This window comes from Corynebacterium sp. HMSC072A04, from assembly GCF_001809235.1.
In the GTDB taxonomy this organism is placed as follows: Bacteria; Actinomycetota; Actinomycetes; order Mycobacteriales; family Mycobacteriaceae; genus Corynebacterium; species Corynebacterium hiratae.
The window spans coordinates 18,842-61,883 of record NZ_KV796792.1; the positions used below are offsets into that span (position 1 = coordinate 18,842).

The 43,042-nt window shown below is 61.0% G+C and carries 38 protein-coding genes, 5 tRNA genes and 1 pseudogene; 26 read left to right on the forward strand and 18 right to left on the reverse strand.

Annotated features, from left to right (window positions below; all coding sequences use genetic code 11):
- Positions 1 to 437: 437 nt before the first annotated feature.
- Positions 438 to 854, reverse strand: coding sequence for a hypothetical protein (locus HMPREF2565_RS13730; RefSeq protein WP_049154756.1), 417 nt, complete (start codon positions 852 to 854; stop codon positions 438 to 440).
- Positions 808 to 1,755: a trypsin-like serine peptidase gene (locus HMPREF2565_RS13480; RefSeq protein ID WP_168162659.1), complete on the reverse strand. Its 948-nt coding sequence runs from the start codon at positions 1,753 to 1,755 to the stop codon at positions 808 to 810. Before HMPREF2565_RS13480 ends, HMPREF2565_RS13730 begins: the two co-directional genes overlap by 47 nt.
- 326 nt (positions 1,756 to 2,081) lie before the next feature.
- On the opposite strand from HMPREF2565_RS13480, the pseudogene HMPREF2565_RS13735 reads away from it, so the two are divergent.
- Positions 2,082 to 2,298, forward strand: a pseudogene (locus HMPREF2565_RS13735) (IS256 family transposase); the annotation flags it as partial.
- Between the two features lie 100 nt (positions 2,299 to 2,398).
- Here HMPREF2565_RS13735 and HMPREF2565_RS07640 read toward each other — a convergent pair.
- The gene (locus HMPREF2565_RS07640; protein ID WP_246819129.1) at positions 2,399 to 5,656 is read right to left on the reverse strand and encodes an ExeM/NucH family extracellular endonuclease; all 3,258 of its coding nucleotides are present in this window, start codon (positions 5,654 to 5,656) and stop codon (positions 2,399 to 2,401) included.
- Between the two features lie 229 nt (positions 5,657 to 5,885).
- On the opposite strand from HMPREF2565_RS07640, the gene purS reads away from it, so the two are divergent.
- The 3 genes from purS to purL are packed head-to-tail and all read left to right on the forward strand — an operon-like array spanning position 5,886 to position 9,104.
- Positions 5,886 to 6,116: a phosphoribosylformylglycinamidine synthase subunit PurS gene (purS, locus tag HMPREF2565_RS07645; protein WP_039676532.1), complete on the forward strand. Its 231-nt coding sequence runs from the start codon at positions 5,886 to 5,888 to the stop codon at positions 6,114 to 6,116.
- On the forward strand, positions 6,116 to 6,778 hold the full coding sequence (gene purQ, locus HMPREF2565_RS07650) for a phosphoribosylformylglycinamidine synthase subunit PurQ (RefSeq protein ID WP_049154757.1): 663 nt from the start codon (positions 6,116 to 6,118) through the stop codon (positions 6,776 to 6,778). Before purS ends, purQ begins: the two co-directional genes overlap by 1 nt.
- Before the next feature lie 28 nt (positions 6,779 to 6,806).
- Positions 6,807 to 9,104, forward strand: a complete 2,298-nt coding sequence (gene purL, locus HMPREF2565_RS07655; RefSeq protein ID WP_071407098.1) for a phosphoribosylformylglycinamidine synthase subunit PurL — start codon at positions 6,807 to 6,809, stop codon at positions 9,102 to 9,104.
- 137 nt (positions 9,105 to 9,241) lie between these two features.
- Here the strand turns inward: purL and HMPREF2565_RS07660 are convergent, their stop codons facing one another.
- The gene (locus HMPREF2565_RS07660; protein ID WP_070511040.1) at positions 9,242 to 10,201 is read right to left on the reverse strand and encodes an Abi family protein; all 960 of its coding nucleotides are present in this window, start codon (positions 10,199 to 10,201) and stop codon (positions 9,242 to 9,244) included.
- Positions 10,202 to 10,468: 267 nt separating this feature from the next.
- A complete protein-coding gene (locus tag HMPREF2565_RS07665) occupies positions 10,469 to 11,506 on the reverse strand; it encodes an alpha/beta hydrolase (protein ID WP_046649318.1) in 1,038 nt (345 codons plus the stop codon).
- A 243-nt stretch (positions 11,507 to 11,749) separates the two neighbouring features.
- Between HMPREF2565_RS07665 and HMPREF2565_RS07670 the strand changes: the two genes are divergently transcribed.
- Entirely contained in the window at positions 11,750 to 12,451 is a 702-nt protein-coding gene (locus tag HMPREF2565_RS07670; RefSeq protein ID WP_046649317.1) for a PAQR family membrane homeostasis protein TrhA, read from the forward strand.
- Positions 12,452 to 12,481: 30 nt separating this feature from the next.
- Here HMPREF2565_RS07670 and HMPREF2565_RS07675 read toward each other — a convergent pair whose 3' ends face one another.
- The 3 genes from HMPREF2565_RS07675 to HMPREF2565_RS07685 form a co-directional block, all read right to left on the reverse strand.
- On the reverse strand, positions 12,482 to 13,117 hold the full coding sequence (locus HMPREF2565_RS07675) for a DUF6891 domain-containing protein (RefSeq protein WP_049157184.1): 636 nt from the start codon (positions 13,115 to 13,117) through the stop codon (positions 12,482 to 12,484).
- 95 nt (positions 13,118 to 13,212) lie between these two features.
- Complete coding sequence (locus HMPREF2565_RS07680) at positions 13,213 to 15,297, reverse strand: acyl-CoA dehydrogenase family protein (RefSeq protein WP_070511038.1); 2,085 nt, start codon at positions 15,295 to 15,297, stop codon at positions 13,213 to 13,215.
- A gap of 31 nt (positions 15,298 to 15,328) precedes the next feature.
- Positions 15,329 to 16,627, reverse strand: a complete 1,299-nt coding sequence (locus tag HMPREF2565_RS07685) for an acetyl-CoA C-acetyltransferase (RefSeq protein ID WP_070511036.1) — start codon at positions 16,625 to 16,627, stop codon at positions 15,329 to 15,331.
- A 185-nt stretch (positions 16,628 to 16,812) separates the two neighbouring features.
- On the opposite strand from HMPREF2565_RS07685, the gene HMPREF2565_RS07690 reads away from it, so the two are divergent.
- Both HMPREF2565_RS07690 and HMPREF2565_RS07695 read left to right on the forward strand, forming a co-directional pair.
- Positions 16,813 to 18,153: a 3-oxoacyl-ACP reductase gene (locus HMPREF2565_RS07690; protein WP_049157178.1), complete on the forward strand. Its 1,341-nt coding sequence runs from the start codon at positions 16,813 to 16,815 to the stop codon at positions 18,151 to 18,153.
- Entirely contained in the window at positions 18,154 to 19,083 is a 930-nt protein-coding gene (locus HMPREF2565_RS07695; RefSeq protein WP_070511034.1) for a MaoC/PaaZ C-terminal domain-containing protein, read from the forward strand. It begins immediately after the preceding gene.
- Between the two features lie 42 nt (positions 19,084 to 19,125).
- Here HMPREF2565_RS07695 and HMPREF2565_RS07700 read toward each other — a convergent pair whose 3' ends face one another.
- Complete coding sequence (locus HMPREF2565_RS07700) at positions 19,126 to 20,160, reverse strand: acyl-CoA thioesterase (protein WP_071407099.1); 1,035 nt, start codon at positions 20,158 to 20,160, stop codon at positions 19,126 to 19,128.
- A 33-nt stretch (positions 20,161 to 20,193) separates the two neighbouring features.
- Between HMPREF2565_RS07700 and HMPREF2565_RS07705 the strand changes: the two genes are divergently transcribed.
- From HMPREF2565_RS07705 to purM, 3 genes are read left to right on the forward strand one after another with little or no spacing between them, the layout of a single operon-like run.
- Positions 20,194 to 20,598 carry a sterol carrier family protein gene (locus HMPREF2565_RS07705; RefSeq protein ID WP_071407100.1) on the forward strand — a complete coding sequence of 135 codons (405 nt, stop codon included), beginning with the start codon at positions 20,194 to 20,196 and terminating at the stop codon, positions 20,596 to 20,598.
- A 34-nt stretch (positions 20,599 to 20,632) separates the two neighbouring features.
- Positions 20,633 to 22,126 carry an amidophosphoribosyltransferase gene (gene purF / locus HMPREF2565_RS07710; RefSeq protein WP_210385891.1) on the forward strand — a complete coding sequence of 498 codons (1,494 nt, stop codon included), beginning with the start codon at positions 20,633 to 20,635 and terminating at the stop codon, positions 22,124 to 22,126.
- Between the two features lie 14 nt (positions 22,127 to 22,140).
- The gene (gene purM / locus HMPREF2565_RS07715) at positions 22,141 to 23,193 is read left to right on the forward strand and encodes a phosphoribosylformylglycinamidine cyclo-ligase (protein WP_070516640.1); all 1,053 of its coding nucleotides are present in this window, start codon (positions 22,141 to 22,143) and stop codon (positions 23,191 to 23,193) included.
- A 111-nt stretch (positions 23,194 to 23,304) separates the two neighbouring features.
- Here the strand turns inward: purM and HMPREF2565_RS07720 are convergent, their stop codons facing one another.
- Positions 23,305 to 23,532, reverse strand: coding sequence for a DUF3073 domain-containing protein (locus HMPREF2565_RS07720; RefSeq protein WP_049157167.1), 228 nt, complete (start codon positions 23,530 to 23,532; stop codon positions 23,305 to 23,307).
- A 188-nt stretch (positions 23,533 to 23,720) separates the two neighbouring features.
- A complete protein-coding gene (locus tag HMPREF2565_RS07725; RefSeq protein ID WP_070680169.1) occupies positions 23,721 to 24,782 on the reverse strand; it encodes a CAF17-like 4Fe-4S cluster assembly/insertion protein YgfZ in 1,062 nt (353 codons plus the stop codon).
- Between the two features lie 30 nt (positions 24,783 to 24,812).
- On the opposite strand from HMPREF2565_RS07725, the gene HMPREF2565_RS07730 reads away from it, so the two are divergent.
- Positions 24,813 to 25,700: an aminodeoxychorismate lyase gene (locus tag HMPREF2565_RS07730; protein ID WP_071407102.1), complete on the forward strand. Its 888-nt coding sequence runs from the start codon at positions 24,813 to 24,815 to the stop codon at positions 25,698 to 25,700.
- Positions 25,701 to 25,730: 30 nt separating this feature from the next.
- On the opposite strand, the gene HMPREF2565_RS07735 is transcribed toward HMPREF2565_RS07730, so the two are convergent.
- A complete protein-coding gene (locus HMPREF2565_RS07735; protein ID WP_046649306.1) occupies positions 25,731 to 26,405 on the reverse strand; it encodes a heme-binding beta-barrel domain-containing protein in 675 nt (224 codons plus the stop codon).
- A 63-nt stretch (positions 26,406 to 26,468) separates the two neighbouring features.
- Here HMPREF2565_RS07735 and HMPREF2565_RS07740 point away from each other — a divergent pair, with 63 nt between their 5' ends.
- A complete protein-coding gene (locus HMPREF2565_RS07740) occupies positions 26,469 to 27,509 on the forward strand; it encodes a diacylglycerol/lipid kinase family protein (RefSeq protein WP_046649305.1) in 1,041 nt (346 codons plus the stop codon).
- On the opposite strand, the gene HMPREF2565_RS07745 is transcribed toward HMPREF2565_RS07740, so the two are convergent.
- Positions 27,506 to 28,342, reverse strand: coding sequence for an LmeA family phospholipid-binding protein (locus HMPREF2565_RS07745; protein WP_071407103.1), 837 nt, complete (start codon positions 28,340 to 28,342; stop codon positions 27,506 to 27,508). The genes HMPREF2565_RS07740 and HMPREF2565_RS07745 overlap by 4 nt on opposite strands.
- 33 nt (positions 28,343 to 28,375) lie before the next feature.
- Between HMPREF2565_RS07745 and mshD the strand changes: the two genes are divergently transcribed.
- From mshD to pstB, 5 genes are all read left to right on the forward strand, one after another.
- Complete coding sequence (mshD, locus tag HMPREF2565_RS07750; protein ID WP_071407104.1) at positions 28,376 to 29,290, forward strand: mycothiol synthase; 915 nt, start codon at positions 28,376 to 28,378, stop codon at positions 29,288 to 29,290.
- Positions 29,291 to 29,463: 173 nt separating this feature from the next.
- Entirely contained in the window at positions 29,464 to 30,573 is a 1,110-nt protein-coding gene (gene pstS / locus HMPREF2565_RS07755) for a phosphate ABC transporter substrate-binding protein PstS (RefSeq protein WP_046649303.1), read from the forward strand.
- A 142-nt stretch (positions 30,574 to 30,715) separates the two neighbouring features.
- Complete coding sequence (gene pstC, locus HMPREF2565_RS07760; protein WP_046649302.1) at positions 30,716 to 31,765, forward strand: phosphate ABC transporter permease subunit PstC; 1,050 nt, start codon at positions 30,716 to 30,718, stop codon at positions 31,763 to 31,765.
- 13 nt (positions 31,766 to 31,778) lie between these two features.
- Positions 31,779 to 32,696 (forward strand): phosphate ABC transporter permease PstA, encoded by a 918-nt coding sequence (gene pstA / locus HMPREF2565_RS07765; protein ID WP_046649301.1) that lies wholly within the window; start codon positions 31,779 to 31,781, stop codon positions 32,694 to 32,696.
- A gap of 41 nt (positions 32,697 to 32,737) precedes the next feature.
- On the forward strand, positions 32,738 to 33,511 hold the full coding sequence (pstB, locus tag HMPREF2565_RS07770; protein ID WP_046649300.1) for a phosphate ABC transporter ATP-binding protein PstB: 774 nt from the start codon (positions 32,738 to 32,740) through the stop codon (positions 33,509 to 33,511).
- Positions 33,512 to 33,627: 116 nt separating this feature from the next.
- Here pstB and phoU read toward each other — a convergent pair whose 3' ends face one another.
- Positions 33,628 to 34,356 (reverse strand): phosphate signaling complex protein PhoU, encoded by a 729-nt coding sequence (phoU, locus tag HMPREF2565_RS07775; RefSeq protein WP_049157153.1) that lies wholly within the window; start codon positions 34,354 to 34,356, stop codon positions 33,628 to 33,630.
- Positions 34,357 to 34,424: 68 nt separating this feature from the next.
- Complete coding sequence (gene dusB, locus HMPREF2565_RS07780; RefSeq protein ID WP_071407105.1) at positions 34,425 to 35,570, reverse strand: tRNA dihydrouridine synthase DusB; 1,146 nt, start codon at positions 35,568 to 35,570, stop codon at positions 34,425 to 34,427.
- 176 nt (positions 35,571 to 35,746) lie between these two features.
- Here dusB and HMPREF2565_RS07785 point away from each other — a divergent pair, with 176 nt between their 5' ends.
- Together HMPREF2565_RS07785 and HMPREF2565_RS07790 are read left to right on the forward strand one after the other, a co-directional pair.
- Positions 35,747 to 37,249: an acetyl-CoA hydrolase/transferase family protein gene (locus tag HMPREF2565_RS07785; RefSeq protein ID WP_046649298.1), complete on the forward strand. Its 1,503-nt coding sequence runs from the start codon at positions 35,747 to 35,749 to the stop codon at positions 37,247 to 37,249.
- 90 nt (positions 37,250 to 37,339) lie between these two features.
- A tRNA-Lys gene (locus HMPREF2565_RS07790) sits at positions 37,340 to 37,412 on the forward strand.
- A 67-nt stretch (positions 37,413 to 37,479) separates the two neighbouring features.
- On the opposite strand, the gene HMPREF2565_RS07795 is transcribed toward HMPREF2565_RS07790, so the two are convergent.
- A complete protein-coding gene (locus HMPREF2565_RS07795) occupies positions 37,480 to 37,812 on the reverse strand; it encodes a metal-sensitive transcriptional regulator (protein WP_046649297.1) in 333 nt (110 codons plus the stop codon).
- Positions 37,813 to 37,895: 83 nt separating this feature from the next.
- Here HMPREF2565_RS07795 and HMPREF2565_RS07800 point away from each other — a divergent pair.
- The 5 genes from HMPREF2565_RS07800 (at position 37,896) to HMPREF2565_RS07820 (ending at position 38,841) form a co-directional block, all read left to right on the forward strand.
- A tRNA-Glu gene (locus HMPREF2565_RS07800) sits at positions 37,896 to 37,971 on the forward strand.
- Positions 37,972 to 38,005: 34 nt separating this feature from the next.
- Positions 38,006 to 38,082: transfer RNA gene (locus tag HMPREF2565_RS07805), tRNA-Asp, on the forward strand.
- A 234-nt stretch (positions 38,083 to 38,316) separates the two neighbouring features.
- Positions 38,317 to 38,390, forward strand: a tRNA-Asp gene (locus HMPREF2565_RS07810).
- A 20-nt stretch (positions 38,391 to 38,410) separates the two neighbouring features.
- Positions 38,411 to 38,483: transfer RNA gene (locus tag HMPREF2565_RS07815), tRNA-Phe, on the forward strand.
- 55 nt (positions 38,484 to 38,538) lie between these two features.
- Entirely contained in the window at positions 38,539 to 38,841 is a 303-nt protein-coding gene (locus HMPREF2565_RS07820; RefSeq protein ID WP_071407106.1) for a GNAT family N-acetyltransferase, read from the forward strand.
- A gap of 18 nt (positions 38,842 to 38,859) precedes the next feature.
- Here HMPREF2565_RS07820 and epsC read toward each other — a convergent pair whose 3' ends face one another.
- Both epsC and cysK read right to left on the reverse strand, forming a co-directional pair.
- Positions 38,860 to 39,423, reverse strand: coding sequence for a serine O-acetyltransferase EpsC (epsC, locus tag HMPREF2565_RS07825; RefSeq protein WP_141745899.1), 564 nt, complete (start codon positions 39,421 to 39,423; stop codon positions 38,860 to 38,862).
- Between the two features lie 114 nt (positions 39,424 to 39,537).
- The gene (gene cysK / locus HMPREF2565_RS07830) at positions 39,538 to 40,476 is read right to left on the reverse strand and encodes a cysteine synthase A (RefSeq protein ID WP_305764375.1); all 939 of its coding nucleotides are present in this window, start codon (positions 40,474 to 40,476) and stop codon (positions 39,538 to 39,540) included.
- Between the two features lie 253 nt (positions 40,477 to 40,729).
- Here cysK and ramA point away from each other — a divergent pair, with 253 nt between their 5' ends.
- Both ramA and murA read left to right on the forward strand, forming a co-directional pair.
- Entirely contained in the window at positions 40,730 to 41,569 is an 840-nt protein-coding gene (gene ramA, locus HMPREF2565_RS07835) for an acetate metabolism transcriptional regulator RamA (RefSeq protein ID WP_046649294.1), read from the forward strand.
- A 21-nt stretch (positions 41,570 to 41,590) separates the two neighbouring features.
- Positions 41,591 to 42,859, forward strand: coding sequence for a UDP-N-acetylglucosamine 1-carboxyvinyltransferase (gene murA, locus HMPREF2565_RS07840; RefSeq protein WP_071407109.1), 1,269 nt, complete (start codon positions 41,591 to 41,593; stop codon positions 42,857 to 42,859).
- Positions 42,860 to 43,042 lie beyond the last annotated feature (183 nt).

A 43,042-nucleotide genomic window follows, 5' to 3' on the forward strand; every position in this document is an offset into this window, starting at 1 on the left:
GTGTCCGGCTGCACTGTTGGCGGCGTCTAGCGCGTACTCGGTACTACATGGGGGTGTTGGAGGCGCCACGACTCGGTGGCGTTGCGTCAACTTCTACTTGGAAAAGCTAGTTCTTGTGGCTAACTTCAAACAGATCATCGCGATGTGCATTGAAGGTGATGGGGTCTTTACAGGTTTACAGCCAACTGCCCGTGTAAACACATGCAGATAAGCGTTTGGCGCTCTTGGGGCAGAGGTTTAAAAGCGTTCATTTGTTTGAAAATGATGTTTTGCTGCTGTCATTAAATGCGCCAGCTTCTCATACGGGCGCGTACGAAAGTACGGTTCCCTCTCGAATTAGGTGTGGTTCATTGAAAAGCGTGTGCCCCCAGGAGGTTTCCCTGGGGGCACACGCGTGTTTCTCTTAGCTCTTTAGAACCAAGAAAGTTAGGGCCAATCTACTTAACAACAATCTTTACCATCACCGGCTCGTCATTCACGGTTACTTCCTGACTACCCTCGAGCGCTCGCGCGGAGGAAAGACTGGAAAGCCCTGAACAAGATGCGTTGATGGTATGCGAACCAGGTTCCAACGCGTAGAAGTACACGCCTTTGGCATTAGTCGTGTGTACCTTTTCCTGCGAAAGGCCAATAAGCTTACATTCGCCTGCCGAGTTACCACTGGAGGTTACAACGCGAATCGTTGATTCTCCTGCATTAGGCTTGGACTGCCCATCGTTGGGGAGGCCTTGGCCGACACTGATTGCAACAACTAGGGAAATAATGCCCAGAACGGTACCAATGAGTCCGAGAAGGTTACTGGGGTTATTAATGAGAGCTTGAACCTGAGCTGGAACCGGGATCTGTGGTTGCATTGTTTTGGATCTCCTTAATGTCATTGAAGGTATTTAGCATGCTTGGGCTGATACGTAGGGCACTGTTTTCAGGGCAGCCGAGATCGCTGATGCCATGCGTGTGAATGCCGATGGCAGCGTTGTCTGTGGTATAGACTGGCGAGCCGCTTTGTCCGCCCGTGGTGTCCAAGTTATAGCAGAGTCGAGTTTGGGTTCCTGGTTGAAGGATTCCGCTCATTGTCCACAGTTGTCCGTAGTCGCGAATCAGGCCCTCGCCTTTTTCTCCTGGAAATCCGGTGACAGTTGCTTTTTGCCCGGAGAAAGCGGAAGAAGTATCGCTCGGTTTAATTCCAAACCAGCTGGAAGAAATCGGCTTTGCAAACTTTACAACTCCCCAGTCGTGATCGGCGGACCCGGTAGTGGGGTATTTGGCGGATACCCACTTTTGGGACGCAAAGGTATAAGACCACTGGCTCCAATCTGATGGACGGAAAATGAGCTTTGGAGTCCATCGCTGCTTATCTTTTTCGTAAAGGCAGTGGGCAGCCGTAATGAGAGTATCTGGTGAAATCATCCAGCCAGTACAATGGTTAAAGCCGTCTCGCTGGATCTGGACGATAGCCGGGTTGGGAGATGCCTTTTGCCGATCATCGGTACCGATAATCGAGTAAGTCCCTACCGTGGTTTCGCGGTCTTGGGAGGTCGCCGTGTTTGGAAATCCGGAAAGTCCAACTGCCTCCGTGCCAGAGTTGAGGTCATCGTTATCAGTTGCAATTGGCAGGAATAGCTCCTCGCCTGTTTCTGACACGCCCACCACAGAGTCGTGAAATGCTTGGGTTTGAGCATTTGCTACGGTGGGGGACAGACAGGTTATTGCAGCCACTATTGCTGCGATAGTAGATTTCCGAAGAGAGAACTTCATGAGTATCCTTTGCAGGTGAGAGATGATGATGTGTGGGGTGAACTGGGGTAATTCCCATTCACCTTGCAGTGAATTATGAGGCATCGAAAAGGGCCGTGCAACCGTCAGGCGGTTTGATGTTGCCTCGTGTTCCCCCAAATAGGGGAGGGGTGGCCTCTTGTTTCATCGGGTCCGACTGGCCGGCTGCGCTGGGGATCCTATATAGGTTGCCAACCTCGTGGGTGGGTTAGTCGGGGTTGGTTTTCTCTGCGGGAGCTATATGGACCTGTTGTCTCCGGGCATGACTTGAAAGCTTATCCATGACGGACAAAACTTGGGACCCTTCAGACTGGTGGCTCGATACCCACACCGAAGAACCTGTAGCGCCACTGGAGTTAGCCAAGTAACAAGACTTCGAACGCCAAGGAGAAAAGCACCACGCGCTACCTGGGCGAAAGAAGAACTCAAACGGCGCGGCCACCCAAACGGCGACCAGCCACATACGACGCCCACATCGACTACGAATGGAACCCCAGCCTAGGCGTAAGAAAAGGCTGGGGCGGGGTTCCTAAATCCACACGAAATGTCCGTTACGCTCGGAGAAAAATGACCTTGAGTCCAAGGCTTACATACAAAACGCACACATTAAACTCGGGAGAGCGCTCTATTCAGACTCGGTTGGGACACAGGCAGCGGCAATGATGCCGAGGACTGCCAGCAGGCCGATACCACCAGCTGCGTACTGAGCCTCGCGTGGGATGTTGCGCGTGACGTTGTACGTCAGCGACTCAATTTGCTTCTGTACCGGCTCAAGGCCCGGGATATTGAACTGCGCGCTGATGTTCCCGAGGAAGGCCAGTGGGATGGCGAGGGCTGCTGGGATGGTGAGGCCGAGGACCGTCGGCAAGCAACGCTCACTCACAGAGGAACCACCTGCCGGGGTCGCCGGCTTGTCGCCGGACTTGACGGTTTCTGAGGTGCCGTCGGTGTAGGTGATGACGAGGTTACCGTCGGCATCCGTGGTCACGGACTTAATGCCGCGGCCGTCCTTGCCATCTTTACCGTTTGCGCCATCGCGGCCTGGTGCGCCATCGAAGCCATCGCGGCCCGGCGTGCCCTGGTCGCCCTTCGCGTCGGCGAGGGTACCGAGAATCTCAGAGGTGCCGTCGGTGTAGGTGACGACCACCTCGTCCTTGTCGTTGGTCGTCACGGACTTGATGCCACGGCCGTCTTTACCGTCGGCGCCGTCCTTACCGTCCTGGCCGGCGTCGCCCTTGTCGCCCTTAGGGCCCTTGTCGCCGTCCTTACCGTCCTTGCCATCGGCGCCGACGACCTTGCCAGCATCCTCGGTGGTGCCGTCGGTGTAGGTGATGATGAGATGTCCGTTATCGTCAATGGTGACGGACTTGATGCCGCGGGCGTCGTCAGTCGGCGCTGGGTCCTCGGTCTTGTCACAGTCCTTAAGATCGTCAGCAGAGCGCTTCACCGTCGCAAGGTTAAAGCCCACCTTGACCGGGTCGTGGTCGGAAGAGCGGTAGGGGTTATCGGCCTCGAAGACATCGCCGCCGGTGTAGTTACGGCGGGAGTACTCCATGGCGATGGGCTCGTCGGAGTTGATGTTCCAGGTCTGCGCGGCTTGAGCATCGACGTGCTCGTTGGCCAGGATGTGGTCCAGGGAGCCGAGGCGGCCGGAGAACTGGTAGGAGGCCACGTCCTGCCAGTCCTCTTGTGCGTTGAGCTCCTCAACCGGGATGGTGTAGCCGGCGTTGCGGAAGACGGAGATGGCATCTTCCTTGGAGTAAGCGTTCAAGTCACCCATGACGAAAGTGGCCTTCTCCTGCCACTGTGGCTGCTTGGACAAACCATCCAGGACTGCCTGGGCGTGGGCATTGCGCACGTTGGGGTTGTTGCCCTGGCCGTCGCCGGTGTCCTCGTCGCCCTTAGCCACCGAACCCTTGGACTTGAAATGGTTGGTGACCACCACGAAGGAATCCAGGCCCTCAGCAGTGCATTTGTCGGAGACGGGCTGGAACTCGGCGGCGAGCGGGGTGCGGGCGGTGCCCTTGAAACGCTCGTCCTCTAGCAAGGTGGCCTCACCTACTGGCTGGACGCGGTCCTTCTTGTAGATAATCGCGGTGCGGATGACATCCGTGTCCGCCGCGGAGTTCGCTGGGGCCTTGACGTAATCCCACTTCTCAGAACCCGCGCGGGAGTTGAGTTCATCTACGAGGTACTTCACGGCATCGTCATAGGTGCCACCCACGGTGTTCGCGGCGTTTTCGATCTCCGACAAGCCAATGACATCGGCATCGAGGCCCTCCAGCGCGGTGAGGATCTTGCCCTTCTGGTCATTGAACGCGGACTCGGACCACGCCCCGCGGAAGGTGGGGCTGTCGGAGCCGACGCCGTTGCCAAAGCGGTCCTTGTAGGACTTCGCGCCGTTGTCCTCACCTAGGTTGATGAAGAAGTTCAGCACGTTAAACGCCGCCACGGTGTAATCACCAGCGACCTGCGGAGCCTCCGGGCGGGCCGGGTCCCACGTAATCGGCAGGTCCGCGGTAGCGGAATCACCCGTAATCATGGTGGTGGGCTGGAAACTCCACTGCTCGTGGCCGTAGCCCAGGATGACGCCAGAGTCGGCAAACTCCACCTGGTTGGTGGTGCGGATGGTCTTCACATCCGAGCCGTTCTGCATGATGTACGGCAGCTTCGTCGACGCGCCATCGCGGGTGAAGTCACGGGTGGAGCCGTCATCCAAGATGACGTACTTCGCCGCGTTAGACGCTTCCATGTCCTTTTGTTCCTGAGTACCCGGGGAGACGATATCGGTAGGTTGGCGCAGCGCCTCCGTACCCGGGGCCAGGCCCAACTCGCCGTAGCGGTTGAGGCCGTAGTTATCGGTCACCGTGTGCACGCCGGGCTTGAGCAGCATGGACTCGAGCTTTTCGCGGGCCTCGTCGCCTTCCGGCAGGGCATCGATGGTCAGCGGGGTGACGGGATCGAGTGCGGTGTCGAGGACGGAGCCTTGGGCTAGGGCGATTTGGGTCTGCCCGTAGTACTCGTCGACGGAGCCAGTGACCTCGACTGATTCCCCAATCTCTGGGTAGAAGCCGGTGCCACCGGTGTAGACGAAGATGGCCTCCGAGGCTTTCTTCGGTGCGGTCTGGCCCGTGCCCGGGGTCTGGATGGTGAAGCCGTTGAGGGACTTCTCACCCTGCCACACGGCGGTGACAACACCCTGGGTGGTGACGTTCTGTCCCTTGAGCGGGGACTCCGCGCCGGTGCCCTGGATCTCCGGGATGGTGATGGTGGAACCCGGCTCGGCCGGCTGCGGGTCCTCCGGCGCGGTTGCGCCGCCGCCGGATTTCGGTGTTGGGGCGGCGGTGCTGAAGTCGGCGGCGTTGTCGTCGGTGTCGGTGCTGGCGTCATCGCGCTGCGCGGAGGTGGTGTTGCTCAAGGAAGAGGTAGGGGAGCCCTCGCTTAGCGACGCCTCCCCGTACCCCACCAAGTCCACCTCAGCGCCGGAGGCGTCGTAAAGCTTCACCGAGCCCTTGGAACCGGACAGGCTGAGACCGCCCTCAGCATCCGGGGTGGGCAGCGGCTCACCAGTGCCGCCGCCACCTTCCTGGATGAGGTAGTAGCCGCCAGCCGGGATGGAACCGTTAAGCGTGGTCTTTCCGCCGGAGTTGCCCTTGGACGAGAAATACTCCACGGACCATCCGGAGATGTCAATGGCGGAACCCGTTGGGTTGTAGAGCTCGATGAAGTCGTTGGTGAAGGGGGCGTTCTTGTTGCCGCCGCCACCGTAGACCTCAGAGATAACGGCGTTGGAGCCGTCCACAGAGGCGCTGGCCTGGGGGACAACAATGCAGGTAGAGACAAGGGCGGCGATGGCGAGAGAGCCGATGCGTGTGAGGCGCATGAGAGGTTCCTTTAATCAGCGAGAAAATGACAACGCATCTCGTTCTACCTGCCTTCGCCGCCGCAGGATACCGGAGGATAAGGGGCGAGCTGGGGGTTAAGGTGGGATTCCCCAAGAATTCTTCAGCCGTTTGGTTTGAATTCATCACCCCCAAAGATTCCGAATCTTTCCCGCTGGCGGGATAGACTGGCGGGGCACCTATACTCACGCACAGTAAGGCAGAATTTTCATGGCTCGTGTAGTTGTCAATGTCATGCCCAAGGCCGAGATTTTGGACCCGCAAGGTCAGGCCGTCGTCCGCGCGCTGGGCCGCCTGGGGGTTGCTGGTGTCAGCGACGTGCGCCAGGGCAAGCGCTTTGAAATTGAAGTCGATGATTCGGTCAGCGCCGAGGAACTCGAGAAGGTTGCGTCCACCCTTCTGGCGAACACCGTGATCGAGGACTACGAGGTTATCCAGTAATGAAGATCGGCGTTATTACCTTCCCCGGCACGCTTGACGACGTCGACGCGGCCCGCGCCGCCCGCACCGCCGGCGCCGACGTCGTGTCCCTGTGGCATGCGGACGAGGACCTGCGAGGAGTGGACGCCGTCGTTGTTCCCGGCGGCTTTTCCTACGGTGACTACCTGCGCTCCGGCGCCATCTCTGCGCTGGCCCCGGTCATGCGCGCGGTGGTGGAAGCAGCGAATAAGGGCATGCCGGTGCTCGGCATTTGCAACGGCTTCCAGATTTTGACGGAGGCCGGCCTGCTGCCCGGCGCCTTGACCCGCAACCAGGGGCTGCACTTCCACTGTGTGGATACCTACCTCGAGGTGGCGAACGCGCAGACCTCCTGGACCAGCGAGTTTGAGCAGGGCCAGCGGATCCTGATTCCGGCTAAGCACGGCGAGGGCCGCTTCCAGGCGGACGCGGAGACCGTGGAGCGCCTCGAAGGCGAAGGCCGCGTGGTCTTCCGCTACACGGATAACTTCAATGGCTCCATCAACGACATCGCCGGTATCACCAACGAGGCCGGCAACGTGGTGGGACTCATGCCGCACCCGGAGCACGCCATCGATCTTCTCACCGGCCCGTCCACCGACGGTCTGGGTTTGTTTGTGTCCGCCCTCAAGGTCGTCGCTTAACCCGCGCCGACGGTTATAAGGAGAAACAATGACCGTACACAACGACACCGTCGAGCAGGCGGCCGCGCAGCCCGAGCTGGAGCAGCCCTACCGCGAGTTGGGCCTGAAGGATGACGAGTACGCGCACATCCGCGAGATCCTGGGCCGCCGCCCCACCGACGCCGAGCTGACCATGTACTCGGTGATGTGGTCGGAGCACTGTTCTTATAAGTCCTCCAAGACGCACCTTCGCTACTTCGGCGAGACCATGACCGAGGAGATGGGCTCCAAGATCCTCGCCGGCATCGGTGAGAACGCCGGCGTGGTGGACATCGGAGACGGCAACGCGGTGACCTTCCGCGTGGAGTCCCACAACCACCCGTCCTACGTGGAGCCGCACCAGGGTGCGGCCACCGGCGTGGGCGGCATCGTCCGCGACATCATGGCCATGGGGGCTCGCCCGATTGCCGTGATGGACCAGCTGCGCTTCGGCCCGGCTGATGCTCCCGACACCAAGCGCGTTTTGCCCGGTGTTGTCGGCGGTATTTCGCACTACGGCAACTGCTTGGGCCTGCCCAACATTGGCGGCGAAACTGTTTTTGATGAGTCCTATGCCGGTAACCCGCTGGTCAACGCGCTGTGCGTGGGCACGCTGAAGGTGGAGGACCTCAAGCTCGCTTTTGCCTCCGGTACTGGCAACAAGGTCATGCTCTTCGGTTCGCGCACCGGCCTCGACGGCATCGGTGGCGTGTCCGTGCTGGCTTCTGACACCTTCGAGGACGGCGCCGAGCGCAAGCTGCCGGCCGTGCAGGTGGGTGACCCGTTCGCGGAGAAGGTTCTCATCGAGTGCTGCCTGGAGCTGTACAAGTCCGGCATCGTCGTGGGCATCCAGGACTTGGGCGGTGCGGGCCTGGCCTGCGCCACCTCCGAGCTGGCCGCCGCCGGCGATGGTGGCATGGAGATCAACCTGGACAACGTCCCGCTGCGCGCAAAGGATATGACCGCTGCAGAGATCCTCGCCTCCGAGTCCCAGGAGCGCATGTGCGCCGTGGTGACCCCGGAGAACGTGGAGAAGTTCAAGGAGATCTGCGCGCACTGGGACGTCACCTGCGCTGAGATCGGTGAGGTTACCACCGGCAAGCACCTCATTATCCGCCACCAGGGGGAGGTCGTCGTGGATGCCCCGGCCGGCACTATCGCGGACGAGGCCCCGGTCTACGACCGCCCCTATGCCCGCCCGGAGTGGCAGGATGCGCTGCAGGAGTTTAAGGGCGTCGAGAAGCAGGACCTCACCGTGGCGCTGAAGAAGCTCGTGGCATCCCCGGCTCTGTGCTCGCGAGATTTCATCACCGAGCAGTATGACCGCTACGTGCGCGGCAACACCGTGCAGTCCCACCACGCGAACGCCGGTGTGCTGCGCATCGACGAGGAGACCGGCCGCGGTATCGCGGTATCGGCCGATGCCTCTGGTCGCTACACCAAGCTGGACCCGAACATGGGCACCCGCCTGGCGCTGGCGGAGGCCTACCGCAACGTCGCCGTCACCGGTGCCCGCCCGGTGGCCATTACCAACTGCCTCAACTACGGCTCCCCGGAAAACCCGGACGTGATGTGGCAGTTCCGCGAGTCCGTGCATGGGCTTGCCGACGGCGCCGTGGAACTCGGCATCCCGGTCTCCGGCGGCAACGTCTCCTTCTACAACCAGACCGGCGAGGAGCCGATCTTGCCGACGCCCGTCGTGGGCGTCCTGGGCGTTATCGACGACGTCCACAAGTCCATCGGCAACGAGCTTGGTCTCGTGGAGGAGCCGGAGGTCCTCGTATTGCTGGGTGAGACCAAGGATGAATTTGGTGGCTCCATCTGGCAGCAGGTCAGCGCTCATGAGCAAGGAAATGAGTCGGAGAATGGTTTGAATGGTCTGCCGCCGCAGGTGGACCTGGCCAACGAGCAGCGCCTCGCGGACTTCTTCGTGGGCAACGAAGGCTTGACCGCTGCACACGACATCTCCGAGGGTGGCCTTGCCGTCACCGCATTCGAGATGGCCAAGCGCAGCGGCGTGGGCTTGAGTCTGGACCTGTCCAAGGTTCATGAGGATGCCTTCGTGGCTGCCTTCTCCGAGTCCGCCTCCCGCGTGCTCGTGGCGACGACCGCGGACCGCGTCGACATGCTGCTGCAGCGCGCTGAGGAGTGCGGTGTACCGGCCGTCGTCGTCGGCCAGACCACCGACAACGGTGAACTGGAACTCGGCGGCGAGTCCATCGCCGTTTCTGAGCTGCGTGAGGCCTGGGCTGCAATCCTGCCGGACCTCTTCGGCCACGCGGTCGGGGCAAACTCCGTGGTGGAGTAGGCCCCACTCACGCTGCTTGTCCCGCAGTTTCTAGAAGAAAAGCCCAGCTTCGGCTGGGCTTTTCTTTCCCCGAAGAGCCGCTTCGTAAGACCCACGAAATTCGCAACTGTTTGTTGCTTCAAAGGCATGAAAAGAACTTAAAGTGTCTTTTCATCCCAGTCGCTTTGAATTCCGATACTGGCTTTTTCAACAAGAGGATTCGTGAGGAAGTGCTGGTTTAATGATGCCACTACTTTGTCAGGCCAGGTAGTCCCAGGGGACACGGTTCGTAGCATATGCGCCATGACAATTAAAGCGCCGAATAGCTTTTCACTTTGAATCTCTGGCAGGAGGTAAAGGCTCCCATTGCTACGGATAACTTCAGTTGGAGCCGGAGCAAAAGAACGATTCCATAGCCTTCCATGGTGCGCACACGTATTCCGAATGATAGTTAGCTGCTCGAGCCAACTTGCCAGCGGATGTTTTTTCGTAAGTTTTTGCTTCTGATTCCTATTCAAACTAGCGAAGTCGATCTTTATATCCAGCGCTTCCGAAATCGATCGCTGATCGTTGGATCCTAAGCCTGCATAGAGCTTTGAAATATCCGAAAAATCGAGCACTTCAGCCACAACCCACATGGGATACTGTCCACCGTATTCATCAATGTAGTGCTTCACGGCGTCGTTCTTCTTTGCCCTCGCGAGTCGTCCATACGCTGTACTCAGCCACGACACGTGGTCGAAGTTTGGCCGAAAGTCGTCTGAGCGGAGGTAGAAAGTAGGATCATTGGGGTGTCGAGTACATAGCAGCTCGACGAGCTTGGTTCGCATCGCTACTTCGATTCGCTCCATTCCGTCATGGATCAGGGTGCGGAGTTTCCTATCGGCTTCATATAAGGAGATGACGTGCACAAAATCGGTACCATCGACGAAGTGACTTGAACGACTAGTTCCGTCTTCATTGAATTGTCTGGCTGGATACCAATAGGCAGAAAGTCGGTAGTAGCTAACGTGTGAAAACCATTGTTCAGCTAAAGCTTTGTCGATCTTCATGCCACGGCTTTGCAACCGAATAATATGCTCGTCAATGGTCGCTGCTGGCTTGAGCGATGAAGACATGGGAAGCCAATCTAGAGAGGGGACGAGTTGTTGTGGGGATCGGTTCGGCGGAACGGCGTAAATAGAGATCCAGCCCACTCCGAGTTTCCGAAGAGAAACCGGGCGGGCTGAACTATTAACCAGCATTTTACCGCAGGACCTTGAAATGCGTCAATCCCACTTTTCAGGTAGACGTGCACGTTGAAGGTCTAGTTGTTCATCCGAGGCTCTGTGAAATTAGGGTGCATCGGGGACATCGCCCGAAGTGAGGCGGCAACCTGTTATTACTTAAGCACCGATGGTGCGGGCGATGGTCTGGTCCCAGCTCAGCTTCATCTGGTGAGAGAAGAGGCCGAAGGTGTGCGAGCCTTGGGGGCTGAAGTAACGGTTCACGCGCACCCCGGCGTTGCGGGCGTTGCGGGTGAATTCCTCCGAGCAGTGGTTGGCCACCATCTCTATCGCGCGGGGCCCGAGCCACTGGCTGGGCTTGTTCGTGCCATCGATGGGGCCCGGGGTGCCGGAGGCCGAGCCCACGAAGACCTCGACGTCGCGAAGGCGGCCGGGATTAGCGTTGGGGTCGTGGTCGAACCACTGCGGGGAGCCCGGCAGGCCCCACGCGTTGAAGGAGGAGCCGCCGCCGTAGGCCATCATCGCGGTGGAAGTGGGGAAGCCAATCGCGCCGGAGCGCACCGGGCAGCCGGAGTAGGAGGCCGCGGCCTTGTAGCGCTGTGGGGCGTGGCCGGCGATGTCGAGTGCAGCACCGCCGGTGGAGGAAACACCACCAATGGCATCGCGGCCGGTGCCGTGGAATTCGGCGTCGATCAGCGGGGGCAACTCAGTGGTCATGTAGGTGTTCCACTTGTTGACGCCCAAGATGGGATCCTCGTTATCCCAATCGGTGTAGAGAGAATAGGCGCCGCCGAGTGGCATCACCACGTTGACGTTCTTGCCCACGGCCCATTGGCGAATATCGGTGTGCGTCATCCAGTTCATGCCCGCCTGGCCGCCCTCCACGCCGGGCAGCAGGTAGAAGGAGGGGCGCGGCTTATCGCCCTCGGGGAGCAGGACGTTATTGGAAATCACCGCACGGTTGGCCGGGGACCACACGTCCACCACCCAGTGGTTGCCGCCCATGTGGCGCTGTGAGGTGATGAAAGGCTCGTCGCCCAGCCAGGGCTGCGGGTTGGTCACGCGCGAGGAAACCTCGCCGATCGTGCTGGACTGAGCGGAAGCGGAGCCGACGCCTGCCGACGCCGCCCCCAGCGCCACCATGACGGCCGCGAGCAACGTCGCGGTGCGGCGAGGAACTGAGACATAGGAAAACACAAATAGTGAAGTTTACTTTGTCGGCGCCTTCGAACTGCACATAGCGGCAGAAAACCTGGCGGTAACTTTCGCTTAGCCCTTGTCCGCTGCAGCGCCCCGCCGTATAGTTACGGGTACGTAAGTTTTGAGGGTGAATGCGTTATTCGCATGACCCTCATTTCAGACAAGGCAAGGGCCCTCACTATGAACGCACCCAGTGCTCACATATCCTCCCCGCAAGAGTTTCCAGTTGAAGACAGCTCTATGCGCGAACACAGCACGATGGAGCAGCTCATCCAGCGCACCTATTGGATGGCGGACCGTGGTCCGCGTCCACTGACGCGCGGCTGGGGCCATTTCTTTGCCGCGATTGCTTCCCTCATCGCATCGACCGTCCTCATTACCTTTGGGTGGATGACGTTGCCGTGGTGGCAGGGTCTCGCGGTGACGGTCTACGGCGTGGGAGTGGTGGGGCTCTTTACGGTCTCAGCCCTGTACCACCGCTGGCCGTGGGTATCGATGCGCGCGGTGCAATGGTGGCGGCGTGCTGACCACGCGACGATTTCTGTGTTTATCGCGGCGACGTACACGCCGCTGTGCGCCATCGTGCTGGAGCCGACGCAGGCGCTATGGATGCTAACTGCGGCGTGGGTGGGCGCCATCATGGGCGTGGTCTTGAATTTGGTGTGGATCAATCATCCGCGGTGGTTGGATGTGGTGGTCTACCTCGTCCTGGGCTGGCTCATTCTGCCGCTGCTGCCAAACCTGTGGCAGTCCGCGGGGCCGGCTGTAGTGTGGCTGCTGTTCGCAGGTGGGGTGGTGTACTCGCTGGGTGCGTTGATGTACGGCTTCAAGTGGCCGGGGCGTAATGCGCGCTGGTATGGCTACCACGAACACTTCCACACCGCGACGATCGCCGCGGCGGTGGTGCACATGGTAGCCATCTGGATGGTTGTGGCGGGCTAGCCCTATACAGGGCTAGCGTTGTGGGGCTATTTACTCGGCATCGGTGAGATCTTCGGCGAGGGGGAATTCGAGAGCGACGTCCTGGCACAGAACGCGCGCTGTCGTCGAGCCATTCCACTCGGGATCAAAGCCCACGGCGCGCAGGGCCTCGACGAGTTGCTCGCCGACCTTGATGGTTGCTTCTTCGTTTTCCTCCATCGCGGAGAAACCGAAGTACAGCTCGCCGTCGTAAATAACTCGGCTGATGTCCTGTCGGTGGCAGTAGGCATAGCCGCTGCGGCCTTCCTTCTCAGCGAGCTTGGAGCCTACCCAGACGCCGTCTGAGAGATCCCAGGCCTCGTTGAACGTGAAGGAGATATCGCGCTGAGCAAGCTCCTCGCGCAGGGCTTCGAGGCGCTTAACATCCTCCGACTTTTCTGTGACCAGCCGGCCGTATTCTGCGGCGACTTCGTCGATGATGGTGTCAAAATCCTCTGGATAAGGTTCCTCGTAGCTGGCCTCCCATTCGGAGGGGTCATCGAGGACTTCAATGTAGTCGTTGTGGATGTCCTGGCGAGATTCGCCGTGGCAGAGGCGCAATGCGATGTCATTGCGAAGCGGACTTGGCTCAAGGAGATCATCGGCGGGTGGGAAGGAACTGGAGAACATCGGATGCTGTGTGGTCATAGCTCAGAGAGTAACCAGCCCCTATCGCTACTTTCAGAAAACTAGGGAGGGCACCCCGCCAGATGGCGAAAGTGCCCTCACTATGCGTGGAGTGACTAGACGTGGAGCGGATCCACTCCGGCCTCGGTCAGCATCGGGATGTTGTGTACCTCAGGCGGAACGCCGAAGGCATCGACGAGCACGACGGACCACGGTGCCAGCGAATCCACGAGGTCGTTGATGGCGGCGCGGGCGGCCTTGATGCGGCCTGCCGGGATCAGGTTGTGTTCCTGGTACCAGCCCGCGTGCTGGACCAAGGTGTCGAAGACGAAGAGGTGGCGCAGCTGCTCAAAGACCTGGCGTGCCAGCGAACCTTCCTCAAGACGCTCCTCTGCCTCAATCATGGCCTGGACCAACAAGGTATCCACGCGGGCCCAGCCGGCGGCGATGAGGTGATCCTGGCACTGATCCACGATGGCGGCAGCCTGCACCTTATCGGCCTTGCGGGCCGGCTGGATGCGGCGCACGAGGGAGAAGAGGATGGACTGGGCACGGTCGTCGATCAGCTTGGCCTGGTAGGTGGCGTCGAAAAGCGAAGCCTCGGAGGGGTTCACGCGGTCCACGAGGCTTTGCAGGCGGGTGGTGAATCCATAGCGGCGACGAACCACATCGGTGGCGGTGGAGGCTGCGTATTTCACGGTGTCCCACGGGCTCATGTCATTCATCGCGCGGCCATAGGCGGTGAGCAGGTTCTTGCCCACCATCTGGATGAGCACGGTGTTATCGCCCTCGAAGGTGGCGAAGACATCGGAGTCAGCGCGGTAGGTAGTCAGGCGGTTCTCCGACATGTAGCCAGCGCCGCCGCAAGCCTCGCGGCATTCCTGGATGGTGCGGGTGGCGTGCTGGGTCTGCGCAGCTTTGATGGCCGCGGCCAGGGATTCCATCTCGCGGGAGGCGAACTTCTGCTCCTCGGTCGGCTCCGTCACTGACCACGTGCCGTCCTCGTGCTGATCGTTTTGCTCCTGGTAGCGCTCCAGAATCTGGTTGTAGAGCAGGTGCAGCGCATAGGTGCGGGCCAACGGAATGAGCAGACGGCGGCGGTGCTGGCGGTGCTCGATGAGGCGCTTCTCAGCGCCGGTCGCGCCCTCAAACTGGCGGCGGCGGTTGGCGTAGCGAATGGCGATGTCCAGGGAGGCCTCGGTGGCCGCGCCCGCCGCACCGGAGACACCGATGCGGCCGCGGATGAGGGTGCCCAGCATGGTAAAGAAGCGGGCATTCTTGGACTCGATGGGGGAGGTGTACCTGCCATTTTCGTCCACATCGGCGAAGCGGTTGAGGAGGTTTTCGCGCGGCACGCGGACGTTGTCGAAGCGCAGGGTGCCATTATCGACGCCTACCAAACCACCCTTGTGGCCATGATCACCCAGGGTAACGCCTGGCAGCTCGTTGCCTTCTTCATCGCGGATCGGGACGATGATGGCGTGCACGCCGTGGGAGCGGCCATCGCTGTCAGGGGTGATCAGCTGGGTGAAGACGACGGCCGCACGGCCGTCCTTGGCGGCGTTGCCGATGTAGTTCTTCACCGCGGAATCGGAGGGGGTGTTGATGACGAACTCGTTGGTCTCTGGGTCGAAGGTGGCGGTGGTTTCCAGGGACTGCACGTCAGAGCCGTGGCCGCGCTCGGTCATAGCGAAGCAGCCTGGCAGCTCCAGGCTGGCGGCTTTCTTGACCCACTCGAGGTGGCGTTCAGTGCCGAGCTGATCCAGGGCGCCGCCCCACAGGCCCCACTGCACGCCGGACTTAATAGCCAGTGAACCATCAACCCAGGCTAGGCCCTCCAGGGTGAAGGTGGACAGGTTCGGCTTACCGGAACCGCCGTTGGCGCGGCGCAGGCCGTGGTTGAAACCGCCGAAATCGCGGACCTTGGAGAGGTTGTCAAAGGTGTGCTGGCGCTGCTCTGCCATCGGCAGGTCCGGCTTCGGGAAGAGCGAAGGGTCGTTGAGGAAGGTGCGCAGCTCCTGGCGGAAGGCGGCGTGGGGGCCGTCGAGAAGCGCAGCCAGTTCTGTGGCCACTGAGGGCTTCGGGGTGGTGGGCAGGCGGTGCGGGCTGCGGGCCTCGGCCTTGGGGGCGTCGGTCGTGGCCTGGTTGTTGAGTTCTGGTGAGACGGATTTCGTGTCCGAGGAAGACTTGGTGAGTGGCATGGTGGGGGTCCTTTCTGGGGAGGGAAGTTTCTTAACGCTCGACGATGGCTGCAACACCCTGGCCGCCGGCCGCACAGATGGAGACGAGGGCGCGCCCACCACCGTTTTCTTCGAGAATCTTGGCGGTAGTGGCGAGGATGCGGGTGCCGGTGGCGGCGAAGGGGTGCCCAGCGGCAAGGGAGGAGCCCTTGACGTTGAGCTTGGCGCGGTCGATGGGGCCCAGCGCAGACTGCAGGCCGAGGCGCTCGCGGCAGTAGGTCTCGTCCTCCCATGCAGACAGGGTGGCGAGTACCTGGGACGCGAAGGCCTCGTGGACTTCGTAAAAGTCGAAGTCCTGGAGGGTCAGGTTGTTGCGCTCCAGCAGGCGCGGGACCGCGTAGGTCGGCGCCATGAGAAGCCCATCGGGGCCGTGGACAAAATCGACCGCCGCGGTCTCGGAATCGACGAGGAAGGCGCGGGGCTCGATATTGTGCTCGGCTGCCCACTCCTCGGAGCTCAGCAGGGCGACGGAGGCGCCGTCGGTCAGCGGTGTGGAATTGCCCGCGGTCATGGTGGCCTGCGTGCCGTGCTGTTCGGCATCGCGCTTGCCGAAGACCGGCTTGAGCTTGGCTAGGGCCTCCAGGGAGGAATCCGGGCGCAGGTTGGTATCGCGGTTGACGCCGAGGAATCCGGTGGTGAGGTCATCGAAGAAGCCCTCTTCCCAGGCCTGATGGAGGTTCTGGTGGGAGGCGAGTGCCAGCTCGTCCTGGGCTTCGCGGCTCACGTTCATTTCGCGGGCGGTGATGGCGGCGTGATCTCCCATGGACAATCCGGTGCGCGGCTCGCCGTTCTGCGGCTGCTCCGGGGCTAACTGCGAGGGTCGGATGGAACCGATGAGCTGGGCGCGCTGAGCGGCGGTCTTGGCGCGGGTGAGGTTGAGCAGCGTGCGGCGCAGGGTGTCATTGACGGCCAGCGGGGCATCCGAGGTGGTGTCCGTGCCTCCCGCGATGCCGGCGGAAATTCGGCCCTGGGCAATGGCATCGCCGACGTGGATAGCCGCCGCCAGGGAGGTGCAGCAGGCCTGCTGCACGTCAATAGCTGGGGTGGTCGAGTCGAGCGCGGAACCGAGGACCGACTCGCGAGTGAGGTTGAAATCGCGGGAGTGCTTGAGCACGGCACCCGCGGCGACGAGGCCGAGGCGTTCGTCGTGCAGCCCGTAGCGCGCCACGAGGCCGTCGAGCGCACTGGTGAGCATGTCTTGGTTGGACGCGTGAGCGTACTGCTTATTGGAGCGAGCAAAGGGAATGCGGTTGCCACCGAGGATGGCTACGCGGTGCGGGGGGTTGGTCATCAAAAACTCCTTCGCGAGTGGTCTGGTGCGAATCGCCCCAGTGGGAGAGGGTAGCAATCCCACCGCGCGTTTCGCATCACAACTAAGGTGATATTGTTAGTTCTATCACTCAATTAACGGGCCTTGCAACTAGCAAAATAATGCTCGCAAGGTTGTGAAGATCTCAGAAAGGAATGCGTCACCTTATGCCGCACGTCACCATTGCCGAGAAGCTCATCAACTCTCCGCTTGCCGCCAAAGCGGGTGTACCCCAGGGCCACCCCCTGCGTCGTCATAAAGTAGGCGAACCGGCGCTCGATGGCCCCATCGTCATTGGCGGCCAGGGACGCATCGCCGACTTTCTTCGCTCCCAGCTAGCCGTGGATTACCAGATCATCAACGCCTCTGCGGAGGCCCCGCGCGCCGCCCTCGTCTTCGATGCCACCGGCCTAGAGACCCCCGAGCAGTTGCGCGAGCTGTATGACTTCTTCAACCCACAGATGCGCAACCTCCTGCCGTGCGCGCGCCTCGTGGTTGTCGGCACCACCCCGGAGGCTGCAGATACTATCGACGCCCGGATTACCGCGCGCGCACTCGAAGGCTTTACGCGCTCCTTGGCCAAGGAGATGCGCAAGGGCGGCACCGTGAACCTGGTGTGGGTAGATCCTGCGGCCACCGCGGAGGTGGAGTCCACCCTCCGCTTCTTCCTCTCCGGGAAGTCGGCCTTCGTGGATGGCCAGGTGGTCCGCGTGGGCGCGGTGAGTGAGGGCTCCCCCGCACGCGGAGGTGAGTCAGCGAAGTGGGAGAAGCCGCTCGACGGGCGCCTCGCGGTGGTCACCGGTGCTGCTCGCGGTATTGGCGCTACCATCGCCGAGGTGCTGGCCCGCGACGGTGCCAGCGTCATCTGCATCGACGTCCCGCAAGCTAGCGAACACCTGGCGAAGACCGCGAACAAGGTCAAAGGCACCGCGCTGCCTCTCGATGTCACTGACCCTCAGGCCGCGGACAAGATTGCCCAGCACGCCCAGGAGCGTCATGGTCGAGCTATTGACGTCATCGTCCACAACGCTGGAATCACCCGCGACAAGCTGCTGGCCAACATGAACGAGGGGCAGTGGGACGCTGTCCTTGCTGTTAACCTGCTGGCACCGGTACGCATTACCGAAAACCTCCTCGAATCCGGAGCCCTCGCGCCGGGGGCGGCCGTGGTTGGTGTGTCCTCCATGGCCGGCATTTCCGGCAACCGCGGCCAGACCAACTACGCCACGACGAAGGCAGGCATCATCGGGCTCGTTGATTCCTTGCGCTCCGTCTTGGCGGAGAATGGCTCCACCATCAACGCTGTTGCCCCCGGATTCATCGAAACCGCCATGACTGCGGCGATGCCCACTGGGCCGCGCGAAATCGGCCGGCGCCTGAACTCACTGCAGCAAGGTGGTTTGCCTGTCGACGTCGCGGAGACCGTCGCCTTCTTCGCTGCCTCGGCCTCCGCCGCGGTGAGCGGCAACACGGTCCGCGTGTGCGGCCAGAACCTCATGGGAGCATAAATGAACGTCACCACACTCAACGAGATTCCTGACCTTCCCGCCCTTTACCGCTCACTCATGGTAGGCGCGGTGCCCATCCCCGGGCTGGGGGCCGGCAAGCGCAAGGTCGACGACCCGCAGACCGCCTACCGCGTCGAGGGAGTGCGCGTCGATACCGCGCACCTGGCTCGCTACTGCCAAGCCACGGGCCTGCGCCTGGGCAATGAGTTGCCCGCCACCTACCTGTATGCGCTGGCCTTCCCACTCGCAATCAAGGTGATGGCGGCACAGGACTTTCCTTTTCCCGCAGTCGGCGTGGTGCACCTGTCGAACCGCATCGAGCAGACCCGCCCGCTACGCGTCGACGAAAGCTGCGACATCTCCGTGCACGCGGAAAACCTCCGCCCGCACCGCAAGGGGCTGGTCATCGATATGGTGACCACGTACAGCGTGGGTGGTGAGGAGATCTGGCGCCAGACTTCGGTTTTCCTAGGCCAGGGCGCGAAATTCACCAAGGACACCCCGCGGCAGGTGCGAACGCGCCCTGAAGCCGAGCGCTTCCTCGACTTCCCTGATGATGAGGCGGGAACGCCCACGGCAACGCTGCGCTTTAGTCCCGAGAGCACCCGCGTTTATGCCGCGGCATCCGGCGATAAGAACCCCATCCACGTCTCCACCGTGGGCGCCAAGCTCTTCGGTTTTCCCGCGCCCATCGCGCACGGCATGTATACGCACGCCCGGATGTTGTCGGTGCTCGACGGCACCCTTTCAAGTGCTGTACGCATCAGCGCGGACTTCTACAAGCCGGTTATTCTTCCAGCGACGACGGGCGTGTTTGTGGCTCCGAGTGTCGCCACAAACACTGAGATCGGAGCGCGCACCGTCACGTTGCGCAAAGCCAAGGATCCGAGCACCCTCCACGTGGCGTGTCGGGTTGAGCCGCTGAACTAGCTGCGGCCCCGCCCTAGTGATGGGGTGGAGGGCTGGCCTAGGTTAGTCCACGTGCTGGTGCTGTGGCGCCACCACCAGAGGCTTCGGGGAGTACTTGCCGCGCAGGCCGCGGAGAATGCCGGCGTGCTCCCACAGGCGCTTGTCTTCTTCGGTGCGGGGGACAAACTGGCGGGCGGCGAGCGGCTGCCAGTCAGCGTCCATGCCCATGTAGGCCACAGTGGCGTGGATGGCGGTTTCTAGTTTCTCGCGGCCACCGCGCGGGTTACCCGAGCGGACGTGGATCGACATCTGCATCGAGCGGGTATCCGTGCGCATCATACGGGCATCCACCTCGATGAGGTCTCCAATATGGATAGGCCGGTAGAAGCGAATACCACCGGCATAGACCGCCACCGTGTGCTCGCCTGACCACTCCATGGTGCAGGCAGCGCCGGCCTCATCAATCCATTCCATGGCCGTACCGCCGTGGACATTGCCGCCCCAGTTGACGTCGGTCGGCTTTGCCAAGAAGCGGGTGACCATTCGAGGGGCATCGGAAGGGCCATCATAAGTCTGTTTTTCCATCTCCGCTTCGATGGCTTGGCGCAGCTCGATGCGGGATTCCGCGGCTTCCCACACGCGTTGGTGCTCCACGGTGTCCGGAACCAGCGGCGGCACGGCGACCGACTTACCGGTTTCCGTGTCTTTGGCTACGAAGATGACGAGGCAGTCGCACGCGCGAGTAAAAATACCATCGCGCGGGTCGGCGGAAAGCACCTCGTTGACGATGTGCATGGAGGAGCGCCCCGTCATCGCGATGCGCGAGCGCACCTCCACGAGGTGGCCTGAGGGGATGGGGCGCGTGAAGTGAATATGGCCCACGTAGGCAGTCACGCAGTAGGTACCGGACCATTGAACCGCGCACGCATAGGCGGCCTTATCGATCCATTCCAGGACGCGGCCGCCGCCGATGCCCTGGGCGCCGGCGATGGTGAGATCGGTGGGGGCGGCCATAAACCGCAGGGTGAGGGAAGGGGACTTCTCGTTGGGAACGGACTTCTTTTCTTCCGACGAGCTTGATGGCATGGTTGGTGACATGGATAACAAAGTATCAGGGAGCGTGGTGACCAGATGAAGAAGGCCGTTGATGCCGCCACGGCCCGCGCCGCCGTCGAAGCAGTGGCGGAGTGGATCCGTGATCCTCAAGGGGTGGAAAAACCAGGTCGCGCTGCGCTTGCGGCCGCTACACGCACCACGGCCCGCCTGGTGGAGGCAGACGCGCCGGGCCACTCCGTGGAGCTGCGGGTCCCCCCATTCGTGGCAGTGCAGTGTATCGCCGGGCCTCGCCATACCCGGGGCACCCCTCCGAACGTGGTGGAGATGGATCCCCTGACGTGGCTGCAGCTGGCTACGGGTGCCATGGGGTGGGAGCAGGCGCTTGGCGACGGCCGTGTGGACGCCTCCGGCTCCCGTGCCCACGAGATTGCTGCCTACTTGCCCGTGATTCCGTTAGTTTTCACTGGCCGGAACGGCTAGGATTAGCGCCGTGGTAGCTGAACACGTCCAGAGCATGACTAAGCCCCTGTCGACGGATCCCAGCCTGGATCCGGAGCCCCGCGAAGAATGCGGAGTTTTCGGTGTCTGGGCACCAGGCGAAGAGGTTTCCAAGCTAACCTACTTCGGCCTCTTTGCCCTCCAACACCGCGGCCAGGAGGCCGCGGGCATCGCGGTGGGGGATGATGACCGCATCGTGGTCTTCAAAGACATGGGCCTAGTGTCCAATGTCTTCGATGAATCCATCCTGACCTCTCTGCACGGAAACGTGGCTGTTGGCCACACGCGGTACTCCACTGCGGGCGGCAAGGAATGGTCGAATGTGCAGCCGATGTTTGGGACGTCGCCCAGCGGCGTTGACATTGCACTCGGCCACAATGGCAACTTGGTGAATTACGTGGAGCTGCGCGCCGAGGCCGTGGAACGCGGGCTCATCAAGCCGCACGAAGAATCCGTCTCTGACTCCATGTGCCTGTCCATCTTGTTGGCGGATGGCGTCAGCGAGAATAATTCAGTCTTCGACTCGGCACTGCAGCTGTTGCCCAGGGTTAAGGGGGCATACTGCCTGACCTTTACCGACGGGCACACGCTGTATGCCGCTCGCGATCCGCACGGCGTGCGCCCGCTTGCCCTCGGCCGCCTCACCACCGGCTGGGTGGTGGCGAGCGAAACCTGCGCCCTCGATATCGTGGGCGCGCAGTTCATCCGGGAAATTGAACCTGGCGAGCTCGTCGCTATTGATGAGACCGGTATTCGCTCCGAGCGCTTCGCGGAGACCAAGCGCCACGGCTGCGTCTTCGAATACGTCTACCTGGCGCGGCCGGATACAAACATCAAAGGCCGCTCCGTCAATGCCACGCGTGTGGAAATTGGGCGTCGCCTAGCGCGCCAGTACCCAGCGCCCGACGCGGACATGGTGATCCCCGTTCCCGAGTCCGGCAACCCGGCCGCCGTGGGCTATGCCCGCGAATCTGGGCTGACCTTTGCACATGGCTTGGTCAAGAATTCCTACGTGGGCCGCACCTTTATCCAGCCCACGCAGTCTCAACGCCAGATGGGCATCCGCCTCAAGCTCAACCCGTTGCGGGAGGTCATTGACGGCAAGTCCATCGTGGTGGTGGATGATTCGATCGTCCGCGGCAACACGCAGCGCGCCCTGATCCGGATGTTGCGGGAAGCCGGCGCTGCCGAGGTCCACGTGCGCATCGCCTCCCCGCCGGTAAAGTGGCCGTGCTTCTACGGCATCGACTTCGCCTCCCCGGGTGAACTGATTGCTAATGCCAACCCCTCCGATGACCCGGAGGAAGTGGCGCAGACCATCTGCACGGCAATCGGTGCAGATTCGCTGGGCTTCGTCTCCACCGATGAGATGGTGGCGGCCACCGAGCAGCCCCGCAGCGAATTGTGCTGTGCCTGCTTCGATGGCGAGTACCCGCTTGGACTGCCCGCCGGAAACCCCAATGCTGAGGCCGTGCGTACCCTGCAGGGCTCGACGACAACTAACGATTAAGGACTAAGTCACTCATGAGCGAGAACACGTATGCTGCCGCCGGCGTCAACATTGAGGAAGGCGACCGCGCAGTTGAGCTAATCACCCCGCACGCCAAGCGTGCCTCCCGCCCGGAGGTCATGGGCGGGCTGGGCGGTTTCGCCGGCCTGTTTAAGCTGGGCGAGTACAAGGAGCCGGTCCTCGCGGCCGGGTCAGACGGCGTGGGCACCAAGCTGGCCGTGGCTCAAGCCATGGATAAGCACGACACCATCGGCATTGACCTGGTTGCCATGTGTGTTGATGACCTCGTCGTGTGCGGCGCCGAGCCGCTCTTCCTCCAGGACTACATCGCCGTGGGCGAGGTTGTTCCGGAAAAGGTCGCGGACATTGTCAAGGGCATTGCTGAGGGCTGCGTGCAGGCAGGTGCAGCGCTGCTGGGCGGCGAGACCGCTGAGCACCCAGGCGTCATGGGCAAGGATGAGTACGATGTTTCCGCCACCGCCGTCGGTGTGGTGGAGGCCGATGAGCTCCTCGGCCCCGACAAGGTACGTGACGGCGACGTCCTTATCGCTATGAAGTCCTCTGGCCTGCACTCCAACGGCTACTCCTTGGCGCGCTACGTGCTGCTGGAGCAGGCCGGTCTGCCGCTCGATGGCTACATGGAAGACTTGGGCCGCACCCTCGGTGAGGAGCTTTTGGAGCCTACTCGCATCTACGCCAAGGACTGTTTGGCGCTGGTATCGGAGTGCGCGGTGTCGACCTTCTGCCACGTCACCGGCGGTGGCCTCGCGGGCAACCTCGAGCGCGTGATCCCGGAGGGCCTGACCGCTGAGGTTAATCGCTCGACGTGGACTCCGGGCCAGATCTTCAAGACCATCTCCTCCGTGGGCAAGGTTGCTCTCGAGGAAATGGAGAAGACGTTCAACATGGGCGTTGGCATGATCGCCGTCGTTGCGCCGGAGGACCGTGAGCGTGCGTTGGCCATGATGACCGCCCGCCACGTTGAGGCATGGGAGCTGGGCACCGTCCGCGTCGCCGAAGACGGCGAGCCGCGCGTCCTCATGACCGGCGAGCACCCAGGGTTCTAGGTTCTGAAGAAAAGGAACAGGGCCGGAGGCGCCCCTCACTAAGAGGGGAGGCATCTCCGGCCCTTCGCTTACGTGCTGTGCATGTACAGAATGGGGAAGTGATTCACGCGCTTAGCGCTCTTCGGAATCATCCTCATCCCACTCGTCCGAGTCCCAGCGATCCGCATAGTCCTCGTAGTCCGCGTACTCCGAGTATTGATCCTCGTCCTCATTGCTGGAGCGCTTGGAGTTCTGTGAGGCGAGTTCACGCTGGAGCGAATCCAGATCCATCTCGGGCGAATTGTACTTCAGCTGGCGTGCAACTTTGGTCTGCTTTGCCTTGGCGCGTCCGCGTCCCATGTGCATGACCCCCTTGAGGTGTGTAGGGCGGTCCAGGGATTCTTGGCCGCCCCATCGTCTTAGTCAGATATGTGTATGTTCCTGTAAGACACCATAGCCTGTGTGACGAAAAAATTCCGAACTACCCCCTAGCGGTGTGCTGAAAAGTGCTCCACCCTGCGGCAAACAGTCCATTGTGTAATACGCCACTATTTTCCGCGCAGGCGATCCACAGCGGCACGGCCGGCCTTCGGGCCCTCATCGACAGGGATGGAATCCGGCTCGATCGATGCTGCTACCGGACCAATGGCCAGCTCTCCATGGTCGAGGGCGCTGCGCTTTACTAGACCAAGCGCGATGGGGCCATACTCACAGTCCTCCACCACGGTGCCGAGCCTGCCCACGCGACGCCCGCCCGACGTGATATCCGCTCCGCTCTCCGGTTGCTCCGGGGCGGAGCCGTCGAGGTAGAGCAGCACCAATAAACGGGGAGAGCGCCCAAGGTTTTCTACGCGCGCGACGGTCTCCTGCCCGCGGTAGCAGCCCTTGTCCAAGTGAACGAACGCGGGCTGATCCTCGCTGCGTCGGATCCAATGCGGAACCTCGTGGGCGATAGTCTTTGCATCGAGATCTGCGGCTAGTTCGGGCTCACGTGCCCGCACGCGCTCGGCGGTAAAAGCCATGAGCCCCGCTAAGCTTCCGCCCTGGGCCTCCAACTCTTGCACCGCTGCGTCTAGTTTGTCCCGCGGCACGAGGAAATCCTGGCGCGGGCAGCCCGGCCAGTGCACGGGCCTTTCCACCAGAGCTGTGGAAGGTTTGTCCAGCGCTTGACCGAGCACGCTGATGACCGCCACGTCCGCTTCCTCTACGGTGACCTGGGACCAGAACACCATGGCGGTGAGGAAATCTCGCAAAGACTCGAACTGCGCCGCCGGCACATCGAGGTAGAAGGTTTCCCCGTCGAAAGATAGATCCATGTGGTGCAGGACGTGGCCCTGAATATTGAGGTCAAGGGCACCTGCGGAAAAGCCGGCGTCCACGTCATCGAGCTTTTGGCTCAGGAGGTTATGCAGGAAGGCCTGGGCATCGGGCCCAGAAACCGCGATGACGTGGCGATGGGAGCGGTCGATGATGGCTGAACCTGTTTCCACCGCGCGCTGTTCGACGAGGGGGGTGCCGTAGTGCCAGGGGACCCCGGAGACATCGACGAGCGTGGTGCCCTGGAACTCAGCGGCTCCGGGCCGGGAAAGAAGTGGCGAAGAGTAACTCACGCCCTTCGATGGTAGGGCATAATCGGGGCTATGAGCCTTCAGCGCAGAAAAGAGCCGGTCATCTACGTCGTGGAGCCGTTTGGGGGATCGGTGCGGCGCCACATGCCGAACCTACCGTTGGTCTACTGGGATGATGCCGCGGTCACGCGCGGAGACGGGATTTTTGAATCCCTTCTAGTGCGTGACGGTAAGGCGGCGAACCTTCCCCGCCACGCGGAGCGCTTCCGACACTCCGCCCAGGCTCTGAATTTGCCGGAACCGCCGATGCACAAGTGGGAGGAAGCCACCGCGCTGGCTATCGCCGACTTTTATGGCCCCGCCGGCGCGGGGGACACGGGTGGCTCGCCGCTCGAAGCCAAGTGCACGTGGACCTATACCCGCGGTCGGGCCTCCACCGGGGTGCCCACGGCCTGGGTCGCGGTTCAGGAAATCCCGGACGATGTGGTGGCGCAGCGCGCGAAGGGCGTCAAGGTCATGAGTACGCCGCGTTTGTGGCAGGTGGCGGAGGAGCTACCGGCGAAAACGCTGAATTATGCGGCCACAATGGCCACGCTGCGGCTGGCCCGCGAGCGCGGATTTGATGATGTGATCTTTACCGACCCCGACACGGGGCAGGTCTTGGAGGGGGCTACCTCAACCGTGGTGGCGGTTAAGGGAACCAAGCTGCGCACCCCCGCGGGTAAGGGGATACTCCCCGGAACCACGCAGGCCGCGCTGTTTGAATACGCCTCAGAACAGGGATATCGCTGCAAGGCGAAGGAGCTCAACCTGAGCTACCTCGAGGAGGCTGACTCGGTGTGGCTGGTCTCCTCGGTGCGCACAGCGGTGCGGGTGACGCGCCTCGATGACACGAAGCTCAAGGCGCCGGCGAACGCAGAAGAAATACGCGCGCTGATCGACGCCGCCCTGGCCCGCTAGATTCCCTTATGCGGCTAGCTCGCCTGCTAGCTAGCCTGCCACACGGGTGAGCTCGGCGGACATGAAGGGGCGCATCTCGCCGTCGACAAGCCGCTCATCGACCCAGCCCAAGTTGTTGTTCGGCATCAGGCCGTACATGCGCTTGCCGGGGCCGAGGTTGGCGGGGCCTGTCTCCGTCACCATGGTGGAGGCGGACTCCAGCTGCCAAGCGCGCTCGTTGAACAGGGAGCCGTAGAAGATCTCGTTGACACCATTGGAGGAGGTGTAGGTCATCTCAATCTCGTCCTTGAGAGAGATGCGCCAGAATCCGGATTCGCGCACGTCCGGGCCCGCCGGGTTGCCCTCGGAATCGATCTTCCAGGTGCGGGAGGTGTAGGTCAGGTAGTTCTCACCGTCGTGGGCGATGATGAGCTGCTGGCCAAAGGCGTACTGCTCGCCGTCGGCGCTGTGGGCCTGGCCTTCGCCCTGCCACACGCCGACGAGGGGGAGAAGCCCCAAGAGTCCATCGTGCAGCGACGGACCCTGACGCAGGTTTGCCGTCTCATCGGGCAAAGGATTCTCTGCTACATCAACGGTGGGGATGTTGCGGGAGGCAGCATCCTTCCATGCTTCCGCGGCTTGGTTGACGGCTGCGTTGCCATCAATCTTGCCGTTCTCCGGCTGGGTGTTTTCCGGGTGATTCTCATTATTCGTCTGTTCGCTCATGCTGCCCCAGCGTAGTCGTGGGGGCGCCGCGGAAACCACTAGGCTCCAGTAGTCTAGGGGGTCATGCGCGCATTGCTGATCTCAAACCCGAACTCCACGAGCCAGAATTCGGCCCTTTTCCGTGAGGTTCTGCCCGTCATTCGGGACGTGGAGGGGCTGCAGCTGCTTGCTCGCTTTACGCATTATCCGGGGCACGCGGAGGATATAGTGCGGGGCATGACCAGGGAAGACTTCGATGTCATCTTGGTTTTCGGGGGAGATGGCACGGTGAACGAAATTGTGAACGGGCTGTTGGGCCCCGCAGATTCCGCGGAACGTCCCAGCCCCCAGGACATTCCGGCTCTCGCGGTGATTCCCACGGGCTCCGCCAACGTCTTCGTCCGCGCCCTCGGCTTCCCCAATACTCCAGTCGAGGCAGCACACGTGCTGGCTCGGATGCTGGAACGCAATACGCGCCGCACCGTGTCCTTGGGAGTGTGGAATGACCGATGGTTCGCGGTTAATGCTGGTTTCGGATTGGATGCCGACGTGCTCGCTCGCGTGGACCGTGCTCGGGAAATGGGCTTTGCAGCTACCCCGTTGCGCTATTTGGCCGTGGCCTTTCAGGCCTATCAGCGCGCCCGCATTCGCCCACCGCGCATTAGCGTGCGTGCGCGCTCCGGCTCGGGAGACACCTTCTCGGCTGATGACGTGCCCGTCATGTTCACCTCGAATACCAACCCGTGGACCTTCCTCGGACCGCTGCCGGTGGTGACGAATCCGCGCAACTCTTTCGACCAAGGCCTTGGCCTCTTCGGGGTGTCAGACCTCGGTGGCATTGATGGTCTTGTGGGCGTGCTCCACCTCTTTGGCGTGGATCACCGCCACTGGCTGAATAAGGTCACGGATGCCCGAACGCTGCACTTTGAGGATGCCGTCGAGGTGGATTTGGTGTGCCCGAAGCCGCACCGCTTCCAGGCAGACGGAGAGTCGGAGGGAACCTTCACGGAGGTGCATCTGGAATCGGAGGCGGACGCGTTGGAAGTCTTCGCTCCTACCGATCCGGCCCCGCCCATACACCGCAACGTCCGCAGGATCCTGCGCGACCTCGTTCGCATCAACTAGTTTTGGCGCCAACTCGGCGGCGTCGTCGGTGCGCTGCCTACTTCGTTGGCGGTGTCCTGTGCCTTTTGCGCTGCATCCTCGACGGCCTTTTCCTCCGATCCATCGATTTCGAGAGGGGAGAGCTGCGCCGTCTTCAAAGTGATGTTGCGGCGCTGCACCTCGAACGTAATGGAACCGCCGTGCAGCTTCACGGAGGTGGCCTGGGCAGGCAACGGTAGTTGACGGGTATCCAAGACCAACCCGAATGCTTTCTTGAGGCGCTCATCATCGGTCCCGTAGACGCTCATGCGAAATTCCGGCCCAACGAGGCGCAACGTTACCGTCGCCGTGGACTTGGTGGTGTCTCCCGGCAGCGTGCCGGTGAGCTCCGCTTCGGCAGACGGGCCGCCGGTGGGGGACATGTCATCTGGGTTGGCGATGGATAGGTCCGTAATGCCCAGCAGGCGGCCGAGGGCTACTCCGTCGATGCTAATGCTGCGCGTGTAAGTGGAGACCGGTGCACCTTCTAGGTCCCCGCTGAAGAGCTGTTCGGGACGAATGGTGATATCGCGCAGCGTCGTGGAGGCGTTGACCATCCCGAGCTTGGGCACCTCCACGTCGGAGGAGTTGACCTCGAGGTAAGGAACCTCTTTGGTCAGAGCGCCGAGGGTAAAAGGAACACCGCCGATGTACACATTGGGGCTGTTTTCCAGCTGGGAACTGGCTTTCGCCTTCTGCGCCACGGTGTGCTCGGCATGCATCGCCACCGCGGAATCCGCCAACCATGCGGTCAGGACCACTCCCGCGACGGCGGCGAGTCGGACGACGGTGCGGCTGAGATAGATGACGGTCACCCTTCTATTACTACCGCACGTAAGCTGGGAAACATGAATATTGAGACCCTTACCCTGCCGCAGAATCCGGATTTGGCACAGCGCGTGGAGGAGCTGGCCACACGCGCCGAAACGCACGATGGTTATGCGCCGTTCTCCGAGCAGTTTATGGTCGGCCTGCGAGATGGTCGCCTTGGGCACCGCCACCTGCTTGCAATCGAAGACGGTGAGATAGCAGGCGTGGCTGCCGTCGAAGGGCAGACGGTAGAGCTCGTCGTCGACGTCGAACACCGCAGGCGCGGGGTGGGGCAGGCGCTTGTCGACGCCCTCCCGACCTCCCCCCAGATCTGGGCACACGGCAACCTCCCAGCAGCGCAAGCGTTGGCGAAGCGCAATGGGATGGACGTCGTCAGGCGCTTGCTCGTGATGGCTATTGAGGGCCGGGACCTACGCGCGTCGGAGGAAGCGTCCGCAAAGGTTAAAGGCTTAGAGATCTGCACGTACACGGAGTCGGTCGAGCGTTTCGGGCGCGAGCACGTCGAGGCGGAGTGGTTACGAGCCAACAACGAGGCTTTTTCCTGGCACCCAGAGCAAGGTGGGTGGGACCTAGAGCGCCTACACCGTGGGATGGAAGCCGAATGGTTCGACCCGGCCGACGTGCTCTTCCTGTGGGATTCGCACGGTGGTGCACACAGTACCCCAACAATGGCCGGCTTTCACTGGCTGAAATGGCATGAGGAGGACATACCAGCCTTCGGTGAGGTCTATGTTGTGGGGCTGAGCGAGGACTATCGCGGGCGCGGGCTCGGTGGCCCGTTGCTCACCGCTGGCTTACAGCGCATGGTGACTAAAGGTGCGGACAAGGTCATCTTGTACGTCGAGGCGGACAATGAGCCGGCAGTAAAGGCCTATGAGAAGCTCGGCTTTGGTACTGCGGAGGAGCACTGCGTCTGGGCGGAAAGTGACTAGTCTCACCGCCTTTTGGTACAAGTTAACCGATTGTTCACCTCTTGATCCCTGTGGGGTTAACCCTCCGCATATAGCTTTACTTCCCGTGAGTTAATCGCGCTTGCCTTTGGAGAGGGTAGGGGGCGATTTCCTCGAAAAATCATTCTCTTGTATCCGTACCGGAAAGGTTCCCCGTGATTCGCAACTTCAAGCGCACTGCCGCTATCTTCGGCATCGTCGCCGCCACCTCCACCGCTCTCGTTGCCTGCTCCGAGTCCAACGAGTCTGATTCCGCCGATGGCGGCTCCGACTCCGTAGAGGTCTCCGGTGACCTCTCTGGTGAGGGCGCTTCCTCCCAGAAGTCCGCAATGTCCGTCTTCGAGAAGGCCTTCCTGAACGAGTACCCGGATGCTAACTTCTCCTACACCTCCTCCGGTTCCGGCGCTGGTGTGAAGGCCTTCAACGGTGGCACCGTTGACTTCGCTGGTTCCGACTCCGCCCTGAAGGAGGACAAGGGTGAGGTTGAGGCTGCTAAGGAGCGTTGCGACGGCAACGATGCATGGCACCTGCCGACCACCATCGGCCCGGTTGCTATCGCCTACAACCTGGGTGACACCGAGGTCAACCTCTCCACCGACACCCTGGCTAAGATTTTCAAGGGCGAGATCACCAAGTGGAATGATGACGCCATCAAGGCTGAGAACGAGGGCACCGACCTGCCGGACAAGAACATCACCGTTATCTTCCGCTCTGATGAGTCCGGTACCTCCGACAACTTCCAGAAGTTCCTGACCGCCGCTACCGGCAACTGGGACAGCGAGGGCAAGCAGTTCCCGGATGCTGTTGGTGAGGGCGCTAACGGTTCCTCCGGTGTGGCTGACCAGGTCGCTTCCATCGAGGGTGCTATCACCTACGTTGAAGCTGGCTACGCTCACCAGAAGGAAGCCGATGGCGTCAAGATTGCCAAGATTGACTTCGGCAACGGCCCGGTTGAGCTCAACGCTGAGTCCGTCGGTGTTGCTCTGGACCACCTTGCTTTCAAGGACACCGGCTCCGAGCACAACATGGTTGTTGACTCCGACAAGCTCTTTGCTTCCAACGACGAGGGCGCCTACCCGCTCATCCTGACCACTTACAACATCGTCTGCTCCGCTGGCTACGATGAGGAAACCTCCGCTCTGGTGAAGGCATTCTTCAACACCGTTCTGGACAACCAGAATGACGAGCTGGAGAACGCAGGCTTCATCCCGGTTGCTGGTGACCACCTCGAGCGCCTGAAGGCAGCTGTCGACGCTATCCAGTAAGCGCGTTAACTGCGGGCCTTAGTGCCGTAGTTGCCGTTTACATACACACTTCCGCCCCCAATCCGCCGTTAACGAGCGCTTTGGGGGCGGTAGCGTGTCCCGCATTTTTTATTGATCCCGTTGAAAAGGATTCCCTAGTCTCATGGCAGACAATAATCTCACCACAGCGTCATCCGCGAGGGAGGATGCCGTTTCGGCGATTCGTCCTAGCGTGCATGCATCCGACGCAGGCGCTGCCCCTACCCCAGCCGTTAAGACGGGCGTCAAGCGCCCGGGCGATCGTGTCTTTGAATTCCTGTCCACTGCGTCCGCCACGCTGATCACGGTGATGATCGCTGCCATCGCAGTCTTCCTTGTGTGGCAAGCGGTTCCCTCGCTTGCCGTCAATGAGGGCGGCATCGTAGGTTTCTTCACCTACGGCGAGCGTTGGGAAACCAATGATACCGACGCAATGAAGTTCGGTATTCCCACCATGTTCGGCCACACCGTGCTGATTTCCATCGTGGCTCTCATCATCGCGATGCCGGTGGCACTCGGTATTGCTATCTTCTTGTCCAACTACGCACCAGCCAAGCTGGTGAAGCCGCTGGGCTTCCTCGTCGACATGCTCGCTGCCGTGCCGTCCATCGTGTACGGCCTGTGGGGCTGGCAGGTTCTCGGCCCCGCATTGTCCGGCTTCTACACGTGGCTGCACTCCTGGGCAGGTGGCTTCTTCCTGTTCAAGGTCTATGACAACTCCCCGCACTTTGCGACGGGCCGCAACGTCCTCACCGGTGGCATCGTGCTGGCAGTGATGATCCTGCCGATTATCGCCGCTACCGCCCGCGAGGTCTTCGTGCAGACCCCTCCGGGCCAGATCGAGTCTGCCTTGGCACTCGGCGCCACCCGCTGGGAAGTTATTCGCATGACGGTCCTTCCCTTCGGTATGTCCGGCTATATTGCCGGCTCGATGCTGGGCCTGGGCCGCGCGCTGGGTGAGACCATGGCGCTGTACATGGTTGTCTCCCCGTTGGTCGACTTCCGCTTCTCGCTGTTCGATGGCGGTACCACCTTCGCCACCGCCATCGCCTTGGCGGCCGCAGAGTTCGGTAATGAGATGCGTGCGGGCGCCTACATCGCCGCAGGCCTCATGCTGTTCCTTCTGACCTTCGTGGTCAACGCAATTGCCCGTTCCATCGTGAAGAGCAAGTAAGGAGGGAACAGAGATGACTACGACTACAACCTCTAACTCTGTCCCGGCTTCTTCCGGCCCGACCTTCCTGGATATTTCCTCGAGCCGTAAGACCACCAACAACATCGCCACCGCTCTCGTGTGGGCGACGATGATCATCGCCATGATTCCGCTGCTGTGGGTCCTCTTCGAGCTCATTGTTCGCGGTTCCGGGGCTGTCCTGAGCCCCGAGTGGTGGACCGAATCTCAGCGCGGCATCTTGGATACTGAAGCCGGCGGTGGTGCACTGCACGCCATCATCGGTACGTTCGTTCAGACCATCATCGCGACCGTTATTTCGGTTCCGATTGGTATCTTTACCGCGATTTACCTTGTGGAGTACTCCCGCGGTGGCCCCCTGAGCCGCCTCACCACCTTCATGGTGGACATTCTGTCCGGTGTGCCCTCCATCGTGGCCGCACTGTTCATCTTCGCCATGTGGATTACGCTGTTCGGCTTCAAGCGCTCCGGTATGGCCGTGGCGCTGTCCTTGGTACTCCTGATGATTCCAATTGTGGTTCGCAATACTGAGGAGATGCTCCGTGTGGTCCCCATGGACCTACGTGAGGCTTCCTATGCCCTAGGTGTACCGAAGTGGAAGACCATCGCCCGCATTGTTCTGCCGACCGCTCTTTCCGGCATCGTCACCGGCATCATGCTCGCCGTGGCCCGCATCATGGGTGAGTCCGCGCCGGTGCTGGTGTTGGTGGGCTCTACGTCCTCCATCAACTGGGATGCGCTCAAGGGCGCGCAGTCCTCGCTGCCGCTGATGATGCTGGATATGTACAAGTCCGGTGCTGATCCGGCTGTCTTGGACAAGCTGTGGGGCGCCGCCCTCACGTTGGTTGTCCTCATCGCGATTCTCAATATCGGCGCGCGCATCGTTTCGGCGAAGTTCTCCGTCAAGAAGTAACCGTATTCACTTTCCACCTACCCCCAATAGGAGCACTACTCATGTCCAAGCTTGAGCTCAACGACGTGAACATCTACTACGGTGACTTCCACGCCGTACAGAATGTCAACATGCAAATTCCGGCGAAGGCCGTCACCGCCTTCATCGGCCCCTCCGGCTGTGGTAAGTCCACCGTTCTGCGCACCCTCAACCGTATGCACGAGGTCATCCCCGGTGCCTACGTCAAGGGTGAGATCCTCTTGGATGGCCAGAACATCTACGGCTCCAAGGTTGACCCGGTGTCCGTCCGCAACACCATCGGCATGGTATTCCAGAAGGCTAACCCGTTCCCGACCATGTCCATCGAGGACAACGTTGTCGCCGGCCTGAAGCTGTCCGGTGAGAAGAACAAGAAGAAGCTCAAGGAAGTTGCCGAGAAGTCCCTGCGCGGCGCTAACCTCTGGGACGAGGTGAAGGACCGTCTGGATAAGCCGGGCGGCGGCTTGTCGGGTGGTCAGCAGCAGCGCCTGTGCATCGCCCGTGCGATTGCCGTGGAGCCGGAGGTTCTCCTCATGGATGAGCCGTGCTCGGCGCTGGACCCGATTTCCACCCTGGCTGTTGAGGACCTCATCCACGAGCTGAAGGAAAACTTCACCATCGTTATCGTGACCCACAACATGCAGCAGGCAGCCCGCGTGTCCGATAAGACTGGTTTCTTCTCTCTAGAGGCCACCGGCAAGCCGGGCCACCTCGTCGAGTTCGATGACACCACCAAGATCTTCGAAAACCCGTCCAAGAAGGACACCGAGGATTACATCTCTGGCCGCTTCGGCTAAATGCCACTAGTGCCCAAAGCCGGCGCCCTCTCTCACCTGTTTAAGGTCTAGGAGAGGCGCCGGCTTTCTTGTGCTTCGGATCGAGCCGGGTGGATCACCCACGCCCACACGCCTGCCTAGTTGCGGAATTGGCGCTCGAGCTCCGCCATGCGGGCTTCCATCTCGGCGTCGCGCTGCTCCTGGTCGCGCTTGCGCATATAGCGATCCGGGTCCAAGCCCGTGGCCAGGTAGATGATGCGCCCGGCAGCGGCGGCACAATGATCTGCGAATCGCTCGTAGTAGCGTGACAGCTGCGAAGTCTCCACGGCTTGGCGCACCGTTCCCTTCCACTCCCGCTGGGTCAGCATGCGCAGCAGGTGATGGTTGATGTCATCCACGGCATCGTCATCTTCGGTCAGGCGCAGCGCGAGCTCCGGATCGCGGGTGATGAGGATGTCTTTGAGCCCTGCAGACATGTCGAGGACGAGGCGGGTGTACTCCTCGAAATAGCCCATGATTTCTGCCGGTACAACCGGCTCTGGGTGGCGGCGACGCGCGCTCGTTGCAATGTGCTGGGATAGGCGGCCCATGCGGTAGAAATCTTCCACAATATAGATGGAGGAGATCACTTGGCGGAGGTCCTTGGCCATGGGGTTCTCCAAGGCCAGAAGGGACACCGCACGGTCTTCACAGCGCGTGCGGACCTCATCCAGTTCATCGCGCAGCGACACGGCCTCCTCGGCTGGTTGCAGGGAAGCCTCGATTAATGCCTGGGAGGCAAGAGTCATCAACCTATGGACGGTCGTGCTCATGATGATCAGATCATGGGCAAAGTTATCCAACTGTTCACGGTAAGCAGCGCGCATGCCACGTACTTTAGCCCAACTATTGGTCTAGTGCCTGTCGGGCAACACGTTCAAGGCAGGTTCTGCTCTTAGCCTCCGGAGTGCATGATCTCCGCGCCTTCCGGAACCGTGGCATCCTCCGGATCATCGAGCCAACCTTCGGGCAGGACGACCTTGGCGGGTGAACCCTGGCGGCCGCGGGCGCCATCGGCGTCGTCGGCAAGCGCGGGCGAGTCGGTCCACGGCGCCAATAGCTCGCGCAGATCCTCCAAGGAATTGACGCGAGAAAGCCCCGCGCGTACCTGGCCGCCCACCGGAAAGCCTCGGAGGTACCACCCAATGTGCTTGCGAATATCGCGGCTGGCCTGGCGCTCGCCTTCGTGCTGTGTCAGCAGTTCGGCGTGGCGAATCATAATCTGCGTGACTTCCCCCAAAGTGGGCTCCGGCGGCACCGGCTCACCCCGCAGGTGGGCGGAGAGCTCCGCGAAGAGCCAGGGGCGGCCCAAACAGCCGCGGCCTACGACGACGCCGTCACATCCGGTTTGTTCCATCATGTCGTGCGCATCGGTTGCCTTGAAGATATCGCCGTTACCCAAGACGGGAATGCCAGTATCCGCTAGGTGTTCCTTGAGGCGGGCAATCTCTCCCCAGTCGGCGTGGCCGGAGTAGCGTTGTGCCGCCGTGCGACCGTGGAGAGCGACGGCCGCGGCACCCTCAGCAACGGCGATCCGGCCGGCGTCGAGGTGCGTTTTGTGCTCGTCATCGATGCCGACGCGCATCTTGACGGTGACTGGAATGTCCGTGCCCTCCGTGGCTTTGACGGCCGCAGCGACAATGTTGCCAAACAAACGGCGCTTATAGGGCAGGGCAGAACCACCGCCGCGGCGCGTGACCTTGGGGACCGGGCAGCCGAAGTTCATGTCGATGTGGTCTGCGAGGTTCTCGTCCACGATCATTTTGGCCGCCTTGTACGTGTACTTCGGATCGACGGTGTACAGCTGCAGTGAGCGCGGCTGTTCTTGGGGGTCAAACGTGGTCATGTGCAAGGTCTTTGGGTTGCGCTCAACGAGGGCGCGTGCGGTGACCATTTCACACACGTAGAGGCCGGAGACGGTTCCGGTCTTCGCTATCTCTTGCTCGCGGCACAGCACGCGAAAGGCCACGTTGGTCACGCCCGCCATAGGGGCGAGGACAACGGGGGAGTTGAGCTGGATGTTTCCGATAGCAAGAGTCACGCCGCCAATTGTGCGCGGAACAAGCCTAGGGTGGCAAATTCTGATGAAAAAAGTGAAGGGTGCACACGGTTTGGGGCAGAGTGCGGTAAATTCGCCACCGATTCGCTAGTGTGGTGCATGTAACTAATAGGAAAGGACCGTAACCTAGGTCTTTTCTGCACATAAAAGGAGGACTCATGTCTGAGAGAATTGCATACGCGCCGTTTGAGAAGCTCGTTATGAGCGCTGACGAGGCAGCTAAGTTCGTCAATCACGGTGACCGTGTGGGAATCTCCGGCTTTACTGGTGCTGGCTACCCCAAGGCCCTGCCTACCGCCATCGCGGAAAAGGCAAAGGCAGCGCACGAGGCGGGGGAAGAGTTCAAGATTGACGTCTTCTCCGGCGCTTCGACTGCCCCGGACTGCGACGGCGTGCTCGCGGAGGCTAACGCCATCCGCTTCCGCTCCCCGTACAACTCCGACCCAGTTCTGCGTGGCCGCTTCAACGACGGCTCCGCGCTGTACCAGGACATCCACCTTTCGCACTCCGGTCAGCAGGTAGAGGAGGGCTTCTACGGTGACTTCCAGGTAGCCATTATTGAGGCCGTGCGTATCGACGAGAACGGAAACATCGTTCCGTCCTCGGCCGTAGGCAACAACCTCGAGTACATTGAGGCCGCCGACAAGATCATCATCGAGGTGAACGAGTGGCAGTCCCTCAACCTTGAGGGCATGCACGATATCTACCGGATTGAGAAGCTGCCGAACCGTCAGCCCATTCCGATCACCAAGCCGGCCGACCGCGTTGGAACCACCTACATTGAGATCCCGGAAGAAAAGGTCGTGGCAGTGGTTAAGACCGACGCTCCGGACCGCAACGCACCGTTCAAGGCTCCGGATGAGGTCTCCGAGAAGATTGCTGCGAACTTCATCGAGTTCCTTGAGGGCGAGGTCGCTGCCGGCCGCCTTGAGTATGACAAGTTCATCATGCAGTCCGGTGTGGGTAACGTCCCGAACGCTGTGATGGCCGGCCTGCTGGACTCCAAGTTTGAAAACATTCAGGCGTATACCGAGGTTATCCAGGACGGCATGCTCGATCTGATCGACGCCGGCAAGATGACCGTCGCCTCTGCTACCTCCTTCGCTCTGTCCCCGGAGTACGCGGACAAGATGAACGCTGAGGCTGAGCGCTACGCCAAGCACATCATCCTGCGCCCGCAGCAGGTGTCCAACCACCCGGAGGTTATTCGCCGCGTTGGCCTGATCTCCTCCAACGGCATGATTGAGGGCGACATTTACGGCAACATCAACTCCACCAACGTTTCCGGTTCCCGCATCATGAACGGTACCGGCGGCTCCGGTGACTTCACCCGTAACGCTTACATCTCCACCTTCGTCTCCCCGTCGGTGGCCAAGGACGGCGCAATCTCCGCCATCGTGCCGTTTGTGTCCCACACCGACCACACCGAGCACGACACCATGGTCATCATCACCGAGTACGGTGTGGCGGACCTGCGTGGTCTCGCTCCGAAGGAGCGCGTGGAGAAGGTTATCGCCGTGGCGCACCCGGACTACCGCCCGCTGCTTGAGGAATACTACGAGCGTGCCAAGGCTAATAAGTTCCAGCACACCCCGCACGATCTGAAGACCGCCTTTGACTTCCAGGTGAACTTCATGGAGAAGGGTGACATGCGCGGTTAATCGCTCATGCCGCTCGGTCGTGGCCCTTACCGCTGGAGGTGAGGGCCATTTCCTTTTCCTTAGTGTCACCTACTAAGATGGATGGGCGTTGGGCCTTTAGCTCAGTTGGTAGAGCTACGGACTTTTAATCCGCAGGTCGCGGGTTCGAGCCCCGCAGGGCCCACAGAAAGAGCCGCCTTCGGGCGGCTCTTTTGCGTTGTAGGGTGGCCCGCTAAGGAGCCCTAGCTCCTCTAGCTCTTCACGAGCTTCCGAATTGCCCGCATTGCCTCCTCTAGCTTCTCTGTGGCTACTTGCCCGTCCTCGGCGGCGGCTCCCGCCACGCAGTGCTCTATGTGGTCTTCTAGCAGCGCTAGGGAGACGTTCTCGAGCGCTGAGGTGACCGCGGAGATCTGCGTGATGATGTCGATGCAATATTGGTCTTCCGCAATCATGCGGTGGATGCCTCTGGTTTGGCCCTCGATGCGCTTGAGTCGCGCTAAGTATTTTGCCTTTTGCTCGCTATCGGAGTTGTAGCCGTGAACACCGGGCTCGTGGCAAGAGCAAGTATCGCGCTGGTCAGCCATGGTTTTCCGCCTTTCTGCCGGGGCGATTTGGTTAAGTGGGGATGTCTCCAGTATATTTTTACAAAGTTGCCTCAAGGCAACGGGCCCCCATCGTCTAGCGGCCTAGGACACCGCCCTTTCACGGCGGCGGCACGGGTTCGAATCCCGTTGGGGGTACCAACACTTCTGTGTTGGTGTATAAGAAAATATCGATGGCCCTGTGGCGCAGTTGGTTAGCGCGCCGCCCTGTCACGGCGGAGGTCGCGGGTTCAAGTCCCGTCAGGGTCGCCATGCCAAGCCTCGGAGCGGTGTTTATAGAAACGCCCTTCGGGGCTTGAATCGTTTTGCTTGTCATAGCCTACTCAAGGCGGGGTGGGGGCCGATAGGTCTAGGTGCTGCGTGGCAGTCACGTGGACGATACTTCTTTACTCTTAAAAACCGTAGATGACATGCTGATTTGGTGTGTTTCTCAAGCTTTGTGTAGAGTACTTATTCGTGCCCAGCGCACAAGAGATAATTGAAAATGGCCCTGTGGCGCAGTTGGTTAGCGCGCCGCCCTGTCACGGCGGAGGTCGCGGGTTCAAGTCCCGTCAGGGTCGCCGAAGTCCTTGTGGCTTCTGGCCAGATAGCTCAGTCGGTAGAGCACACGCCTGAAAAGTGTGGGGTCGCCAGTTCGATCCTGGCTCTGGCCACAAGATAGCCCCTTCCATTGTTGGAAGGGGCTTTTTTGTTGATCTTTTTGGTTTAATGGGCGGCATGACTACTTCAGTTGCGCACCAAACCGATCAATCCCGTTTCGTCATCACTGTCGACGGGGAAGAGGCAGGCTTCGCCGAATACAGTGACTCCGCAGCCACGCGCGAGTTCACGCACACGGAAATCTCTGAGGCCTTTCAAGGCCAAGGCCTGTCTAAGCCGCTCATTAAGGCGGCGTTGGATGATGACTCGACGGTAGGCCGCCAAGTCATCCCAACGTGCAGCGCCGTGGCGCGGTTTATTGAGAAGAACCCTGAATACCAGCGCCTGACTAGCCGTGAGGGCAACCTCTAAATACGGAGTCGGCTGCCCTTAGATGTAGTAGTCCGGATCCACCAGCTTGATTCGTTCGTCCTTCTTGCGAGGACGGTTCTTAGCGGGAATACCCGTAGCAGTGTGATAAGCGGGCACATCTTTCGTCACTACGGCGTTAGCGCCTACCGCGGAGCCTTCACCGATGGTGATGGGTCCTAGTACTTTTGCGCCGGCGCCGATGGTCACATTATCCCCAATCGTTGGGTGGCGCTTTGTCTGCGTGAGAACCTGGCCTCCGAGCGTGACACCGTGGTAGAGCATCACGCCATCCCCGATCTCGGCGGTCTCACCAATGACGATGCCCATGCCGTGGTCAATGAAGAAGCGCCGACCAATCGTGGCGCCGGGGTGGATCTCAATTCCGGTGAAGAAGCGGTTCACCTGGGCCAAAATGCGTGCCGGCCCGCGCCAACCACGCTTCCACATGCGGTGTGCAATGCGGTGCGCCCAAATAGCGTGGAGGCCGGAATAGACCACGGCGTTCTCGACGTCGCCGCGCGCAGCCGGATCATGCTCGCGCGCGTTGGCGAGGTCTTCACGAATCATCTTCAAGATGTGCATGCGAACCATCCTATCTAGAAAGAAAAAGCGCCCCCTAGCACAGAGGGCGCTTTTATTCGGGGTGCTCACCGCAGTGCGCTTTGCGACGCCCCGCAGAAAGCCACGCTGGGAACTCTAAGCCTCGCGGATGTCCTCGAAGAGGATGGTGGAGACATAGCGCTCACCAAAGTCCGGGGCGACAACCACGATGGTCTTGCCCTTGAACTCTTCGCGTGCAGCCAGCTTGAGAGCTGCGGAGATGTTGGCGCCGGAGGAAATACCGACGAGCAGGCCCTCCTCGGTGGCCAGCTTGCGGGCAGTGGAGACAGATTCCTCGGTGGTGGCGGTGAGAACCTCGTTGAGGATCTCGCGGTCCAGAACCTCCGGGACGAAGTTAGCGCCGATGCCCTGGATCTTGTGCGGGCCTGCCTTGCCCTCGGACAGGACGGGGGAGTCGGAAGGCTCTACGGCTACCAAGTAGGTATCCGGGTTCTGGGAGCGCAGGTAGCGACCAACGCCGGTGACGGTGCCACCGGTGCCGACGCCGGCCACGAAAGCATCAACCTTGCCCTCGGCGTCCTCCCAGATCTCGGGGCCGGTGGTTGCCTCGTGGATCTTCGGGTTTGCTTCATTAGCGAACTGGGAAGCCAGGATGGCGTTGGGGGTTTCGGCAATAATTTCGTTGGCCTTCTCTACGGCACCCTTCATGCCGGCAGCGCCCGGGGTCAACACGATTTCAGCGCCATAAGCGCGCAGCAGCACCTTGCGCTCGTTAGACATGGTCTCCGGCATGGTGAGGATGACCTTGTAGCCCTGGGCTGCGCCGACGAGCGCCAAGCCAATACCGGTGTTGCCGGAGGTGGCTTCAACAATGGTGCCGCCCGGCTTCAGCTCGCCGGATTCCACGGCGGTGTCGACAATCGCCTTGGCGATGCGGTCCTTGACGGAATTTGCGGGGTTGAAGGACTCAACCTTTACGAGCACCTCAGCGCCGAGGCCCTCGGTCAGGCGGTTGAGGCGGACCAGCGGGGTTCCGCCGATGGTTTCTAGAATGTTGTCGTATACAGCCACGATGTGGACTCCTTGTAAATAACTTCCGATGTACAGCAGACACCTTACACTCCGCTACTAGACAAAGTGGTATATAAATTCCGAACAGAGCATTCGGGCATGGTATGTGGGATTTGGGGTGACAGAGTAGGCCGCGGTGCGATTTAGAATTACCCCCGTCGGACGGTTATACTTCGCAAATAGTGTTCACCTACCCCCGTTTCAGGCGGGGAATGTGGGTGCACCTGCTGGTTACCCCCGAGTAAGAGAGAGTCTCATGGAGCCGCACCGACTCAAGGATGATGACGAAGCCGTACGCGCAGCGCTGTCGTCGCTGAAGACCGCAACGGGAATTCCCGTCACGATGTACGGAACCTTGCTGCCGGATAATCGTCTGCAGATTACCCACTGGGTAGGTCTGCGTACCCCGGCCTTGCAGAACTTGGTGATTGACGCGAATGTGGGCGTCGGCGGGCGCGTTGTCAGCACTCGCCGCGCGGTAGGCGTATCCGACTACACCCGCGCCACGACGATCAGCCACGAGAACGACCGCTACATCCAGGACGAGGGACTGCACTCCATCGTGGCGGTGCCGGTGACTGTGCAGCGTGAGATCCGCGGTGTTCTTTATGTTGGTGTTCATTCGCCGGTCCGCTTGGGCGACAAGGTCATCGAGGAGGTCACCATGACCGCCCGCTGCCTCGAGCAGGATTTAGCGGTTAATTCCGCACTGCGCCGCGCCGATGGGGGGAAAGGCGGAGCCGCTCGCGGTCATGTGATGAACGGCGCCGAATGGGAGCAGGTACGCTCGACGCACTCCAAGCTGCGGATGCTGGCTAATCGCGTCAACGATGAGGACCTCCGTAAGGAATTGGAGGCCCTCTGTGACCAGATGGTCTCCCCGGTGCGCGTGAAGCAGACCACCAAGTTGTCTGCGCGCGAGCTCGATGTTTTGTCTTGCGTGGCGTTGGGACATACCAACGTTGAGGCGGCAGAGGAAATGGGCATCGGAGCCGAAACGGTGAAGTCTTATCTTCGTTCTGTCATGCGCAAATTGGGTGCCCACACCCGCTATGAAGCAGTCAATGCGGCCCGTCGTATCGGCGCGCTGCCCTAATTGTAGGTAAGTTGGGTGGGCGTGAAAGACCAATTTATTGTCTCCGGTGGGGCGCGCCTGCAGGGCACCGTCAAGGTCGATGGTGCCAAAAACAGTGTGCTGAAGCTGATGGCTGCGGCACTGTTGGCGGAGGGCACGACCACGCTGACCAACTGTCCCGAAATCCTTGATGTTCCACTGATGCGCAAGGTCCTCGAAGGCCTTGGCTGCACAGTGGAGATCGATGGCCACACCGTGCACATCACCACGCCGGCCCAATTGCACTCCAACGCGGACTTCGACGCCGTGAGGCAGTTCCGCGCATCCGTGTGCGTGCTAGGGCCGTTGACGGCACGGTGTGGTCATGCCAAGGTGGCTTTGCCGGGTGGCGATGCCATCGGTTCCCGCCCCTTGGACATGCACCAGTCCGGACTCGAAAAAATGGGTGCGAGCACGCGTATCGAGCACGGTGCCGTGGTGGCGGAAGTTGACCACCTCCACGGTGCAAGCATCAAGCTCGATTTCCCCTCTGTGGGCGCCACAGAGAATATTCTTACCGCTGCCGTGCTTGCCGACGGCGAAACTCAGCTCCACAACGCCGCCCGCGAACCGGAAATCGTCGACCTGTGCCTAATGCTTAAGGAAATGGGTGCTGACATCACTGGTGAAGGCACGTCCACCATCACGATTCGCGGTGTGGACAAGCTCCAGCCGACGGAACACGAGGTCATCGGTGACCGCATCGTGGCCGGGACGTGGGCCTATGCCGCAGTCATGACGCGCGGAGATATTACGGTGGGCGGCATCGCTCCCAAGCACCTGCACCTGCCTTTGGAAAAGCTCAAATCGGCCGGTGCCGATATTGAGGACTATGTCAACGGCTTCCGCGTGCGTATGGATGGGCGCCCCACCGCCGTGGATTACCAAACGCTGCCTTACCCGGGCTTTCCAACGGACCTTCAGCCCATCGCTATTGGATTGTCCGCGGTTGCGGAAGGCACGTCCATCATTACGGAGAATGTGTTCGAGTCCCGTTTCCGATTCGTCGATGAGATGTTGCGCCTCGGCGCTGACGCTCAGGTGGATGGCCACCATGTTGTCATCCGCGGCCAGGAGCGGTTGTCTTCAACGCATGTCTGGAGCTCCGACATTCGCGCGGGCGCCGGGTTGGTGCTCTCTGCGCTCTGTGCCGATGAGACGACTACCGTCCACGATGTCTTCCACATCGATCGCGGCTATCCCAATTTTGTAGAGAACCTGCAAGCGCTGGGGGCGACCATCGAGCGCACTCAGGAGGAAGAGCTCTACTAGGCAGCAGTGCTTGGCGACGTCCCCATGTGATGCACCGTTTCGGTGTACTACCTGGGGATTTGTTGTTTGTTGGGGGTGTGCGTATATTTATCGAGGTCGCCGCGAGGTAGCCGAGAGGTTAACTGGTGGTAGATGTTCGGACAATGTTTGTTTGGCGGGTTTGACTTTGGTTGAGCTTGTTGG

What these genes read in the sequence shown, in the direction of transcription:
- HMPREF2565_RS07660 (WP_070511040.1), bottom strand. Translation starts at nt 10,201, where the DNA reads ATGTCTTCATCGCTCAAGCCAGCAGCGACCATTGACGAGCATATTATT.
- HMPREF2565_RS07785 (WP_046649298.1), top strand. Translation starts at nt 35,747, where the DNA reads ATGTCTGAGAGAATTGCATACGCGCCGTTTGAGAAGCTCGTTATGAGC.
- HMPREF2565_RS07740 (WP_046649305.1), top strand. Translation starts at nt 26,469, where the DNA reads ATGCGCGCATTGCTGATCTCAAACCCGAACTCCACGAGCCAGAATTCG.
- HMPREF2565_RS07695 (WP_070511034.1), top strand. Translation starts at nt 18,154, where the DNA reads ATGAACGTCACCACACTCAACGAGATTCCTGACCTTCCCGCCCTTTAC.
- HMPREF2565_RS07795 (WP_046649297.1), bottom strand. Translation starts at nt 37,812, where the DNA reads ATGGCTGACCAGCGCGATACTTGCTCTTGCCACGAGCCCGGTGTTCAC.
- phoU (WP_049157153.1), bottom strand. Translation starts at nt 34,356, where the DNA reads ATGCGCGCTGCTTACCGTGAACAGTTGGATAACTTTGCCCATGATCTG.
- HMPREF2565_RS07690 (WP_049157178.1), top strand. Translation starts at nt 16,813, where the DNA reads ATGCCGCACGTCACCATTGCCGAGAAGCTCATCAACTCTCCGCTTGCC.
- HMPREF2565_RS13730 (WP_049154756.1), bottom strand. Translation starts at nt 854, where the DNA reads ATGCAACCACAGATCCCGGTTCCAGCTCAGGTTCAAGCTCTCATTAAT.
- purL (WP_071407098.1), top strand. Translation starts at nt 6,807, where the DNA reads ATGACCGTACACAACGACACCGTCGAGCAGGCGGCCGCGCAGCCCGAG.
- purS (WP_039676532.1), top strand. Translation starts at nt 5,886, where the DNA reads ATGGCTCGTGTAGTTGTCAATGTCATGCCCAAGGCCGAGATTTTGGAC.
- pstA (WP_046649301.1), top strand. Translation starts at nt 31,779, where the DNA reads ATGACTACGACTACAACCTCTAACTCTGTCCCGGCTTCTTCCGGCCCG.
- HMPREF2565_RS07700 (WP_071407099.1), bottom strand. Translation starts at nt 20,160, where the DNA reads ATGTCACCAACCATGCCATCAAGCTCGTCGGAAGAAAAGAAGTCCGTT.
- purF (WP_210385891.1), top strand. Translation starts at nt 20,633, where the DNA reads ATGACTAAGCCCCTGTCGACGGATCCCAGCCTGGATCCGGAGCCCCGC.
- HMPREF2565_RS07680 (WP_070511038.1), bottom strand. Translation starts at nt 15,297, where the DNA reads ATGCCACTCACCAAGTCTTCCTCGGACACGAAATCCGTCTCACCAGAA.
- purQ (WP_049154757.1), top strand. Translation starts at nt 6,116, where the DNA reads ATGAAGATCGGCGTTATTACCTTCCCCGGCACGCTTGACGACGTCGAC.
- HMPREF2565_RS13480 (WP_168162659.1), bottom strand. Translation starts at nt 1,755, where the DNA reads ATGAAGTTCTCTCTTCGGAAATCTACTATCGCAGCAATAGTGGCTGCA.
- HMPREF2565_RS07735 (WP_046649306.1), bottom strand. Translation starts at nt 26,405, where the DNA reads ATGAGCGAACAGACGAATAATGAGAATCACCCGGAAAACACCCAGCCG.
- HMPREF2565_RS07670 (WP_046649317.1), top strand. Translation starts at nt 11,750, where the DNA reads ATGCGCGAACACAGCACGATGGAGCAGCTCATCCAGCGCACCTATTGG.
- epsC (WP_141745899.1), bottom strand. Translation starts at nt 39,423, where the DNA reads ATGCACATCTTGAAGATGATTCGTGAAGACCTCGCCAACGCGCGCGAG.
- HMPREF2565_RS07730 (WP_071407102.1), top strand. Translation starts at nt 24,813, where the DNA reads ATGAGCCTTCAGCGCAGAAAAGAGCCGGTCATCTACGTCGTGGAGCCG.
- mshD (WP_071407104.1), top strand. Translation starts at nt 28,376, where the DNA reads ATGAATATTGAGACCCTTACCCTGCCGCAGAATCCGGATTTGGCACAG.
- HMPREF2565_RS07720 (WP_049157167.1), bottom strand. Translation starts at nt 23,532, where the DNA reads ATGGGACGCGGACGCGCCAAGGCAAAGCAGACCAAAGTTGCACGCCAG.
- HMPREF2565_RS07705 (WP_071407100.1), top strand. Translation starts at nt 20,194, where the DNA reads ATGAAGAAGGCCGTTGATGCCGCCACGGCCCGCGCCGCCGTCGAAGCA.
- purM (WP_070516640.1), top strand. Translation starts at nt 22,141, where the DNA reads ATGAGCGAGAACACGTATGCTGCCGCCGGCGTCAACATTGAGGAAGGC.
- ramA (WP_046649294.1), top strand. Translation starts at nt 40,730, where the DNA reads ATGGAGCCGCACCGACTCAAGGATGATGACGAAGCCGTACGCGCAGCG.
- HMPREF2565_RS07820 (WP_071407106.1), top strand. Translation starts at nt 38,539, where the DNA reads ATGGGCGGCATGACTACTTCAGTTGCGCACCAAACCGATCAATCCCGT.
- pstB (WP_046649300.1), top strand. Translation starts at nt 32,738, where the DNA reads ATGTCCAAGCTTGAGCTCAACGACGTGAACATCTACTACGGTGACTTC.
- pstC (WP_046649302.1), top strand. Translation starts at nt 30,716, where the DNA reads ATGGCAGACAATAATCTCACCACAGCGTCATCCGCGAGGGAGGATGCC.
- HMPREF2565_RS07640 (WP_246819129.1), bottom strand. Translation starts at nt 5,656, where the DNA reads ATGCGCCTCACACGCATCGGCTCTCTCGCCATCGCCGCCCTTGTCTCT.
- HMPREF2565_RS07675 (WP_049157184.1), bottom strand. Translation starts at nt 13,117, where the DNA reads ATGACCACACAGCATCCGATGTTCTCCAGTTCCTTCCCACCCGCCGAT.
- HMPREF2565_RS07685 (WP_070511036.1), bottom strand. Translation starts at nt 16,627, where the DNA reads ATGACCAACCCCCCGCACCGCGTAGCCATCCTCGGTGGCAACCGCATT.